This window comes from Bacteroidota bacterium, from assembly GCA_037133915.1.
In the GTDB taxonomy this organism is placed as follows: Bacteria; Bacteroidota; Bacteroidia; order Bacteroidales; family CAIWKO01; genus JBAXND01.
The window spans coordinates 1-42,197 of the sequence record JBAXND010000036.1 but is presented as its reverse complement, the minus strand read 5'-3'; the positions used below and the strand labels follow the sequence as shown (position 1 = coordinate 42,197).

Here is a 42,197-nt window from a genome sequence, read left to right as displayed (position 1 = left end):
GGTGGTCAATTTGAACCGGCGCACACTGGATATTTAGAGCGTTTTTTCCACCTTAGGAATTATGATGCATGATATGGCTGGAATTTACCATGATAAAAATGAACCTCGACCAGACAATTGTCAAATGCGATTGCTTTTTAATAGAGATCCGTTGTCTTGTATTATTACATTAGCGGATATATTACAAGATTTTGAGAGACCTAAAATTGATTTTGGTGTTCATAAAAGAGGAAGTGTTTTTAAATATGATCATGCTTGTCAAGAAACGAGATTATTAAACAAGAATAATGAGTTGGAGATAATATATAAGTTCAAAAGTGATAATGATAGGGTATTGAATATTCCATTTAAACAAGAAGATGAAATAAAATATTTTCATGAAGACGATGGTTATTTAGATTTTTCAAGCATCGGAATTCAAAAAGTGAAAATAAATACGGAATCAATAAAAAAATAATTTGTTAATTCACCAGGGGTTCAAAATCATAAGATTGAATTCCAATTTTGCTTTACTGCTTGATTAAAACTCAAAAAGTACAATTGTACACCTCATATTCCAGTATTCTTTGAGAGTTAGATTATGCTTGAACCCAAATCTATCATTTCCTTCAAGCTAACTGTCGCTTTGAAGAAACAGGCAATAGCTATTTTACATAATGCGCTCTTATAGGAACAGCCGTTTTTCAGCGGTATAAAATTATTTTATCGACTGTCCTAAGCTGCACTACCCAAACAAAAAAATGATAAATAGTATTTTCATAGGCAAAAAAAGAGGCTTCCGAAGAAGCCCTTTTTCATCTAGTTCATCATGAGCTTGTCGTATTTTCCATAGATTTTTTCCATATCCCGGTTGATCAGATCATCGACAACCCGGGCGTATTTTTTTGTCATATTAATACTGGAGTGTCCGAGCATCTTTGATACAACTTCCATTGAAATTTGATTTGCAAGCGTTACAGTTGTTGCAAAGGTATGACGAGCCGTATGTGTGCTCAGATTCTTTTTAATTCCGCAGACGTCGGCAATCTCCTTTAGATAGGCATTCATTCTCTGATTGCTTGAAACGGGAAGCAGTAAGCCGGTTTTCATGCAATAGGGATGATTCTTGTATTTATTCATCAACTGTACCGCCGGTGGTAACATCGGAATATTGCACCAATTATTCGTCTTTTGGCGGCGTTTCTTTATCCACAAGCGACCATCCCTTGTTTCAATATCTGAAGCTTTCAAACTTTTCACATCGATGAAAGCCAGACCGGTGAAGCAGCAGAACAAGTAAATATCTTTCACCTGTTGCACGCGCAAAATTTTAAACTCCTTATTCATCAACAAATTCAATTCGGATTCCGTAAGGTAATCCATATCCACCTCATCCAAATGATACTTGATGTTCCTGAAGGGGTCAATTTTCATCCAGTTATTCGCCAAGGCGATCCGCACGATCTTCTTGAAATTTTTGATATACTTTATCGCTGTGTTATTGCAACAATTCCGGTTTTTCTTAAGGTAATATTCAAAGTCACTCACGAACATCGGCGTGACCTCATTTATCGACACATCCTCCCGTCGGTATTTCCACTTTATGAAATCATGAATGTGCTTTCGTGTGGTGATATAACGCTCCACGGTTGCAGGGGCAAAATCGATATTCATCAAGCCCGTACACTTTTCATTGTGATCATCAAAGATTCCGAGAATAGTCTTTGTGCTGCTGTCAAGTCCCATATAGCGATCCCGCAAAGTAAACGGCGTTACAGTTTCATTATGGTCCTCTAGCATAACTTTATGTTCACGCAGCTTTGACTTAATCTGATCGAGATAGTCGTTGATTTCGGCAGCGGCCTTTGTATTGCCCTTCGCCCGGTTCTTTGAGGTGTCCCAATGCTCTTCCGGGATTTCTCTTTGCGTAACAAATTCGGCACGCTCACCGTTCATAGTGATGCGTGCGTAGATTGGCAGCATTCCGTTTTTCAATGCCCTCGTGCGTTTCACGAAGAAAAGCATGTTGAATGTTGTTCTTTTCATACTCTTAAATTATTAGTTACAAAATTAATTTATAAGAGTAAAAAAGCTCAACGCAATACATTACATTTCAGCGCATTATTTCCTATTCGGTTGCACAAATTCTCAGATTTTTCATGCAACCGAATTGCACACGGTGAAATTGCTTTTCGGTGCTTTTTCCTGCTTTTGTAAAAAACAGAAAACCACCGATTTCGTTACAAAGTCAGTGGTTTTCGTTGTTTAACTTGCTATATCAGCGGAGAGAATGGCTCTATCACCTTCTATTAAACGCATATCATTATTTAGTTATATTATTCGCCTGTAATGCAATTTATATAGGCTTTATGGAAATTTTCATTTAAGTTAAGAATAGTTATAATTAATTTGGTTAAATCATTTATCGTATGTATTTTTGTCTGTAAATCTAATGGCAATGAAGTTTAAAAGCAAGGTAACATTCCGGTTGGAACAAAGAAAGGATAAGATGACCGGGGAAATAGTCAAAGACAATGTTCCAATAATATTGGATTTCTCATTTGATGGAAAGCGGCTTCAATACTATACCGGCTATCGAATAGACGCTAACAAGTGGGATGCAAATTCTCAATCTGTTGTAAAAAATAACATTAATAAAGCTGGTGCAACTTCAAGGGAGATAAATAATCATTTCGTTGACCTCGAATCCACAATTACTAAGATATATCAAGAAGCGAAAATCTTCGAGAAAAGACCAAGCGTACAATACATCCGGGATCAACTAAAAAAGAGGATGAATGAAGACAGCAGTGCCCAAAACTCATTCATTGAAGTATTCCAAGAGTTCTTAGACCTGGAACAGAAGAAAAGGGATTGGACTAGTGGCACAATTACAAAGCTAAATACAATCCTTAGTCAACTCAAAGAGTTTCAAAAGAAAAAGCATTATAAGATAGAATTTGATAGTATTGATGACAACTTCTATATTAAATATGTCGAATTCCAACGAGAAACGTTAGGCCATCGAAATACAACAATTAAAAAGAATCTGTACATTTTTAACTGGTTCATGAATTGGGCAACGAAGAAAAAATATAACACCAATTTTACCTATAAAGATTGCTTACCTGATCTGAAAGGAACTGATAGAGAAGGCAAAATAATAATCTTGGATTGGGATGAATTAATGAACTTGCACCATTTGGAAATCGGTAAAGATTATCTAGAGCGTGTTAGAGATGTCTTTTGCTTTTGTTGTTTTACTGGTTTGCGGTATTCGGATGTACAGAATCTAAAACGTAGCAATATTAAAGAAAACCAAATTGAAATTACTTCAATCAAGACAGATGACGATTTAATAATTGATCTTAATGATCATTCCAAGGCTATCCTTGCGAAATATAAAGATGCACCATTCGAGAATGATAAATGCCTGCCTGTCATTAGTAATCAAAAAATGAACGATTATTTGAAAGAACTTGGTAAAATAGCCGGTCTCAAAAGTCCTGAAACTATTGTTTATTATAAAGGATCGGAACGGTTTGAAGAAACATTTGAGAAATGGCAACTGTTGTCCACGCATTCGGGTAGAAAAACATTTGTTACAAACGCAATATTTTTAAATATACCCTCAGAAATAATTCAAAAATGGACAGGTCATAAAGACCATAAGGTTTTTGAGAAGTACTATAAGATCATCGACAAGAAAAAAAGGACGGAGATGAAAAAATTCAATAGGTCAAAACCCAAAAAAAGTAACTCCAAATAGATATGAAACTATTTTTGCTTTACATGAGTGAAAAAGATGCAATGATTATGAAGTTGCAAGAGAAGTATTCAAAAATGGATCTTCCTGATGATCATAATCGAGAGGTTATTTTAAAAGAGTATAAAGATGAATATGATAGGAATTTCTGGGATCTTTTCCATCTAAAGGACAACCCCCATAACAAATATTTTTACATTGAAGATTTTAATAATAAATATTTCTGCTACGATTTTAATGATGGGACTTTTTTTGAAAAAAGGTTCCAAAAAGTAAAAAAGCAATTCCAAGAAGATTATAAAGGACTTCCGTTTTTAAGAAAAGTTAAAAACTTTTTAAGCCAGGGTGATGATAATATTATTAAAAAACTTGCGCATTATACCGCATATCTGGAAGCAAGATCAATAATATTCAAATCACCGAGTATAGAAGGAAAAGAAGAAACCTTAAGTGGGCGACAAAAAGTAAAAATAGAAAAGTTTAGACCAACATTACCAGAAATGTTTATTGATAAAGACAAACTTGCTGAAATAACTACTAAATTAATCAGCAATGGATTTGTTAAACAAAATGACAATATGCAATATCTATGGTATGGAAAAGATCTTCTAAGTACTGATGGTAGCGGACAAATAGAAGATGGTCGTGGCTTACAGTTAGTTGCATTATCAATGGTCATCGAGGAGAAGGCACTTTATAATGCATTATATTCTGCTAGCAATATTCATCACGCTTTTTCAACATATTTCAATTCTCACTTGAAATATGAAAATTTCAAACCGAGTCGCATAGCGAAAGCTGAAAAATATACAAAATATTTTCGCTTTATCTAATCTCGAAACACCTGATTTTTCTGGTACCCTAAAGTTCCCCTAAGTTCCTTTGGGTACTTTGGGATTTAAATGGGTTTCACTCATAGATACCTTTATGCTTTTAAATAAGCAAAGAGATATGTCACAAAACCCATTCGAGATTTTAGAGCAAAAAATGCAATCGGGATTTGCCGAAATAAAAGAATTAATCCTATCGCAAAAACTATCAGAAACGTCCGAACAGGCTGAAGAAAGCAAATATTTGTATAGCTTACGCGCCCTATCTGATTTTATTGGCTGTTCCGTTGTGACGGCGCAGAAACTAAAGAATCGGGGCACCATACCCTATTATCAAGTCGGTCGCAAGCTTGTGTTTGAAAAAGAAGCTGTACGACAAGCAATGAAACCTTGCTACCGTTTTAAAAAGGCCAAAGGAGGTAAGGATGGACAATGATAACACATATCAACGTGACAATTTATCATCTGAATGTGTCCGGTTTATAGATGGAATACTGCTACTTTATAAGAATAAGGTGGAATTGTACCTTCGGAAAGGATGGAGTGTCGATACATTAGAGGAGATTGTTCAAGCAATAACGACAATCAAAGAATTAAGAATTGCCGAGAAAAAGTCAGAAAAACGAACCTTTCAGGCACGTTGTACGAAGTGCGGAAAGAACAATGAACCCTCAAAGTACTATGATAAAGAGGCTTTTCGCGCATATCACGAATATGAGGTGCGAAATAAATGGGAAGATTACTTTTAAAATATAAATAATGCAACAAGAACAAAGAAATAGTATAGCTAATACAAGCTTTCAGGAAGAAATATTCCAGAACTTACCAGACATTCTACAAAAAGCGATCATCTTATTCAATGACAAGGTGGAAAAGGACGTCTTATTGGCTGGAGCGTTAGGCGTTTTAAGTGGATGCTTGCCAAACATAATAGGAACATACGATACCCACAAAGTAGGAAGTAATCTATTCGTTTTTGTAAGATCACAGGCTGGCGCAGGGAAAGGTACCCTCATTTATTCTCAATATCTTGCTAAAAGAATTCATAAAAATAAAATGCAAAAAGCTAAAGAGGCAAATTCTGATTATCAGGATCAATTAGAAGAATTCAGAAACAGTAAAATTAAACATAAAGGTGCGTCAGTAACAAGGCCGGAACCACCAAAGCAGGAAATGCTCTTCATTCCCGCGAACAGCAGCTCAAGTGCTTTTCTTAGCGCTTTAGCGAGTAATAATGGCAGGGGAATTATGTTCTCTAGTGAAGCAGATACTCTTGTTAGTACATTAAAACAGGACTGGGGAAATTATTCTGATTCTTTGCGATGTGCTTTCCATCATGAACCAATCACGCAACTCAGGAAAGTGAATAATGAATTTATTGAAATAATTAAACCGTATTTATCGGTCGTACTAAGCGGCACACCCGGACAATTAGCGAAACTGATTCCAAATTCAGAAAACGGTTTATTTTCCAGATTCCTTTATTATGATCTTAAATTGAAATTGGAATGGAAAAATATCTTTTCGTCCAATGGAATAGATTATGAAAATGAATTTGATAGGATCGCTGAAAAAATTTGCATACTATTCGAACAACTTGAAAATAGGGAAATACCAATTATTTTCAAATTTACACAAGACCAGCAAAATGTCTTTAATAAAGAATTTGAGCGCTGGCAGAACAAATTGGCAACTATATATGGTAATGAAATAGTGCCGTCAATCAGACGCCTTGGCCTAATCTTTTTTAAATTGTCTATGCTCTTATCAGGTCTGCGATTAATAGATTTACAAACCCTACCAAATGAGATCATCTGTAACAGCACTGATTTCTATGTAGCTGGATTGTTGACTGACACTTTTATCAACAATGCTTTATCTATTTTTTCGGGGCTTCCCAAATGTCATGCTGTCCCATTTTCAAATAAACGCATGAACGATCTTTACGAGAAATTGCCAAAAGAATTTAGCAGAGAACAAAGCATTGAAATTGCAAATGAAATAGGAATATCAGATTCAACAACTGATAGATTCTTGAAATCCGATCAATTATTTATCAAAACCTCCTACGGAAATTATCAGAAATTACTATGAGCTATGACAATATGAAAAACTTAACAAAGTTGTATCTATACCACGACCACCAAGATAATGAACTTTGTCACATTGTCAGGTTAATCTACAGGGTTCTTAGAACCTGAGATAAACGTCATGGTGGTATTCCCCACAATTCATTATGAAACTCCTCGATTTAGAGCATCGAGATATCAAAACGGCCAATGCATCCGGCGAAAATTGGGTGCGCCCAGAGGGACGGGGAATACAGCCCAAGAAGGATTCAAATTAAAATAACTAATTATAAAATATTCAAAGCAATGAAAAGAATAAGAAAATGCATAGAATGCGGAAAAGAGTTTGACGGGCGTACAAATCAAAAATATTGCACCCAGGAATGTAAAATGGCTACCGCAAATAAAAATAAAAGTGATGAATTTCCTGTTATTAATACTAAAACTGAAAGTGATATACGGTTGACATTACTTTCAAAGAAACAAACCCCTGAATTGATTCCAATTACGATCCACTATGCTCCAAAGGAAATAGAGATGCTTGAAGAACAAGCTGAGAAATGTGGTGTCAGTACTTCTCAGTATATCCGTATCCGATCACAAATGTGTGAATCAGATGTAGCTGCTCTAGAAGAAATAATAGAAAAACTAAAATCTGAGAATGATGATATGAGGATTAAACTGAGTTTTTATAAACACCGGATAAATCCGGCAATAACGAATGAGGATGGGATTTATATCAGTATGAACAAATCGCAAAAGAAATTCCTGGTTGAAAAATATCTTGAAACCCAAGATACTTACATGGAAGCTGATATATACAAATTACCCGATGGTAAATTGACAAGTAGTCATCTTGAATACCTCGAAACCCATGAGAAACATTCACCTGGATTTGTTGAGAAGCGGCTCCAATATAGTATTCTTCTAGATTATTTATTCGGTCTTCAGGATACTTTAATTGAAGACTTTGGTTACTTTGATGAGGATTTCGAAGATATTCCTTTAGATGAAGCGTTTGCTAGATTGGGTAAAGAATAATTTTAGCAAAAAGTTATTATAAGCCATCCTCTGGGGTGGCTTTTTTTTTCAATAAAATCAAAAACACCCATTTAATGTAAGGAAGACGGCAAGCAAATCTATGTATATTACTGCAACAGGGCACCCATCACCCTAATTAATAAACATGAAATATTGGGCAAACTATAGTATATTTACACTTACAAATCAATTGATGCTTCATCATGACAAGACCTTCCAAAGAACCACAAAAACACATTAGAAGTAATCAGCAATTGCTATCTGTCAATATTGATGGGGCTCTTCTAGACGACATCAAAATGCTGGCACAACACGAAGGGTGCAATCTAAGTGATTACGTTCAAAAGATATTAAATGAAAAAAGAAACAGCAAATCGCCTGAAACGCTCGCCTATTGGAGACATGGACAAAAGCAAATATCTTGATACCGATGCTAAAAATTACATATGCACTGCTTGTCACGGTACTTTTAGCTGACGATTTACACTTTTCCCAGTAATTAATCAACATTAAAGGGGGGGGGCTGTATGAAAAAAATAATTTTATTTGTTGCAACAACAGTATTATTTTGCTTTCAAATTTCTACAACTTTTGCACAACCAGGAATTGAATGGCAAAAATGCTTGGGTGGTATTTATAATGATTGGCCGTTTGCTATTCAACAAACGCTTGATGGCGGCTATATTGTGGCAGGATTTACTCAGTCGAATGATGGAGATGTTTCAGGGAATCATAATCCTTGTGGACATTGCAGTGATTATTGGATTGTAAAGGTTAATATTTCAGGAAGTATTCAATGGGAAAAATGTTTGGGCGGTACAAGTGATGAAGTGGCAAATTACATTGAGCAAACCAATGATGGCGGATATATTATTGCAGGATATACGGTATCAAATGATGGAGATGTTTCTGGAAATCAAGGAGATGGGGATGTTTGGGTTGTGAAACTTGATTCTGCCGGAAATATCCAAAAGCAAAAATGTTTTGGAGGGACACAATTTGATTATGCATCTTGTATTCATGCAACTGTTGATGGTGGATATATTATAGCGGGATATACATTTTCTAATGATGGGGATGTTTCTGGTAATCATGGAAGTCAAGATTTCTGGCTAATAAAAATAAATTCCGAATGGAATATCCAATGGCAAAAATGCTTAGGGGGCACCCAAGATGATTTGGCGAAGTCAGTTCAACTAACATCAGATGGCGGATATATAATTGCAGGTTACACAACATCCAATAATGGTGATATTACGGGATGGCACGTTGGATATTATGGTGGTGGAATTCCTTATCCTGATTGGTGGGTAGTGAAAGTAGATTTTTTGGGAAATATTGAATGGCAAAAATGTATAGGAGGGTCAAATGATGATAGAGCCAATTCCATTTTGCAAACTTATGATGGGGGATATATTGTTGCAGGAGCGACCAAATCAAATAATGGTGATGTTTCAGGAAATCATGATGTAATTGGCATAAATAATGATTTTTTAATTGTAAAACTTAATTATTCAGGCAATGTTCAATGGCTAAAATGCCTCGGTGGAAACGGAAATGATTGTGCAAATTCAATTCAGCGAACATTTGACAATGGATATATTATTGCCGGATGTACTAACCTTAATGGTGGTGATGTGTCAGGTTGTCATGTGGGATCTACTAATGATTGTTGGATAGTGCAAATTGATTCAGTCGGAAATATAAAATGGCAAAAATGCCTGGGTGGCTCAAGTAATGAAAATGCAAATTGTATTCAACAAACAAATGACGCAGGATATATACTCGCCGGCCCGACATACTCAAATAATGGAGATGTTTCGGGAAATCATGGAGGGTCTAATATGGGAGATTATTGGATAGTGAAACTCATTCCTGACTTAACACTTGCTTTAGATGAAATAGATGCTGAATTGAACTTTAATTTATTTCCTAACCCCGTTATTAGCAATCTTGGAATTAACCTTCCACAAAAATCCGTAATAGAAATCATCAACCTACATGGCCAATTATTAAAAACAATAAACCCAACAGAAAATCAAACGACTATTGATATTTCAGACTTTGCAAGAGGGATGTATTTTATTAAAGTGACAAAAGATAAAGGAGTGTTAACAAAGAAATTTATAAAAGAATGAAACGCCTATAGTATATTTACATTTACAAATCAATTGATGATTGTCAGACCCATAAACAATTTCGCTGAAATTATAAACATAAATAAAACAAAATGAATATAGACCAATTAATAAAGAAATTTAATAACGCCCAAGAATCGTTGGTTATTCAACAGTCAGATTTTTCTCTTGAAACATTATCTAGAATGGTAATCAACAACATTGTCGACCTAAATCCACATTACCAAAGGAGAAATAGATGGACTGTAGACAAACAATCTAAATTGATAGAATCATTTATTCTAAATGTACCTGTCCCACCGATTTATTTTTCTGAAGACGAGTACGGAATTTATAGTGTTATTGATGGTAAACAGAGGTTGACTTCAATACATGATTATTTATCTGATTCATATAAATTAAAAAACTTGGAGGTCTTTTCAGAATTAAATGGCTTAACTTTTTCCGAACTACCTAATCAAATTAAACATGCTTTATCTATAAGACCTTATATTAGAATTGTTACACTTCTTAAGCAATCGGACCCACAATTAAAATACGAAGTTTTTTTAAGACTTAACACAGGTGGTGATGCTTTAAAACCACAAGAAATCAGAAATGTTGCATTTGATGGCACTTTAAATATCTTATTGTATGAATTAAGTCCGAACGAAATACTAAAACAAAAGCTTAAAATTGTAGACGATTCTTCGAATGCATTCCGTAAAATGGAAGATTTAGAGATGATTTTAAGATTTTTCGCATTATTAAATTTTTGGGACAACTTACCTAATCAAAATATATCAAGAGTATTAGATATTTACATGCAAGAAAATAGGAATCCGAATCAAAATGAAATAAAACGTCTAAGGGAAATATTCAATAACAGTATTCAAATTTGCGAAGAATTATGGCAAGGAAATGCATTCTATAAACCAACTTCGCAGACAACTTTCAGAGAACAACTAATTGCTCCATTATTTGACGCTCAAATGATCGCAGTAGGTAAACTAATAAATGAAGGACATTTAAACCAACTTAGACAAATTAACCATACAGAATTAAGAGTGAGGTTATTTGATTTGTTTCAAAGTAACGAGCAATTTGTCAAATCTGTTACTCAAGCGACAAATAACGCAAGTAATATCAATATTAGAATCAGAACAATGTATGATTTAATAAATAGTCTTTCATAATGCCAACTGCAAAGCAAAATTTTCTAGAGCGACTATTTATAATTGAGAAAACACTATCCACACCGAATATAAGGGATGGATTGCCAACTCAAACTGAACATAACAATATTGCGAGACTATTACGAAATGGTTTGGCCGTTGTTGGTTTCGTAGCACTTGAGGATTTTATTAAAAATAGAACTATTGAAATTTTAAATGAAATAGCTACATCACATATTCCTTTTTCAAACTTGACTGAAGATTTAAGATTCTACAGCATTGTTGATGTATTAAAATCAGTTATGAGAATCGCTAATTTTGAGTCAAATAGAATCGATAAAATATCATTTGTTCAAAATGAAACAAGGATAATATCATCATCATTAAATCCATCTTATGATTTAAATAAGTACACTTTTGGTTTTAGCAATTCAAATATCAATAAAGATGAAATTAGAAAAATTTTAAAAGCTTTTAATATCAGTGACAGTTGGAATAAGCAAACTGCATTAGCTTCTATAATCGGGATTACAAGTTTACCACTTGAGAATTCATTCACTAATGCTGCATCAAGAAGGCATCAAGCCGCACATGACACATCATCAACAATACCTATTGGTGATTTGATTCAATATATTAATGAAGCTATCGCAATTGCATTAACTTTTGATGCACTATTATCTCATTCAAAAACAAAACTAATAAATGATAACACAGCCTTTTTATCTAATACAACAATAATCGACCAAAACTCCATTACAATGAGTTTCATTAAAAAAGAAACTAATCGGTGGAAATATAAAAGGAGAGGACGTTTGAATGCAGTTAAAACTGAAACTGACAAAAACAATCTTTTAACAACAGTTGTTCCGATTTCACAAGCAAATAATGAATGCTTAATAATATATGACGAATCAAACAAAATTATTAACTGGTATACATAATTATAACTACAGCTAGCTCTGTATATGAGTAAGCGGCGGTAGTACCGACAAGGGACACATAAAGGTCATACTTTCACCGGGCGACATGGGCAAACATGCCGCCACCTCAAACACATAATCGTTAGCGGTAAGTTTAACAATAGAACACATTCACTAAATAACATAGAGATGAACAAAATTTCAGGACTGAAAATTAGCGAAGCTGAGTATGATTTACCCAATAATAAAGGGAAAGGTAAAATAGCCGTTTTAATGTATAATGGAGGAGCTGACCCTAAGAAAGTTTTAGACTTCGCGGTAAGTGTATATGTTCAAAACAATGGTTTTCACGAGTTGATAGATGCGCATTTAGACAATCCATGGATGCGTGTTTTGCTTAGCGATATAAACAACTTGACGCAAAGAGGCTTTGATGCAGACGAAGATCGACTAACTAATTCCGTAAAATAAGAAATGATGGAAGACGAAATTAAGAAGGCCGAAAGATTAAACGCAATTGTTGATGCTGTTTGTTATTGGTTGGGCTATCAATTTAAAATTGGACGAGACCAACTTATCCATGAAGCAAGTCTAAGATATCCAATTGCAGACACTATAACTGCAAAGGGAATTGCAATAAATAGAGTTATACTGGAGAAACTTCACCCTATTTTTAAAAAGAAATATATTGATTTGGTAATTTTTGACGAAACAGTTAAGGAACCAGCAACAGAAAAAGATGACAAGAAATTAAAGGAGGTGTATGAGTTTAAAGTTGCCAAAAATGATACTAGTAAAGAATATAAAGACGAACATCAACGTGTTTTCAATGATATTAATAGGCTTGCATATTATCATTTATGGAGCAACAAAGATTGTTATTTCTTAATGTGCGGTAAATATGAAGATTTTAAAACATATTTCGTTGGTCAAAAAAGTGAAATTAAAAAAGAAAAGAATAAGCTCATAGCCCCAGTTAGAAAAATAACTACTGTGCAACAGGGGCATGCTCTGACAAACACAGAACAACCTGACCAAGAAAAAGTATGGAAACCAGAAGGTACATACAAAGATTGGTTTGGTTTTCAAATTGAGGAAGTGAAGGAAATAGAATTTAATAAGACTGACAATACAAAATTTGGATTGAAACCTTTTCAAGCGAATTATAAAGTAAGAAAAACTCAAACACACAAATATTCAGAGACATTAAAAATTAAAACAAAATGTGTTGCTATTACACCAAGTGGGCTTGAAAATATAAAGACACATGCAGCAGGAATATGGAAAATAGAAGCTGTTAAAGAAACAACAAACGAATAAAACTTACCCCTGAAATTGGACGGTTGCGTTCAGGCGGGGTGTGGCTCGTAGAAAAGGAAGCAGGAACCTTAAAAAGTAATGTTTCGTAGATAATTAAAAATTGGAAATAATAGTAATAGCCCTTGAACATTAGTAGCAACTATATAAAAACACTGACTCACAAAGAACAAATAAAGAAACTGAATATGAATATAATCGTTTACAAAGAATAATCGAGATAAGTTATCCAGATACAATTTACAGAGGCGAATTCATATTAAACCAAATAGTTATATTATGAAAATTGAACGGCAATTACAAGGCACTTTAAACACAGTTTTTACAGAACTTATTAAGGAAAAGGGGCTGGAAGAAAAAATAATGCCTTATGCAGTTATAGAAGAAGAGAGAGCAGATATTACTTTAAAAAACAAAAGTGGGAAGCCAATATTTTTTATTGAACTTAAAGACCCGACTGCCAAGGGCGGTAAAAGCGTTTTTGATAGTAGCGTTCTAATGCGCGAAGTAGAACGAGCACAACGATTAGAGATTAAATATTTTGGCAATTGTAATTTTTTGGCTTGTGCATTTTTTGACAAAGACAAACTGTTTGAAAAAGCAAGTGTCAATGAAGGTTTCTTTACTTTGACTGATATTTCCCGCCTCAGTCAAAGTTATACGCCTGGCAAAGAAATTCTAAACAAACTTCGCACCATAGCTGAATTTTATCTTGATCGGGCTATTGAAGTACTTGAAAAAAGAACACCCAAGTTTAGCGACCTAGATGAACTTTTCATTTTCAAAATCCGCAAACTTATTGAAGTTTATGCGCACCCAATTAGCAATAAGGTTTGGGACAAATACAAACACAACAAATCTTTTGAAAAGGAAATTCAGCTTTACGCACAAAGCCAATTATGGAATAAGCCTTCAAGTTTTGAAGAAATTGAAAAACTCACACACATTAGTGTGCTTATGCTAATTTCAAAACTTATTTTTTACAAAACGTATGTAGATAATCAAACTTATCATGCTTTATCTCCGATGAATGTTCCCGATTCAGTCAACACGCCTGATGATATGGAGGAACTCATTTGGAAATACTTTATAACATTCCAAGAAGTCACTGGAAATTTTGAATTGCTTATTGGAGAGCGCTCCGACATTATTTTCAAAATTCCATTTGTAAGTGATGCAGTCATTGATTTAGTAAACGAAATTCTTGATACAGAAGGTCACTATAATTTCAGTAAAATTCCTTTTGATATTATCGGGCGAATTTTTGAAGAGCTCATTCGTGAAGATGAACGCCATAAATTAGGACAATATTTTACGCCACCCCATGTAATTGATTTTATTAATGCTTTTGTTATTCACAAAAGTAGCGACAAAGTTTTTGACCCCTCATGTGGCTCTGGAACTTTTTTAGTGCGAGCGTATGAGCGCAAGAAACATTTATGTGCCGAAGAAGATGAAGCCGCAAAACATGATATTTTACTTGATGAAATCTACGGTAATGATTTATCAGGTTACCCAGCATATCTAAGTATGCTAAACCTTGCCATTAGAAATATGCGTAGAGCAAGCTATCCTCGTATAATTAACAAAGATTTCTTTGCAATTTATGAAAAGTCAAGCATTACATTACACAACCAGGAAGGGGTTGAAGAAAAAAGACCGTTACCAAAATTTGATGCCATCATAGGAAATCCACCTTACACCCGACAGGAAGATATTGGAACAATGCATGGCACAGTGAGTAAAGCAAAAATACAAACCCTAATAAAATCTGAATGCGGTTTTGAACCTTCACAACGCACTTCCATTTATGCTTACTTCTTTTATCACGCAAGTGTATTTTTAAAAGACCGTGGTTATCTTGCTTTTATATGCCAGAATAGTTGGCTTGACACTGATTACGGAATTGATATGCAACGTTACCTCCTGCGCAATTATGAAATAGTCGCTATAATTGACAGCGAGGTTGAGAGATTTTTCCCTACTGCTTCCGTTAACACAACAATAGTAATTGTCCGAAAGCAGCGTAATGAGGAAGCAAGAAACACAAATACTGTTAAGTTTATTTATTTATATTCAACATTGGCTGATACAATAAAAGACTACAAAGGAGTAAGCAAACTCTACAATATTATTAAACACACTAATGAAAGTGAGAGTAGCGATTATTTTCGTTTAAACTGTATTCATCAGGAAACACTTTCAAAATTCACCAAGTGGGGTCAGTTTTTAAAAGCGCCACAAGTTTATTTTGACATAATGGAAAGGGGAGCTAAAAAATTCGTTCCGTTAAAAGAACTAGCAGAGGTGCGATTTGGAATTAAAACAGGGTGCAATGATTTCTTTATTGTAAAAGATTTAACTGATACAGCAAAAGATAAATTGATTCCGTTAGCAGTCAATAATATTCATGGACTTGAAACGATTAAACAGGTTCGTAAGGAAAACCTTCGATTAGTCGAAAATGGTTTTAATGAGTTGTGGTTAATTGAAGAACAATTTTTATCTTCAATCATCACAAGTCCGAAAGATGTAAAAACATATTCTGTAGAGCCATCAACTTTGCACTTCAAACTTTTGTCTTCAGAAGAAGAGAAAAAAGATTTGCGGAATGCTTTTCCCTACTTATATGAGTATATCAAATATGGGGAACGAAAAAGCATTCATCGCGGCTCTACTCTCGCTAATAGAAAAATTTGGTATGATGCAGGTAAAAGGCAATTACCAGACTTGTCTTTCAGTTACATGATTAATGATTTTGGGAAAACTTTCAAGGGGGCAGTTCTAACGAATAACAATTTTCACAATATTTATTCGCCTAAAAATTCAAATACAATTTGGTTTTACATGAACTCAACAATCAATTGGTTAGTGCAACAATTGATTATGCGAACCAATTTAGGTGATGGTGCTGGTAAAATTGAAACCTATGATTTAGCAGCATTACTTATACCAAAAATTGATTTGGCAGATTTGAAAATTAATCTTGGCGAAACGAAAAATTACAAAGATGAATTAGGCACATTAGAAAGTATACAAACTGTAAACCCTGAAAGAATAAAATTAGATAGTGCAATACTTGAAGCCATTGGTTATAAAAACAAAAAGGTACGAGAGGATATTTTGTTTGAACTTTACAAAGCTACCTACAAACTCATTGATGCGCGATTGAGAAAAGCACAAAGTTTAAATGGCGTAAAGTCTCAGCGCAACAAAGTTAAATTTAGTGTTTATATTGAGCAGTTAAAAGAAATGCTTGTAGAGGGAAAATATGAAGCAAAAAAAACATTAAAATTTGCGAAAGAATTAGAAAAACTTATTCGTGAAATAACCTCAGAAAGTAAACTAAAAAAGAAAATATTTGATGCATATTGGAAAGAAAAGTTTAAAGAAATCTATAATGAAAAGAAAATTGTAGATAGTTCTCAAATGAAACTTTTCTAATGAATATTACATTCGTTTTCCTCAAAACGAAGACAAAACGAAATAAACTAGGAATGAAGGAAATCAAGCTTGAATTTATGAATTGTTTGAATATAACATAATCCGCGTTTGGACTTTATGAAAAAAATATTCACATCAGACAAATGGAAACAACACCAAGAAAGCAAAAGTGCAAAAGCACTTCGCAGAATAAGTCATATAAAATCAAGAGAGCATAAGAAGAACAAACTAATAGAACAACAAAGGAAAAAGAAAAGAGAAGAGCAAAGAAAACTAAGGATCGCATCCCTACCGTCGGTAAAAAGAAATCTGAAACCTAAAAACCCTACAAAATATAAAAATCTTCCTTCGCCGCCTAACTTTTCATTTATTAATAATACTGAAAATATTCTTGACTATTTTAATCTGGCTGAAAAAACAATTAAAGATAGGAAACAAGTAATTTTTGATATTTCAGAAATCACTGACTTAACTCCGGATGCAATTACACTTTTAATTGGCAAAATAAACGATAAAAATTTTAATCGGGGCATCCAGATCACTGGAAACGCGCCGAGGGATGAAACTCTAAGGACTATTTTTATTGAATCAAATTTTTATGGTTATGTTCACAGCAAAATACCAAAATACAATAAGGACACGAACTTACTTCTTCATAAAGAAACCCATAATAAAGTTGAGCCTAGGATAGCGAAAGAAGCCTGCTTAATAGGGATTAAACATACTTTTAAAAATGAAGAAATATATGAACCTCTTTATGATATTTTAATTGAGGCAATGCAAAATACAAATAATCACGCTGGTCTTGATACAAGTGGAAAAAACGCTCTAAATATCCAGTGTGCGCCGCTCCAAATTGACCACCTCGCGCCGGTGTAAATTGACCACCCTACGCCGCTCCAAATTGACCACCCCTAAATTACGATAATTTCCTTGCTGATCAGCGAGCATTTATAATTATGTTGACTTTGTTCAAACAAATTATAAATGTCAAATAAACTAATCGTTATGAGCAAGGTAAGAAACATTATCAAGCTTTACACCGAAGGTGTAAGTAAAACGTCCATCGGGGAACGGACAGGGCTTCCCCGCAATAGTGTCAAGAAGTACATCAGGCTATTTCTGGCCTCGGGCAAGTCTACTGAGGAAATCAGAAAGATGAGTGACACGCAGTTAGAACAGTTATTTCTGGATATGGTTCCACGCAGCCATATCGAGGATGATCCACGTTACATGGCCTTGGTTGATTTTTTTCCAGTGATGGAAAAAGCGCTCAAATGTCGCGAAAACACGAAGGAGAAGCTGTGGCAGCAATATTATGCACAACACCCGGATGGTTATCGTCTGACTCAGTTTAAGGGTCATTACCTCCGATGGCTTAAAGTCCGCAACCCGGTCATGCATATAGAGCATAAAGCGGGAGAAAAAATGTATGTGGATTATGCAGGACAAAAACTACATATTTTGGATCCGGAAACCGGGGAAGAAGTTCCTGTAGAAGTCTTTGTAGCGATACTTGGTGCCAGTCAGCTTACCTATGTAGAGGCTAGTTATAGCCAGCAGAAAGAAGACTTTATCACATCCTGTGAAAACGCCTTGCTTTACTTTGGCGGTGTTCCCAATGCCATTATTACGGATAATCTGAAATCCGCAGTAATTAAGGGTAATCGTTACGAACCTACTCTGAATGAGGCATTCCGTGACTTTGTTGGCCACTATGCAATGGCTGCGCTTCCTGCAGCTCCCTACAAACCTAAGCACAAGGCGCTGGTTGAGGGTGCCGTAAAAATCATTTATCGCACCATATACGGCATTGTGAAGGAACGGGCATACTCAAGCCTCGAACTGCTTAATCAGGCGATCAGGACGGTCCTTGAGGAACATAATGGCCGCTTGCTGAAAAATAGACCATTCAGCCGTCGCCAGCTGTTTGAAGATACAGAGCGCCATACTCTCAATCCTTTGCCAGAGAAAAAGTATGAAATGAAGCGGCGGTATATCGCCACTGTAATGAAGAACAATTACGTCTGTCTTGCTGAGGATAAGCATTATTACAGCGTTCCCTACCTTTTTATCGGCAAGAAGGTGACACTGCTATACAGCCAGTCGGAAGTTGAAATATACCACCGTTACGAGCGTATCGCGGTGCACAGGCGGAACAGGCACATGTTTGGCCATACCACAGTAAATAAGCACCTTGCTTCTCAGCATCGCTTTATGGGTGACTGGAACCCTGAAAAATTTATTGAACGTGGCGAAGAAGTAGGCCCGGAAACGAAAGAATATATCATCCAGTTGTTACTTACCCGGCAGCATCCCGAACAGACTTACAGGTCATGCCAGGGGGTTTTGAGCTTCGTTGCACGTGTTGGCAAAGTTCGGCTAAACAACGCTTGTCGTCGTGCACTGCAATATGGCGATTACAGTTATCAAACCATCCGTACCATCCTTGAAAAAGGGTTGGATGACCAAGCCATGCTCGATGATCCCGATGATGATCCTTCAATGCCACCGCACGATAACATCCGCGGCAAAAACTATTACCGATAAATCTCTCCAGTGCCGGGCGCCGTACCGGCGCCCGGCACTGGACATTGTTTAACTTAAAATCAATTAAAATGAATGAGCAAACTCTTCACAAAATGAGACAGATGAAGTTCTTCGGTATGGTTCGGGCGTTCCGAACAAGCATGGAGAATGGCAGCACATCAAAAATGACTGGCGATGAAATGGTATCAATGCTTGTTGACTCTGAATGGGACGACCGAAACAATCGTCGTATAGAGCGACAAACACGCAATGCCCGCTTTCGCTATAAAGCCAACATCGAACAAATGCACTTTGATTTAGAGCGCAACCTTGACAAGAACCAGTTAATGCGCATGGCAGAATGCACCTTTATTCAACGCAAAGAAAACCTTCTTATCACGGGTAGTACCGGCATCGGGAAAAGCTATATCGCCTCGGCTATCGGCAATCAGGCCTGCACACTCGGTTATAAAGTACTCTATGCAAATGCAACAAAGCTGTTCTCCAAATTAAAGATGGCCAAGGCCGACGGCTCCTATATCCGGGAAATAGCAAAGATAGAACGGCAGGATCTTCTCATACTTGATGACTTCGGCTTGCAGCCACTCGATGGATATAGCCGATCAGTACTTATGGAAATCATCGAGGACAGGCATGGAAACCGTTCGACCATTATCACATCTCAATTACCTGTTCCCCAATGGTACGAGGTCATCGGCGAGCAAACAGTAGCGGATGCCATACTCGATCGCATTGTTCACGATGCTCACCGCATGGAACTCTTAGGGGAATCACTGCGAAAGAAACCAATAAATAAAATAAAGGAACATACTGAAACAGAATAATAATTTTTTATATTTGTATAATGCCAATCAGAACAAGGAAATTGTCGTTTTTAGGACATCAACAAGGGTGGTCAATTTGGAGCGGCGTGGGGGTGGTCAAAATAAAACGGCGTAGACTGGTCAATTTAGGCGGCGTATCCAGTACACCAGTAAATTTAAAAAAATTGGGGATTTAGCTTCAAAATCATGGATAAGAAGCTTATAGAATTTATCAAACGATTTCCGATGAGCAGTCCTGCAATTCTTTCTGGAATTACCGTCAACAAACATAGACTTCAATGGAGAATATTCAAATGTCCTAATGTAATATTGTATGTATATTCGTATGTGGCAATAATATTAAACGCCTGAATAAATTGATATTCAGGCGTTTATGTTTTGTATCAGCGGAGAGAATGGGATTCGAACCCATGGTACCCTTGTGGAGTACACACACTTTCCAGGCGTGCGCCTTCGACCACTCGGCCATCTCTCCGTGGTCATTGAAACAGGGCGCGAAGATATAAAAAATCATAGACAAAACCCGGAAAAAAATCGAAGATTGAAGCGTAACCTGATTCCGCTCAGCGCAAGCGCTGAGAACGTTCAGATTTTACAAACTTAAGTTTCATCACAGCCATAACGATAATATTTGCTGCCGCCAATACGTAAAGTGAATTCAGAATACCGAGGAAAGGCACCAGCAAACAGACCGTAAGCAACGCACCAATAGCCGAACCGGCCAGATCAGCTGCATACGAATTCCCGGCAGCAAGACGTAAATTGTCCTTCTGCAATGCCGCCGCTAGTCCAAACTGCATTCCCGCTATTAAACCGGATACAAGCGTCAGTACCATGATAACAATCAAAGCAGGTATACCGCCTGTATGCAAAAACATCAGCGCAAGCGCAATAATAATGCAGTACACTCCTACAAGCAGCTGCATCCAAAGATAGTGTGCAGTACTTACCGATGTCCGTCTTGCTGCAAGTGAACTGCCTATTGCAAGTCCTGCGAAAAAAACCGTAATCATAATTCCCGCTGCCTGATATACGAAGCCATATATCACCTGAAAGGCCATCATCAGCAGCAACTGTGACGATGCCGAGGTGTATCCGGTGGTAAACAACCCAAGCGATAAAGGTCTCAAAAATATAAGCGCTCCAAGGCATACAGCCAGTATTACCATAAAAAATAATCGAAAGCTGCTGTTAAATAAACTCAGCCATACCTGCACATCCACAAAATACAATACCGGTTTGAAATCGGTATCAACAGGCGCATTGAGGTCAAGACGTTTTGTCAGTCGGGCAGCATTTTGCTGCAACATCACATCATCAATATAATTCGCATTCACATAAAGATTCGTGATACCCTTATGCTCTGCCATCTGCCCAAAATCATACAGGCAAACCGAATCGGAGGCTATGAAATAATTGCGTTCGCCGGGTACAATGATTACGTTTGCAAAAGTAGTTTTGAGCGTATTAAATAGAATGGAATTCAGTTGCTTCGCCGCAGCATTCATATAATTAGCGCTCGGTGGAAGTCCGGTTGATAACACAGCTCCGGGGTTCAGGATTCCTTTTACTTCAGCAAAAAACTCCTTTGAATAATAACGATTCAGTTGTGCGCTTGAAGGCTCAGGCAGATTGATAAGCACCGCATCATACCGATTGTCGGTTTCACGAATAAACATACGCGCATCGCGTGTGATTATATTTACTCTTCCATCGGCAAGCGTAGGATTATATCGAAGAGCCAATGCAGCCAGCACAGGATTCAGCTCCACATAATCAACCTTCGCATTCTTGTATTTCAGCACCTCTTCTGCCATTCCCCCGATACCGCCGGAAATTAGTAAAACCTTTGCAGGATGATGATGCTGCAACAAAGCATAATGCACGGCTTCTTCTTTTTCAATAATGTTATTGGTAGAAAAAAGCAAGGTTCCGTTTTCAAAAAAGTTATGCTGATGCAGAGTCTCTGTAATGACAATTTTACCGTAAGGTGTATCTTTCACGTAGGTGATATCCTGCTGCGGATACAGTTTTTGCAGGCATTTCCGGTAAATGCCGGTATGTAGAATCAATGCAATAAAACCGGCAGCAACAACAACAAGCGCTACCGCAATCATCTTTTTTTTCTCAAGCATCAGGAAATAAAAACCTGCACAAGCATTAATGACAACCAACAATAACAGGCATTGCATCGCATCCAGAAAAAATACGAATACGATATTGAACAGTAATCCACCCACAATGCTGCCGGCCGATTCATATGAATACACACGTGCAAGCACAGTTCCGGCTTGAATAGTTGTAAGGTGCCGGCAAAACAAGGTGAATAGATATCCTGACACAACACAGACAGGAAGCAATAATAGGGCACAGCAAATTACCATCTCGGCAGGTCCTGTCATGGTGCCGGCAATGAATACGGAATTTTTATAACCGTTTAAAACCAGTATGGATGCGATAGCAAATGCCACTGCAATTAAAAGAAGTGCAGGTATTGCAACACCTTGTGTTTTGATATTTCTGCCAAAGCGCCCAAGCCAAGCTCCAAGCCCCGTAAGCAACATCCAGCATGAAAACAGTACCCCAAGAACCAGCTCGTTGCCGTTAAAAACACACAGAAACTCACGCAGCATTACCGTTTGAATAATGATGCTGCTCATGCCTGAAACAGCGGTTATAAAAAAACCTGTGCGCAATTGCTTTTCCATGTAAGAATATTCCAATGCAGGTTTCAAAAATAATCTAATTGTGCTCAGCTAAACAAAAACGCTTTAGATTTTGAATACATTTTCACGCCAATACTGTAATTTTGCCATTGTTTCGTACTAAAATTTAATGCCGGTTCATTATGAAAAAACTCTTTTTTGCAATTTTCGCATTGATTATTTCCTCAGGCCTACAGGCACAGCAGCTCAAGTTGGAAGACATTTTTTACAGCTCCAAATATTATCCGAGAAGTCCCGGTGAAATCATACATATGAGCGACGGACAGCATTACTGCACGCTCGACAATGCTACCACCATCAGCATGTTTGAATACAAAACCGGAAAAAAAGTAAAGACACTGGTTGAAGGTGACCTGCTCATACCCTCAGGAACTTCGGCACCTCTCGAAATAGAATCCTTTGTTTTCGGTCAAGATGAAAGTAAGCTGATTTTTAAAACGGAATCGGAACCATTGTACCGCTATTCAGAATTTTCGGAATACTATGTACTTGACCTTAAAGTAAAATCGTTGAAACGAGTATCAGACAAAGGAAAACAGCGCATCGCACATTTATCTCCCGACGGAAATAAAGTGGCTTTTGTTCGTGACAATAATATTTTTATCAAAGATCTGCGCGATGAAGCTGAGGCTCAGATTACCTCTGATGGCAAATGGGACAGCATCATCAACGGAACTACCGACTGGGTTTATGACGAAGAATTTGACCTTATTGACGCGCTGTATTGGTCGCCCGACAGCAAAAGTCTGGCATTCCTGCGTTTCGACGAAAGTCACGTAAAGCAATTTACACTGACCAAGTACGGTGAGCTATACCCCGAAAATTTCAATTATAAATACCCGATGGCAGGTGAAGACAATTCCATTGTAAGCGTCTGGGTTTATAATACTGAAGGTTCCGGAAATGATAAGCTCAAAATGATGGACGTCGGCAAGGAAACCGACCAGTATATTCCGCGTGTGATGTGGACTCAGGAATCGGGAAAACTTGCCATTCAAAGGCTGAACAGGCTGCAGAACAAACTTGAGATATTGCTGGCCGACGCATCATCAGGAACGTCAAAAGTTATTTATACGGAAGAAAATGAAAAATACATCAACATCACCGATAACCTGATTTTTCTGAACGATAAAAAACACTTCATATTTACCAGTGATAAGGGCAAATTCAACAATATTTATCTGTGTGGTATCGACGGAACGCAGCTTCTGCTGACAAAAGACGAGGCCGATGTTACAGCAGTTTGCGGTGTTGACGAAAAAAACAAAACGGTATATTATACAATTGCAAGTACACCGTTGAACCGCGAGATAAGAAGCATAAAACTTGATGGTGGTAGTGCAGTGAAAATATCTTCTCAGGATGGAGAAAATACGGCCTCATTCAGCGCCGGATACGACTATTTTATTCATACTTGGTCTGATGCCAACACTCCCCCCGTTGCAACAATTGATGATAACAAAGGGAAGCAGCTCGTGATGCTGGAAAGCAATAAAGGGCTGGCAGACAACCTTAAATATCTGGGTTGTGCCAAAAAAGAATTCTTCAAATTCACAACCGCTTATGGCGTTGAACTCAATGGCTATATGCTGAAACCGGCTGATTTCGATATCACCAAAAAATATCCGGTACTCATGTATGTTTATGGAGGACCGGGCGCACAAACCGTTCTGAATGAATGGGATCACAATTATCTCTGGTATCAATACCTTGCTAAAAAAGGGTATATCATTGTTTCTATTGATAATCGCGGAACGGCCTCACGCGGAAGCGAATTCCTGAAATCAACCTATCTTCAGCTTGGAAAACTGGAAGCCGAAGACCAGATGGCCGGCGCAAAATATCTTACCACACTGCCCTACATTGACGCAGCGCGCATTGGCATGTGGGGATGGAGCTATGGCGGATTCATGACATTGTTATGCATGACAAAATCGCCGGAATATATTTTTAAAGCAGGAGTTGCAGTTGCTCCGGTAACGAACTGGCGCTACTATGACAACATCTACACCGAGCGGTATATGCGCCGTCCGAAAGATAATGAGGCCAATTATGATAATAATTCTCCGATAACCTTCGCTTCAAAGTTTAAAGGAAAATTGCTTATGATGCACGGCACGTTCGATAATAACGTACATATGCAGAATACCATGGAAATGGCCGACGCACTGATTCGCGCAGATAAGCAATTCGACCTGATGCTCTACCCCAACAAAGAACACAGCATATACGGCGGTAAGACCCGGCTGCATGTTTTTACCCGGATTACGGATTTCATTCTTCAGAATTTATAGAAGGGCGCATGAAACAGTCAACGGCAGCTTCTTGCCTTATGTATTAAGATGTTGATGAAAGCGGCAATTGCTTTGAAGTGATACCATAATTTTTACTAATTTTGATGTCACAAAAAAAAAGCAGGATGAATCTTTATTCAGAAATTGACGAAATACGCAACTCGGGCCGCAGTGCCGTACTCTGTATTATTACCGAAACTACCGGTTCATCGCCGCGCAAAGCAGGCTCAAAGATGATTGTCTTCAATGACGGAACCATCAAAGGCACCATTGGCGGTGGCGCCATTGAGTTTCAGGCAATACAGGAAGCCCTTACACTTATAGGCAAAACCGAACCCGTAAAGAAAATTTACCAGCTCGAACAGGATTTGGGTATGCACTGTGGAGGCACTATGGAAGTATTTTTTGAACCCTTTGGTCCTCGCAACAGCTTATATATTTTCGGTGCAGGCCATATCGGTCGGGTTCTTGCCCGGTTTGCTCATGATTTGGGATTCAGGATTACGCTGTTCGATAACCGTCCCGAAATATTCAATGAATTCGACACTTCAGCATATTCGTGTATTGACGGCGACTATCTGGAAAATATTAAAAATACGGCTTTCGACAGCAACACATTTGTCGTAATTGTTACGCACAAGCACATTCATGATGAAGACATTCTGGAGGCCTGCGCCAAAAAAGACCACGCATATCTGGGAATGATCGGCAGCAGAAGAAAAGTGGCCGAAGCCACGAAACGTTTCCTTGAGAATAAACTGATGACAGAACAGCAAATCAGTGAGGTGAACATGCCCATAGGAATTTCAATGAAAGTGGAAACACCCGAAGAAATTGCTATCAGCATACTTGCCAAACTCATTGATGTTCGGAACAGTCAGAAGAAATTAAAATAATATACCGGATAAAATATTTTTGAACATGCCCGATAAAATTAAATTTCTGCTCGATAATCAGATAGTTGAAATAGACTTCAAAAATTCAGGAACCCTGAGACCAACAACTACGCTGTTGCACTACCTGCGCTCACTTCCCGGTCATAAAGGCGTTAAAGAAGGCTGCGGCGAAGGCGACTGCGGTGCCTGTACCGTTGTACTAGGAGAGCCCGGCAACCGCGGAAAAGTAAATTACAAAGCCGTTGACAGCTGCCTGGTGTTTCTTCCGATGATTCACGGAAAAATGGTGGTCACGGTTGAAAACCTTGCTGAAACGATTGGCACCGAAACGCGTTTGCATCCGGTACAGGAAGCTATGGTAAACACCAACGGCAGCCAGTGCGGCTACTGTACACCCGGCATTGTCATGTCGATGTTCGCCCTGTACAAGAATTTTTCGAAGCCTACCAAAGATATGGTACTCGACGGCCTTACAGGTAATCTTTGCCGTTGCACTGGTTATAAACCGATTATTGAAGCAGCGCAGATTGCCTGCAAAAGCGGCGGTAAGGACAAATTCTCAGCAGAAGAAAAAAATATTGCGGCCACGCTTAAAAAAATCGGACGAAGTAAGAAAACGATGGCACTGCTGCATCCTGAGCAGAAATATTACAAAGCATTTACGCTTAAAGATGCACTTCAGGTACTGCTTGACCATCCGAATATTATTATCATCAACGGTGCGACCGATATCGCACTTCGCGTGACAAAAAAACATGAACTTATTCCTGAAATCCTTGATATATCTTCTGTAGAAGAACTGCAAATGCTGAATGATACCGGCGACGCACTTGAATTTGGTGCCGGTATTAAACTCGAAGAACTTAAAAGCATTGCAGCTATTGATTTTCCTGCACTTACGAATATTCTTACCGTTTTCGGCTCTAAACAAATACGCAGTCTGGCAACGGCAGGTGGGAACCTTGGTTCTGCTTCTCCTATCGGCGATACACTTCCGGTACTGATGGCGTACGATGCATCCGTTGTATTGGAAAGCCTGCGGGGCGCACGCACTGCAAAACTCCGTGAATTTGTAACGGCATACCGGACAACCGTCAAACAGCCGGACGAACTCATCACCAGAGTCATCATACCCAAAGTTAAAGACAATTCAATAATCCGCTCTTATAAAGTATCCAAACGCAAAGACCTTGACATTTCAACCGTTAGCGGCTGTTTCAGACTGTTACTCAACAACGACAACACCGTTAAGGAAATTGTACTTGCCTACGGTGGTATGGCTGCCATGACGATGCGGGCAGTAAAGACAGAGCAATTCCTTTTGGGAAAAAGCTGGGTACAGCCAACCGTGGAAGAAGCCATGGAAATACTCTACACGGAATTCACGCCTATCTCCGATGCCCGTTCAGGCGAGGAATTCAGAAGGCTTGCCTCGCGCAACTTACTGCTTCGTTTTTTTCTTGAGATTACAAACTGATAATTACTTTTTGAAAAATAGCTCCTGTTATGGACAACAAAGATTCGAATAAAAATTTCCCGCACGACAGCGCCATCAAACACGTTACTGGCGCATCCGTATATGTAAACGATATGCCCATGAGCGACCGCCTGCTTTGCGGACGCGTTATTTACAGCCCGCATGCCCATGCGCGCATCCTGTCATTCGACATTACTGCAGCCCTTCAATTAAAAGGCGTTCATGCAGTGCTTACTTATAAAGATGTTCCGGGTCAGAACCAGATGGGTCCCATCATTCACGATGAACCCTGCCTTTCGGAAGGCGAAGTAAACTGCATCGGACAGGCTATTTTCCTGATAGCTGCCGAAACAGAAGAAATCGCCATAGCCGCAGAAAAGCTCATCAAAGTTGAATATGAAGTTCTGGAAGCTGTTCTGGATATTGAAAAGTCGATAGCATTGGGCAGCCTGATAGCACCTCCCCGTCGCATAGAACGTGGAGATACGGATGCTGCAATGGCCTCAGCACCTAACCGCATCAAAGGCACACTTCGTACCGGTCCGCAGGAACACTGGTATCTCGAAACACAGTCGGCACTGTGCGTTCCGGGTGAAGACAGGGAAATGACCGTATATGCCTCAACACAAAATCCGACCGAAACACAGGCTATTGTTGCCGAAGTATTAGGCGTCGGCAAAAACGATGTAGTGTGCGAAGTTCGTCGTCTCGGCGGCGGTTTCGGCGGAAAAGAAACACAGGGAAATCATGTGTCTGCATGGGCTGCACTGCTGGCACATGCCACCAAAAGACCGGTAAAAATTCATCTTTTCAGAGATGATGACCAGAAAATAACCGGAAAAAGACACCGCTACCTTTCACATTATGAAGTCGGTTTTGATGATAATGGCATAATCCGGTCGTACATTGTTGACCTCAACGCCGATGCAGGCTGGGCTACCGATTTAAGCATGTCGATATTAGAACGTGCCATGCTTCACGCAGAAAACGCCTATTTTCTTCCAAATGTGCGCATCACCGGTTCGGCATGGAAAACGAACTTGCCCTCTAATACTGCGTTCCGTGGTTTTGGCGGCCCTCAGGGAATTGCCGTCATGGAAACAGCCATCGACCGCATTGGCCGACAGCTTAAGGTTGATCCTCTCGAAATCCGTAAACGCAATTTTTACAAACACGACACGAATAATACAACGCCTTACGGACAGCTTGTTGAAAACAACCGTATTGACGTTATCTACGATAAACTGTCGGTCAGCTCTGAATACGAGCGCAGGCGCAAAGAAGTAGATGCATTCAATGCAGGGAACAAATACGTTAAAAAAGGGCTGGCATTCACACCCGTAAAATTCGGAATATCGTTCACAACATCCTTCCTGAATCAGGCGGGAGCGCTGGTAAATATCTATACCGACGGTACTATTCTGGTGAATCACGGAGGCGTGGAAATGGGTCAGGGGCTGAATACCAAAATGCAGCAGGTAGCTGCAGCCGAACTCGGTATCCCGGCATCGTGGGTAAAGGTGAATGCCACCAACACTTCTAAAGTTCCGAACAGCTCTCCTACCGCAGCTTCATCGGGCAGCGACCTGAACGGAATGGCCGTTAAAAATGCTGTTGACAATATCAAATCAAGACTGAGTGATTTCGTAATAAAACGATTTAACAACGGGCTTGAAGGTGAGCTTTCGCAAAAAGAACAGTTGCTGTATGCTGATGCTGAAATTATCGACATTGCTCATCCCGACAGGAAAATCGGCTTTAAAGAATTGATTTCGCTGGCGTATGTCGGACAGGTTGGCCTGGGAGCAAGCGGTTTCTATAAAACTCCGGGTGTCAATTTCGACCGCGCGGCAGGCACAGGTAAGCCGTTTCATTATTTCTCTTACGGAATGGCCGTTTCTGAAATTGTGCTCGACACACTCACAGGCAGCCACAAGCTTCTCAGAACAGACATCATCCACGACGCCGGTTCATCACTGAATGAAGGACTTGACATTGGACAGGTAGAAGGTGCCTTTGTGCAGGGAGCCGGCTGGGTTACCACCGAAGAAATAAAGTGGGATAAGCTGGGAAATCAGCTGAACCATTCACCCGATACGTATAAAATTCCAACAATACAGGATATTCCGGCCGATTTCAGAGTTGAGTTACTTCAGGGTCATCCGAATGACAATACCATACGTCGAAGTAAAGCAGTGGGCGAACCGCCTTTCATGCTTGCATTTTCAGTATGGCTTGCCATCAAAGACGCCATTGCCTCGGTGGGAAATTACTGTATTGAACCTGAGTTTGGACTGCCTGCCACCAATGAGCTGATACTGCTCGCTATTGAGAAAATAAGGAAGCAGGCGCCCGTAGTTCAGTAATATGCACTATATTTGTGCAAACTTTTCAAGATGAGGTTAACTGTCATATGACAGGTCGCTGATTGCTTTTTCTTTTAGCTTTACTCATCCTGGAAATATGCCTTGAAGGCATTTCCCGGAATAATTACCAATTATTGATCATAACAACAAAAGAATGGAATACAACACCACCCGCGAGAGGATGCTCATACCTGAATATGGCAGGAATGTACAGAAACTCATACAATACGCTCTTACCATTGAAGACCGCGAAAAAAGAACCAAAGCTGCACGCATGATAGTTGCCATGATGGGTCAGCTTTACAACCCATCGCGCGAAACAGGCGATATCAGGCAAAAACTCTGGGATCATCTGTTTATTATCTCTAACTACCAGCTCGACGTTGATTCGCCCTTTACAAAGCCGGAGCCTAAACCGGCAGATGCAAAACCCTCTAAAACTGCTTACCCTCATAAATTCATCCGTTTCAAACAATACGGAAAGAATATCGAATTCATGATTAAGGAAGCCACCAATTTTGAGGAAGGCGAAGAGAAGCAATATCTGGTGAAAACCATTGCCAATCACCTGAAAAAGATGTACCTCAACTGGAACAGGGAATCGGTAGACGATGCCGTTATTATCGAGCATCTGCGTACCTTGTCTGATGGCAAACTAGTACTTTCTCCGGATGTAAAACTCGAAGCTACCATTGATATTATTGCCCGTGCCAAGAAAAAGAAGTTAGTTACCAACGGTAAAAATCAGAGCAATAACAACAACAATAGCAATTATCACAGAGATAAACCCTTTATCAGAAAAAAACCGAAGACCAATTGATTTTACCCATAATATCAGATGAAATCATTTGAAATCACCGGCGGCCGCCAGCTTAGTGGCGAGATAACTCCTCAGGGCGCAAAGAACGAAGCGTTGCAGGTAATCAGCGCTACGCTGCTTACTGCCGAAAAAGTCACCATCAGCAACATTCCCGACATTCACGATGTCAACCGCCTCATAGAATTACTCGCTGAACTCGGAGTAAAAACCGAACGTCCCGAACCGGGCACATGCACATTCATGGCAGGCGATATCAATATTGAATTTCTCGCATCAAAAAAATACCTTCAGCAAAGTGCAAGTCTTCGGGGCTCGGTTATGTTGCTCGGACCACTGCTGTCACGTTTCGGAAAGGCATTTATGCCAAAGCCGGGCGGCGATAAGATTGGCCGTAGACGCATCGATACACACATTATCGGGTTTCAAAAACTGGGCGCCGAAACAAAATATTCATACGAAAACAACATCTTTGAAATTCATGCCGAAAAAGGTCTGAAGGGCTGCTATATGCTGCTTGACGAAGCTTCGGTAACGGGTACCGCCAACCTGGTCATGGCTGCCGTTTTGGCCGAAGGGCGTACCACTATCTTCAATGCCGCCTGTGAGCCTTATATTGCGCAGCTTTGCGCGATGCTTAACCGCATGGGAGCAAAGATCGGAGGAATCGGCTCCAATCTGCTTACCATTGACGGCGTTGAAAAACTGGGCGGTACTGAACACCGCTTATTGCCCGATATGATTGAAGTGGGCAGTTTTATAGGCCTTGCCGCAATGACCTCATCAGAAATCACTATTAAAAATGTTGCTTACGATCATTTAGGAGTTATTCCCGACGTATTTTCAAAACTGGGAATAAAAATGATACTGCGCAACGACGACATCATTGTTCCTGCACAAGACCATTACGAAATTGAAAACTACATTGATGGCTCAATCATGACCATCTCCGATGCCCCATGGCCCGGATTCACGCCTGACCTTATCAGCGTTGCACTGGTAGTGGCCACTCAGGCGAGAGGCAGTGTGCTTATTCATCAAAAAATGTTTGAAAGCCGTCTGTTTTTCGTTGATAAACTTATTGATATGGGAGCTCAGATAATTCTTTGCGACCCCCACCGTGCTACCGTAATTGGTTTGAACCGGCAGTATCCGCTGCGGGGTATTGCCATGTCATCGCCCGATATCAGAGCCGGAGTGGCATTGCTTATCGCAGCACTTTCGGCCGTCGGCGTGAGTAAAATTTCGAATATTGAACAGATAGACCGCGGGTATCAGAACATAGACGGTCGCTTGCGCCAGCTAGGCGCAGAGATTATCCGGAAATAATAAAATTATTTCATCTGCGCGAAAACGGTATTCAATACCTCATTTAGCTTTTGAATAAGCTGTTCCAGAACCTTGGTATTATTACCCTCCTGAGCCAACCGCTCAATTTTTCGGATATCCTGCTTAAGTTCAAAGATATCCCAAAGATCGATGGATGTTTTCATTTTATGCGCAATCTCTTTAACCTTGATTAACTGCCCGTCTTTGTAGGCAATATTCAGATCGGCAAGGTTTTGAGTATTTACACTGAGAAATAGTGTTTTAAGCTCATTCATCTGACTTTTGTCGCCCCCGACGATGCCGGTAAGCTTTGACACATTGAATTTTTTTTCAGCCATTACAGTTCGTTGTTTTTCATCATTCGATAAATCGTTGACTTGCCAACATCTAATTTTTTTGCAACCTTGAGGACATTATCCTCATATTTGTCAAGGAAATGACGGATAATTCTGCGTGTATATTCGTGGAGTGTAAGCTCCTGCATGTAGAAAAACTGGTTTGTTCCGGAAGCATTGAACCGCACATCTTCAGGGCGAATAAATTCACCGCTTGCGAGCACGCAGGCCAAATCAACAATTGCCTTAAGCTCGCGAACATTACCCGGATAATTGTAATTGAGTATTTTTTCGGCTGCTTCAGGATTGAAAAATTTTGCAGGCACATTGTTAGATTTACAAAACTCATCCAAAAAGTGCTTCGCCAACAGAACAATATCATTCCCGCGATTTCTCAAAGGCGGCACATCAATAGGCAGTCCCAACAGTCTGTAAAACAAATCTTCACGAAACAGGCCTTTGCCAACCATTTCAGCAAGATTCTTATGAGTAGCAACAATCAGGCGAACATCTACTTTAACCACCGTATTGCCTCCTACCCTTACTATCTCTTTCTCCTGCAGAACGCGCAGCAGCTTCGACTGCAGATTCATATCCATATCGCCAATTTCGTCCAGAAAAAGAGTGCCTCGGTCAGCTTCTTCAAACTTCCCGATTTTTCGGGCATTGGCGCCTGTAAATGCGCCCTTTTCATACCCAAACATCTCACTTTCAATAAGCTCACGGGGTATTGCCGACACATTGATTGCAACAAATGGTAATTTACTCCGCAACGAATTATAATGTATTGCCTTTGCGATAAGCTCCTTACCGGTTCCGGTCTCGCCCGTGATGGAAACAGTGATGCCCGTTTGAACAGCCTTCTCCATTAAATTAAATAAATTAACAATCTGGGGGCTGTTGCCGACAATCACCTTATGAAAATCATATTTACGACCTATTTCCTCACGCAGGCTTGAAATTTCTTCTCTTAGTTTAACATTTTCGCGAATGTTAATCAGCAAGTTCCAAAGACGCGTCTTTGTTTCATCATTCTTTATAATGTAATCAGAAGCCCCTTCTTTTAACAGCGTAACCGCAGTAGCAATATCTTCCTGTCCCGAAATTATAATTACCGGAATTTCAGGATTAAATTTTTTAACTGCCTTGATAACGTTAAGTCCCGACATATCGGGAAGGGAGTAGTCAAGAGAAATTACGGAAGGATTCTTATACAGTTTACTTATACATTCTCTTCCCGAAGAACATACCTCTACTTCATAGTCAGGATTTAGCGAAAGGTGGTACTGGAGAATGCGGGCATAAATAGGATCATCTTCAACAACAAAAATCAAGAATTGTTTCATAGTTTATTTTTTTGGGAAACTTTCTCATTTTCGAACAAATATAAGGAGAACTTTTCTAAAATGAAACACATATTTTCTAAATATTAGAAAATATTCGCTCCGAAAATTTTTATTTAATTGATTTTCTGAGCTTTGCACATTTGGTATCAGGTTTGAGATAAAAGGGCATGCTACGACCATTTTACATAAAAATATTTATCGTGGAGTCCGACCGACACTTCTCGCGCGCTATAATCCACTATTTACGGTCATATCCTGACTTTGAATTCTATGTTTTCAGTTCATTGGAAAAATGCATCAGCAATTTCCATGTGAAGCCCGACATAATAATTCTGAGCGACGACCTGGAAGGACTTGACCGCAGTGAAATCCTGTTATTGCTTAAAAATCGCCTTCCACAGGCGGAAGTAATCATGACATCGGCCGGTAAAAAAATCGATCAGATAAGGGATTACATGAAGCAGGGCGCTTTTGATTTCATTATAAAAAACGGAAATAGTCTTTCCTACATAGAAATGGCCATCACGAGTATTATCCGTAACCGGGATATTCCGCAATACTCCTGATTCCCGATTTGAGAAAACTGTGGAATCAATAATCAACTATTGGTTCGGATGGCTCACAGAAATGATTTAGGCAAAAACGGCCTTAAATGTAAATGTGATAAAACAGATTTCGTATATTCGTACAAAATTAAGTGAAACAGGCTATCCAATAAATATCCTTAAATTTTCTTTCTGTGAAAAAAACCAATCTGGGCGAGATGGTTAAAGCCTACCAGCGCCTTTTTGACAACATGCAGCAGGGCTTTGCGCTATTTAAAATAGTGCTTGACGATAAAGGCAAAGCCAACGATTACCTGTATGTTTACCTGAATAACGCTTACGAAGTTATGACAAGCGTGCGTGGCTCCTACCTGCAGGGCAAGACTGCTATGGAGGTGTTTGGCTATGTTGATTTAGAACAGCTTGTCAAATACTGCGATGTTGCGCTGCATGGCCGTCCCATTGAGTACGAACGATTTATTGAGAACTCCCACCGCTATTTTCATTTTGTTGTTTTCTGCCCCGAGCAGGGTTATTTTGCCATTCTGATACGAGATATCACCCGCGAAAAAAAGGCAGAAATAAACCTTCGCAGCAGCGAGGAGAAATTTCGCGAACTCACTGAATCCATAGAAGAAATTTACTGGCTCTGGATGAACGAAAAGCTGTTGTATGTGAGTCCCGCCTACGAAAAAATATGGGGTGCCACACGAACCAGCGTTTATAACAACCCTGACTCTTTTCTCGATTACATCCATCCCGATGACCGCCTCACCATGCTTCCAAAATTCAGAGAACTACCGGTTACAGGACGGTTCAATGAAGAATTCAGAATTGTTAGAAAAGACAAACAGACGCGTTGGATCTGGGCTCAGTACTTCCCCGTATTTAACGAAAAAGGTGTGATGTACCGCTACGCCGGCGTGGCGCAGGATATCACAGCACGCAAAGAAATGGAGTGCGCCCTGGTGCAGGCAAAAGAAAAAGCCGAAGAATCTGACCGGCTCAAATCGGCATTTCTCGCCAATATGTCGCATGAGATACGCACGCCCATGAATGGGATTATAGGCCTGGCACAATTGCTTAACGACGATACGGTCACTTCAGCCGAACGCGCCGAATACATTGAGCTGATTAATAAAAGCGGTAAAGTGCTTCTTAACTTGATTACGGATATTGTTGATGTGGCCAAGATTGAATCGGGACAGGTTGAAGTTGTAATAGATGAATGCAACGTAATTCAATTGCTGAACGATTTGTACATGATGTTCATCAACCAGAAGAACACAGGCAACAAGAAGCATATTGAATTGAAATGCTGGAAACCGGCGTCACGAAAAGACCTGGTTATAAAGACCGACCGGCTGAGGCTGCATCAAATACTTACCAACCTGATAGGAAACGCACTTAAATTCACGGAGCAGGGATTTGTATATTTTGGCGTTGAGGTTATTAAGAAAAAGAGTATTCGATTTTTTGTAAAGGATAGCGGTATTGGAATACCGGAAGATAAATTGCTGGTTATTTTTGACCGTTTCAGTCAGGTAGATTATTCAAACACGCGTAAATACGGCGGAGCAGGACTGGGATTGGCTATTTCAAAAGGGCTGGTAGAACGACTGGGCGGTGAGCTTACAGTGAAATCGGCCTACGGCAAGGGCTCGGAGTTTTCATTTGAACTCCCGGCAGAAATTTCTCATACGGACCATAAGGAAACTGAAAAAAGGTCGAACCGTAAGAAAATATATTCATGGAAAGGCCGCTGCATACTTATAACAGAAGATGACGACATCAACTATAAGGTTCTTGAACTGATGCTTGCAAAAACCGGCGTACGGGTGCTGCGTGCAACCGACGGTCGCGAAGCAGTGCACATCTGCACCAAAAACGACGTAGTTGATTTGGTACTCATGGACCTGCAGTTACCGGAAATGGATGGCTATGAAGCCACCCTCCGCATCAAGAAATCAAAACCCAAACTTCCCATTATTGTGCAGACGGCTCACGCCATGCGCGAAGAAAAAGAAAAAAGCAAAAAAGCCGCTTGCGACGATTTCATTACAAAACCAATCAATGCCGAACAGCTTTACAGAAAAATAGACCGCTATCTGAAAGATTGAAAAACTGACCTACATCAGCAATACAGCGAATTACGTCGGTATCAATGTCCATTTTGTTGTATCTTTGCAATGCATTTTTTAAAATTTGTTTTAACGATTGAAACGCGATGGAAAAAGAGACAAACAAACTACTGGACGAGCTGACGGGAAGTGAATATAAATACGGGTTCAGCAGTGATATTGAAATGGATTTGGCGCCCAAAGGGTTGAATGAAGATATTATCAGGCTGATCAGTTCCCGAAAAGAAGAACCCGAATGGATGCTGGAATGGCGTCTGAGAGCCTATCACCACTGGCTTGAAATGAAAGAGCCCAACTGGGCACATTTATCTCATCCGCCTATCGACTTTCAGGAAATTATATTCTATGCCGCTCCCAAGCATAAAAAGACCATAGGAAGTCTTGATGAAGCCGACCCCGAATTGCTGAAAACATTCGAAAAGCTCGGCATCTCACTCAACGAACAGAAAATGCTCACCGGAGTTGCTGTTGATGCAGTGCTTGACAGCGTTTCTGTGAAAACCACTTATCAAAAAACACTTGAAGATAAAGGCATTATTTTCTGCTCTTTCAGTGAAGCCATCCTGAATCATCCCGAGCTTGTGCGCAAATATATGGGCTCGGTGGTTCCTTTCGGTGATAATTACTTTGCGGCACTTAACTCGGCCGTTTTTACCGATGGTTCCTTCTGCTTTATTCCGAAAGGGGTGCGATGCCCCATTGAGCTATCGACGTATTTCCGCATCAACGCCGCCAATACTGGACAGTTTGAGCGCACGCTCATTATCGCAGAAGAAGGCGCCTACGTGAGTTATATGGAAGGATGCACCGCACCGCAGCGCGACGAAAATCAGTTGCACGCCGCAGTGGTTGAAATTGTTGCGCTTGAAGATGCAGAAGTAAAATACAGTACGGTTCAAAACTGGTTTCCCGGAAACAAAGACGGTACCGGCGGTATCTATAATTTTGTGACTAAACGCGGTATCTGCAAAGGAAATAATTCAAAGATAAGCTGGACACAGGTTGAAACAGGCTCTGCCATTACCTGGAAATACCCGAGCTGCATTCTTAAAGGCGACAACTCGGTCGGGGAATTTTATTCCGTTGCTGTGGTAAACAATTACCAGCAGGCCGACACCGGAACAAAAATGATTCATCTCGGAAAGAACACGAAAAGCACGATTATCTCCAAAGGTATCTCTGCCGGTTTTGGTCAGAACAGCTACCGTGGTCTGGTTCGCGTGATGAAAGGTGCGACGAACGCGCGCAATTACTCTCAGTGCGATTCACTGCTAATGGGCGACCAATGCGGTGCACACACGTATCCTTATATCAACGCCGCGAATAAATCGGGCATCATAGAACATGAAGCCACAACATCAAAAATTTCTGATGAGCAGTTGTTTTATTGCAAGCAGCGCGGTATAAGCATGGAAAGTGCGATTGGGCTTATCGTGAACGGTTATGCCAAAGAGGTACTGAATAAACTTCCGATGGAGTTTGCCGTGGAAGCACAAAAGCTGCTGGCAATAAGTCTGGAAGGCAGTGTAGGCTGATTAAAGCATTCCCAATTCAAGCTTTGCAACAGGCGACATCATGGACGGATCCCAGGGCGGATCGAACGTAAGGTCTATGATTACTTCCGTAATTCCTTCAACAGCCAGCACCGCATCGCGTACCATTCCGGGAATTTCTTCCGCCATAGGGCAATTGGGTGATGTCAGTGTCATTTTAATCGACACGGTTTTATTCTCGGCAATACTGATTTCATAAACCATTCCCAAATCATAAATATTTACGGGAATCTCAGGGTCGTAAACTTCTTTGACCTTATCAATAACTGCCTGTTCGAGCATCATCATTTCGGTATTGTCCATGATTATGGTTGTTGCATTTTTGTTTTAAAAACGATGGCATAGAGTTTCATCTGCTTGATCATTGACATCAGACCGTTGGAGCGGGTCGGCGACAGATGTTCGCGCAATCCTATCTTATCTATAAATTCGAGGTTTGCACCGATAATCTCATCGGGTGTATGTTCTGAAAATACGCGTATCAGCAGGTTTACAATGCCTTTGGTAATAATGGCATCGCTGTCGGCACGAAAATAAACCCGGCCGTTGTCGAGGGAAGCATGCAGCCACACCTGCGACTGGCAGCCTGAAATCAGAAACTGTTCTGTTTTATATTGCTCATCGATAAGCGGCAGCGATTTGCCGAGTTCAATGAGGTAATTGTACTTATCCATCCAGTCTGAAAAGTGTTCAAACTCCTGTAATATCGTATCCTGCGATTGTTGAATGGTCATCTTGATAATGAATAATTGATGTTAAAATAATAATGAAAAAATCATCGTTTATAAAAGTACTCATTTTTTTAATCGCCGGATTTAGCATACAGCCGAAATGATTTAAATTTGTATTTTTACCGTAGCATAACGTTCAAAAAACAAGAGTATTTCTAATGCCTTTTCACGTATATTTTGCCCTGGCTCCTTTCAACCGATGATTTCACCAAATATCATGAACAATGTACATTCTAAAGATTAAAGGAGTTGACAAAATGCCTGACTTCATTCAAATCAGAGATCAGGACTTTACCCTGGTGGCCTATTTCCGTGCCGACAACCCGGCAAAAGGCGCAGACATTATTAAAATTATGAATGCCGTGCAGCTGAGCGCTGTTATCCGGGAACTGCCTTATGGTAAGATTCGTGAATTATAAAAACGTTGTGATAAGCGGAAAAAAATTATTTTTGAGGTCAGTAAAAACAATTGTATGGCAAATCAGGAATCAAGCGGCAACGTAATACATCTTGAGAAACTCAGCGTTTTTCAGAACAACGTACTTATCCTTACCAACGTAAATTTCACTATCCAGCGCGGAGAGTTCGTATACCTTATTGGTCCTACGGGCAGCGGTAAGAGCAGTCTGCTGAAGATTTTATATGCCGACCTTCCCGTTGTTGACGGAACCGCGATGCTTGCCGGCACCGACCTCAAAACAATCAAAACAAAGCAAATACCCTTTCTGAGACGTAAGCTCGGAATCGTATTTCAGGACTTCCAGCTCCTCACCGACCGCAGCGTGAATGAGAATATTGAATTTGTGATGAAAGCCACCGGCTGGACCGACCGCGAAAAGATTAAACAACGCACCATTGAAGTACTCGATAAGGTTGGATTGGGAACAAAAGGCGCCAAACTGCCGCATCAGCTTTCGGGTGGCGAACAGCAGCGTGTTGCCATTGCCAGAGCATTGGTAAACGACCCTGAAATTATTCTTGCCGATGAACCCACCGGCAACCTCGACCCCAACACTTCCGAAGATATTATTGCGCTGCTGATGAACATCAGTAAAACAGGAACAGCCGTGTTGGCTGCCACTCACGACTATTCATTGTTCCGCCGTTATCCGGCACGTACCGTTCGTATTGAAGATGGTTACTTAGTAGAAAAGGCTGCCCCCGCCGAAACCGCGCATCAGGAGAACAACAGCCCTTTGAGCTGAGCGATGTTGTGACTGTTTGAGAAACCCTTGTTGAGCAGTATCTCTTCGCGCTTAGCGATTTCAATACTATCGAATGGTTTTGCCATCAACTCTTTTACGGCCTTTTTCATTTCTTTGGGGTCGTCGCGTATCACGCAGAGGCTCTCCAATCCGGTCTTTAGTACCATAGGCGTATTAACAAGACAATGCCTTCCGCGAAACAGTGCTGCCAGCAGTTTTAACTTGATGCCTGTTGCCTGAAATGTAGGAAGAATATTTATCTGCGCCTGTGATATCAGTTCATAAATATCTTCAGAGGTAATGCCGGAGCGGAGTTCCGCATTCGGATTGGCGGCAAGCGCATCTTTCAATTCCCGCGATGCTTTGTTGCCCGCAACTATAAAAGGCATCTTCAGGTCGTTAAAAACTTTTGTTGTGAGAAACATCGCCGCCTCATTGTTTTCACCAACATCGAGGCTTCCGTGATAGAGCGCAAACGTTCCTTTTCCCGGACAAACACTTACACCTTCATTAGGATGAAATGCAGAAACCGTGGTAACATTATCATATTTTTTGCTGAAATACTCAGCATCATTTTTTGAAATGGCCGCGATACCGCTTGCATGTGTCAGGGTATGTTCAAAACGGCGCAGCTTTCCTGCCTCATTCTGAAAATAATATTTCTTGAAAAGATCTTTCTCTGTTCTGCCCAGGCTTGTGTAATAATCGTGTTCTATGTTGTGTGTGCGCACAATCATCCGGCGGTCTTTCAACCGTTTATCCGAAAGAAAAAAACATGAATGCAATCCTTCAAAAAGTATCGGATAATTATCCTTCAGCAGATTCTTCAAGAGCTCCGGCGAATTGCGCGTGATGACGATATAAGGCTTCAGACTGAAGAGCTTGGTACGGCTGATATCGCGTTTGTAGTAAAAAACTTCGGCACACAGCTCATTGAGCAATGGCGAAGGTTTGCGGTCGTATTCAAAACAATGCAGATGCACCTTCACACCAGCATCATGGAAACTTTTTAATTTGTAGAACACATCAATGGCTCCCCCGTAGTTCGCCGGAACGGGGATATCAAACGATACCATGTGTATGTGTTTATTTCGCATGACGTAACAGCAGCTCCCTGAGGTTTTCTATTTCATGCTCAAGGCAAAGTTCCTGTGATGCAATTTTAAGATTTTTTTTCCATTCGGCAATCCGTTCGGGGTCGGATAACATGTAAGTTATTTTCTGAGCGATGTGCTGCGGCTCATGATTGTCAATGGTACAGCCTGTTTGATACTTATCAATGATTTTTTTTATTTCTACCAGCGGACTTGCAAGTACGGGCACTCCCGCCTGGATATAGTCGAACACCTTATTGGGTAAGCTGTAGCGATAGTTGATGTTGGTGTCTTTATCAAGCGTAAGACCGATGTCGGCATGCACGGTATATTCAAAAAGCCTGTCGATAGGCTGTTTCGGTATGAAGATAACTTTTCCTTCAAGGTCGGGTTCGGCAGCTCTCTTTTTCAGAATATCAATAACATCGCCGCTGCCCATGATAACAAGCACCGCATTTTCAACAAACTTAATCGCCTCTACCGCTTCTTCGCTGCCCCGATGCACATTGATTCCGGCACCCTGCAGCAGTACAATCTTTTTATCGGTCGGAAGTCCGAGTTCTTCCTTTGTCTTCGTAATTACCAGTTCGCGGTAAGCGGGCATATTGCGCACCACGATAAGGTCTTTGCCATACTCCTGCTTATACAAGGCCGCAATAGAATCGTTCACGGTGATGATTTCTTTCAGCTTAGGGAAGATAAACTTCTCTATGGTTTTCCATGTCTTGCGCACAAAAGGTCTGCCTTCCAGTTCCGGGACACCGGTAAAATACTCATGACTGTCGTACATAAGTGGCTTACGCCGAATCACGCTCACCAGATAATTCGGCAGCAGAGTGTCGAGGTCGTTGGCATAGAGCAGGTCTGTCTTCTTAAACAGAAGGTAGAAGAACAGCCTCAGGTTAAACTCCGCATAGAACAAAAAACCTTTCTCAAAGATAAGCCGCAGGCGGTCTGTTTTATAGATACGCGGCTGAAGCGAAAGGCTGTCGGTCTTGCGTCTTCCTGCCAGCAATACATCAAAGCCGCAGGCAACAAGTTCCTTGCAGGTATTGTCAACGCGACGGTCGGTAACAAGGTCGCTGGTAACAGAAACAACAGCTGTTCTCACGGGTTGAAGATATTTATGCAAAGATGGCAATAATACACCATTTACGCAAAACTTAAAAAAGTCGAGAGTCAAGAGTCAAAAGTCGAAAGTCAAAAGTCGAAAGTCAAAAGTCAAAAGTCGAAAATCAAAAGTCAAAAGTCGAAAGTCGAAAGTCAAAAGTCGAAAGTCAAAAGTCGAAAGTCAAAAGTCGAAAGTC

Annotated in this window: 35 protein-coding genes and 1 tRNA gene; 27 read left to right on the top strand and 9 right to left on the bottom strand. The window is 39.9% G+C overall.

The annotated features are described in order from the left end of the window. Window positions 1–73 precede the first annotated feature (73 nt). Window positions 74–457: a hypothetical protein gene (locus WCM76_12085; GenBank protein ID MEI6766374.1), complete on the top strand. Its 384-nt coding sequence runs from the start codon at window positions 74–76 to the stop codon at window positions 455–457. Between the two features lie 341 nt (window positions 458–798). Here WCM76_12085 and WCM76_12080 read toward each other — a convergent pair whose 3' ends face one another. Next, window positions 799–2,025, bottom strand: coding sequence for a site-specific integrase (locus WCM76_12080; GenBank protein MEI6766373.1), 1,227 nt, complete (start codon window positions 2,023–2,025; stop codon window positions 799–801). Window positions 2,026–2,437: 412 nt separating this feature from the next. Here WCM76_12080 and WCM76_12075 point away from each other — a divergent pair, with 412 nt between their 5' ends. The 15 genes from WCM76_12075 (at window position 2,438) to istB (ending at window position 20,035) form a co-directional block, all read left to right on the top strand. Then, the gene (locus WCM76_12075; GenBank protein ID MEI6766372.1) at window positions 2,438–3,748 is read left to right on the top strand and encodes a tyrosine-type recombinase/integrase; all 1,311 of its coding nucleotides are present in this window, start codon (window positions 2,438–2,440) and stop codon (window positions 3,746–3,748) included. Window positions 3,749–3,771: 23 nt separating this feature from the next. After that, the gene (locus tag WCM76_12070) at window positions 3,772–4,578 is read left to right on the top strand and encodes a hypothetical protein (protein MEI6766371.1); all 807 of its coding nucleotides are present in this window, start codon (window positions 3,772–3,774) and stop codon (window positions 4,576–4,578) included. Window positions 4,579–4,627: 49 nt separating this feature from the next. Next, window positions 4,628–5,011, top strand: coding sequence for a helix-turn-helix domain-containing protein (locus WCM76_12065; protein MEI6766370.1), 384 nt, complete (start codon window positions 4,628–4,630; stop codon window positions 5,009–5,011). Window positions 5,012–5,334: 323 nt separating this feature from the next. Continuing rightward, window positions 5,335–6,669, top strand: coding sequence for a DUF3987 domain-containing protein (locus WCM76_12060; protein MEI6766369.1), 1,335 nt, complete (start codon window positions 5,335–5,337; stop codon window positions 6,667–6,669). Between the two features lie 281 nt (window positions 6,670–6,950). Beyond that, window positions 6,951–7,685, top strand: coding sequence for a hypothetical protein (locus tag WCM76_12055; GenBank protein MEI6766368.1), 735 nt, complete (start codon window positions 6,951–6,953; stop codon window positions 7,683–7,685). A 354-nt stretch (window positions 7,686–8,039) separates the two neighbouring features. Continuing rightward, window positions 8,040–8,162, top strand: coding sequence for a hypothetical protein (locus tag WCM76_12050; protein MEI6766367.1), 123 nt, complete (start codon window positions 8,040–8,042; stop codon window positions 8,160–8,162). Between the two features lie 50 nt (window positions 8,163–8,212). Further along, window positions 8,213–9,823 (top strand): T9SS type A sorting domain-containing protein, encoded by a 1,611-nt coding sequence (locus tag WCM76_12045; protein MEI6766366.1) that lies wholly within the window; start codon window positions 8,213–8,215, stop codon window positions 9,821–9,823. Window positions 9,824–9,915: 92 nt separating this feature from the next. Beyond that, a complete protein-coding gene (locus tag WCM76_12040) occupies window positions 9,916–10,998 on the top strand; it encodes a DUF262 domain-containing protein (GenBank protein MEI6766365.1) in 1,083 nt (360 codons plus the stop codon). After that, window positions 10,998–11,921, top strand: a complete 924-nt coding sequence (locus WCM76_12035) for a HEPN domain-containing protein (protein ID MEI6766364.1) — start codon at window positions 10,998–11,000, stop codon at window positions 11,919–11,921. Before WCM76_12040 ends, WCM76_12035 begins: the two co-directional genes overlap by 1 nt. A gap of 168 nt (window positions 11,922–12,089) precedes the next feature. Next, window positions 12,090–12,371 (top strand): hypothetical protein, encoded by a 282-nt coding sequence (locus WCM76_12030; protein MEI6766363.1) that lies wholly within the window; start codon window positions 12,090–12,092, stop codon window positions 12,369–12,371. Window positions 12,372–12,377: 6 nt separating this feature from the next. After that, window positions 12,378–13,220 carry a hypothetical protein gene (locus WCM76_12025; protein ID MEI6766362.1) on the top strand — a complete coding sequence of 281 codons (843 nt, stop codon included), beginning with the start codon at window positions 12,378–12,380 and terminating at the stop codon, window positions 13,218–13,220. Window positions 13,221–13,496: 276 nt separating this feature from the next. Continuing rightward, window positions 13,497–16,661, top strand: a complete 3,165-nt coding sequence (locus WCM76_12020) for an N-6 DNA methylase (protein MEI6766361.1) — start codon at window positions 13,497–13,499, stop codon at window positions 16,659–16,661. Window positions 16,662–16,778: 117 nt separating this feature from the next. Further along, complete coding sequence (locus WCM76_12015) at window positions 16,779–17,540, top strand: hypothetical protein (protein ID MEI6766360.1); 762 nt, start codon at window positions 16,779–16,781, stop codon at window positions 17,538–17,540. 129 nt (window positions 17,541–17,669) lie between these two features. After that, window positions 17,670–19,211 carry an IS21 family transposase gene (gene istA, locus WCM76_12010; GenBank protein MEI6766359.1) on the top strand — a complete coding sequence of 514 codons (1,542 nt, stop codon included), beginning with the start codon at window positions 17,670–17,672 and terminating at the stop codon, window positions 19,209–19,211. Window positions 19,212–19,279: 68 nt separating this feature from the next. Continuing rightward, window positions 19,280–20,035, top strand: a complete 756-nt coding sequence (gene istB / locus WCM76_12005; protein ID MEI6766358.1) for an IS21-like element helper ATPase IstB — start codon at window positions 19,280–19,282, stop codon at window positions 20,033–20,035. Window positions 20,036–20,422: 387 nt separating this feature from the next. On the opposite strand, the gene WCM76_12000 is transcribed toward istB, so the two are convergent. Beyond that, window positions 20,423–20,510: transfer RNA gene (locus tag WCM76_12000), tRNA-Ser, on the bottom strand. 88 nt (window positions 20,511–20,598) lie between these two features. Then, the gene (locus WCM76_11995; protein MEI6766357.1) at window positions 20,599–22,770 is read right to left on the bottom strand and encodes a fused MFS/spermidine synthase; all 2,172 of its coding nucleotides are present in this window, start codon (window positions 22,768–22,770) and stop codon (window positions 20,599–20,601) included. Between the two features lie 113 nt (window positions 22,771–22,883). Between WCM76_11995 and WCM76_11990 the strand changes: the two genes are divergently transcribed. From WCM76_11990 to murA, 6 genes are all read left to right on the top strand, one after another. Beyond that, window positions 22,884–25,055, top strand: a complete 2,172-nt coding sequence (locus tag WCM76_11990; protein ID MEI6766356.1) for a S9 family peptidase — start codon at window positions 22,884–22,886, stop codon at window positions 25,053–25,055. Window positions 25,056–25,180: 125 nt separating this feature from the next. Next, window positions 25,181–25,951, top strand: a complete 771-nt coding sequence (locus WCM76_11985) for an XdhC/CoxI family protein (protein ID MEI6766355.1) — start codon at window positions 25,181–25,183, stop codon at window positions 25,949–25,951. Window positions 25,952–25,976: 25 nt separating this feature from the next. Then, entirely contained in the window at window positions 25,977–27,428 is a 1,452-nt protein-coding gene (gene xdhA, locus WCM76_11980) for a xanthine dehydrogenase small subunit (GenBank protein ID MEI6766354.1), read from the top strand. Between the two features lie 29 nt (window positions 27,429–27,457). Then, a complete protein-coding gene (xdhB, locus tag WCM76_11975; protein ID MEI6766353.1) occupies window positions 27,458–29,794 on the top strand; it encodes a xanthine dehydrogenase molybdopterin binding subunit in 2,337 nt (778 codons plus the stop codon). A gap of 154 nt (window positions 29,795–29,948) precedes the next feature. Further along, the gene (locus WCM76_11970) at window positions 29,949–30,614 is read left to right on the top strand and encodes a DUF4290 domain-containing protein (protein MEI6766352.1); all 666 of its coding nucleotides are present in this window, start codon (window positions 29,949–29,951) and stop codon (window positions 30,612–30,614) included. An 18-nt stretch (window positions 30,615–30,632) separates the two neighbouring features. Further along, entirely contained in the window at window positions 30,633–31,940 is a 1,308-nt protein-coding gene (murA, locus tag WCM76_11965; GenBank protein MEI6766351.1) for a UDP-N-acetylglucosamine 1-carboxyvinyltransferase, read from the top strand. 5 nt (window positions 31,941–31,945) lie between these two features. Here the strand turns inward: murA and WCM76_11960 are convergent, their stop codons facing one another. Further along, window positions 31,946–32,278 (bottom strand): hypothetical protein, encoded by a 333-nt coding sequence (locus tag WCM76_11960; protein ID MEI6766350.1) that lies wholly within the window; start codon window positions 32,276–32,278, stop codon window positions 31,946–31,948. Continuing rightward, window positions 32,278–33,621 carry a sigma-54 dependent transcriptional regulator gene (locus WCM76_11955; GenBank protein ID MEI6766349.1) on the bottom strand — a complete coding sequence of 448 codons (1,344 nt, stop codon included), beginning with the start codon at window positions 33,619–33,621 and terminating at the stop codon, window positions 32,278–32,280. Before WCM76_11955 ends, WCM76_11960 begins: the two co-directional genes overlap by 1 nt. Window positions 33,622–33,821: 200 nt before the next feature. Here WCM76_11955 and WCM76_11950 point away from each other — a divergent pair, with 200 nt between their 5' ends. The 3 genes from WCM76_11950 to sufB all read left to right on the top strand — a co-directional run bounded on the left by WCM76_11950 (window position 33,822) and on the right by sufB (window position 37,842). Next, window positions 33,822–34,187 carry a response regulator gene (locus WCM76_11950; protein MEI6766348.1) on the top strand — a complete coding sequence of 122 codons (366 nt, stop codon included), beginning with the start codon at window positions 33,822–33,824 and terminating at the stop codon, window positions 34,185–34,187. A 173-nt stretch (window positions 34,188–34,360) separates the two neighbouring features. Beyond that, window positions 34,361–36,286: an ATP-binding protein gene (locus WCM76_11945; GenBank protein ID MEI6766347.1), complete on the top strand. Its 1,926-nt coding sequence runs from the start codon at window positions 34,361–34,363 to the stop codon at window positions 36,284–36,286. 107 nt (window positions 36,287–36,393) lie between these two features. Beyond that, on the top strand, window positions 36,394–37,842 hold the full coding sequence (gene sufB / locus WCM76_11940; GenBank protein ID MEI6766346.1) for a Fe-S cluster assembly protein SufB: 1,449 nt from the start codon (window positions 36,394–36,396) through the stop codon (window positions 37,840–37,842). On the opposite strand, the gene WCM76_11935 is transcribed toward sufB, so the two are convergent. Together WCM76_11935 and WCM76_11930 are read right to left on the bottom strand one after the other, a co-directional pair. Further along, on the bottom strand, window positions 37,843–38,163 hold the full coding sequence (locus WCM76_11935; GenBank protein ID MEI6766345.1) for an iron-sulfur cluster assembly protein: 321 nt from the start codon (window positions 38,161–38,163) through the stop codon (window positions 37,843–37,845). A 2-nt stretch (window positions 38,164–38,165) separates the two neighbouring features. After that, window positions 38,166–38,594, bottom strand: a complete 429-nt coding sequence (locus WCM76_11930; protein MEI6766344.1) for a SufE family protein — start codon at window positions 38,592–38,594, stop codon at window positions 38,166–38,168. A gap of 221 nt (window positions 38,595–38,815) precedes the next feature. Between WCM76_11930 and WCM76_11925 the strand changes: the two genes are divergently transcribed. Both WCM76_11925 and WCM76_11920 read left to right on the top strand, forming a co-directional pair. Next, window positions 38,816–39,010 (top strand): fructose-6-phosphate aldolase, encoded by a 195-nt coding sequence (locus WCM76_11925; GenBank protein MEI6766343.1) that lies wholly within the window; start codon window positions 38,816–38,818, stop codon window positions 39,008–39,010. 54 nt (window positions 39,011–39,064) lie between these two features. Beyond that, on the top strand, window positions 39,065–39,796 hold the full coding sequence (locus tag WCM76_11920) for an ATP-binding cassette domain-containing protein (protein MEI6766342.1): 732 nt from the start codon (window positions 39,065–39,067) through the stop codon (window positions 39,794–39,796). Here the strand turns inward: WCM76_11920 and WCM76_11915 are convergent. Beyond that, entirely contained in the window at window positions 39,769–40,872 is a 1,104-nt protein-coding gene (locus WCM76_11915; GenBank protein ID MEI6766341.1) for a hypothetical protein, read from the bottom strand. The genes WCM76_11920 and WCM76_11915 overlap by 28 nt on opposite strands. 10 nt (window positions 40,873–40,882) lie before the next feature. Beyond that, on the bottom strand, window positions 40,883–42,001 hold the full coding sequence (locus WCM76_11910; protein ID MEI6766340.1) for a glycosyltransferase: 1,119 nt from the start codon (window positions 41,999–42,001) through the stop codon (window positions 40,883–40,885). Between the last annotated feature and the right edge of the window lie 196 nt (window positions 42,002–42,197).

Coding starts and splice junctions, on each gene's coding strand:
- WCM76_12085 (MEI6766374.1), top strand. CDS start 74: ATGGCTGGAATTTACCATGATAAAAATGAACCTCGACCAGACAATTGT.
- WCM76_12080 (MEI6766373.1), bottom strand. CDS start 2,025: ATGAAAAGAACAACATTCAACATGCTTTTCTTCGTGAAACGCACGAGG.
- WCM76_12075 (MEI6766372.1), top strand. CDS start 2,438: ATGAAGTTTAAAAGCAAGGTAACATTCCGGTTGGAACAAAGAAAGGAT.
- WCM76_12070 (MEI6766371.1), top strand. CDS start 3,772: ATGAGTGAAAAAGATGCAATGATTATGAAGTTGCAAGAGAAGTATTCA.
- WCM76_12060 (MEI6766369.1), top strand. CDS start 5,335: ATGCAACAAGAACAAAGAAATAGTATAGCTAATACAAGCTTTCAGGAA.
- WCM76_12055 (MEI6766368.1), top strand. CDS start 6,951: ATGAAAAGAATAAGAAAATGCATAGAATGCGGAAAAGAGTTTGACGGG.
- WCM76_12050 (MEI6766367.1), top strand. CDS start 8,040: ATGAAAAAAGAAACAGCAAATCGCCTGAAACGCTCGCCTATTGGAGAC.
- WCM76_12045 (MEI6766366.1), top strand. CDS start 8,213: ATGAAAAAAATAATTTTATTTGTTGCAACAACAGTATTATTTTGCTTT.
- WCM76_12040 (MEI6766365.1), top strand. CDS start 9,916: ATGAATATAGACCAATTAATAAAGAAATTTAATAACGCCCAAGAATCG.
- WCM76_12035 (MEI6766364.1), top strand. CDS start 10,998: ATGCCAACTGCAAAGCAAAATTTTCTAGAGCGACTATTTATAATTGAG.
- WCM76_12030 (MEI6766363.1), top strand. CDS start 12,090: ATGAACAAAATTTCAGGACTGAAAATTAGCGAAGCTGAGTATGATTTA.
- WCM76_12025 (MEI6766362.1), top strand. CDS start 12,378: ATGGAAGACGAAATTAAGAAGGCCGAAAGATTAAACGCAATTGTTGAT.
- WCM76_12020 (MEI6766361.1), top strand. CDS start 13,497: ATGAAAATTGAACGGCAATTACAAGGCACTTTAAACACAGTTTTTACA.
- WCM76_12015 (MEI6766360.1), top strand. CDS start 16,779: ATGAAAAAAATATTCACATCAGACAAATGGAAACAACACCAAGAAAGC.
- istA (MEI6766359.1), top strand. CDS start 17,670: ATGAGCAAGGTAAGAAACATTATCAAGCTTTACACCGAAGGTGTAAGT.
- istB (MEI6766358.1), top strand. CDS start 19,280: ATGAATGAGCAAACTCTTCACAAAATGAGACAGATGAAGTTCTTCGGT.
- WCM76_11990 (MEI6766356.1), top strand. CDS start 22,884: ATGAAAAAACTCTTTTTTGCAATTTTCGCATTGATTATTTCCTCAGGC.
- WCM76_11985 (MEI6766355.1), top strand. CDS start 25,181: ATGAATCTTTATTCAGAAATTGACGAAATACGCAACTCGGGCCGCAGT.
- xdhA (MEI6766354.1), top strand. CDS start 25,977: ATGCCCGATAAAATTAAATTTCTGCTCGATAATCAGATAGTTGAAATA.
- xdhB (MEI6766353.1), top strand. CDS start 27,458: ATGGACAACAAAGATTCGAATAAAAATTTCCCGCACGACAGCGCCATC.
- WCM76_11970 (MEI6766352.1), top strand. CDS start 29,949: ATGGAATACAACACCACCCGCGAGAGGATGCTCATACCTGAATATGGC.
- murA (MEI6766351.1), top strand. CDS start 30,633: ATGAAATCATTTGAAATCACCGGCGGCCGCCAGCTTAGTGGCGAGATA.
- WCM76_11960 (MEI6766350.1), bottom strand. CDS start 32,278: ATGGCTGAAAAAAAATTCAATGTGTCAAAGCTTACCGGCATCGTCGGG.
- WCM76_11955 (MEI6766349.1), bottom strand. CDS start 33,621: ATGAAACAATTCTTGATTTTTGTTGTTGAAGATGATCCTATTTATGCC.
- sufB (MEI6766346.1), top strand. CDS start 36,394: ATGGAAAAAGAGACAAACAAACTACTGGACGAGCTGACGGGAAGTGAA.
- WCM76_11935 (MEI6766345.1), bottom strand. CDS start 38,163: ATGGACAATACCGAAATGATGATGCTCGAACAGGCAGTTATTGATAAG.
- WCM76_11930 (MEI6766344.1), bottom strand. CDS start 38,594: ATGACCATTCAACAATCGCAGGATACGATATTACAGGAGTTTGAACAC.
- WCM76_11925 (MEI6766343.1), top strand. CDS start 38,816: ATGTACATTCTAAAGATTAAAGGAGTTGACAAAATGCCTGACTTCATT.
- WCM76_11920 (MEI6766342.1), top strand. CDS start 39,065: ATGGCAAATCAGGAATCAAGCGGCAACGTAATACATCTTGAGAAACTC.
- WCM76_11915 (MEI6766341.1), bottom strand. CDS start 40,872: ATGGTATCGTTTGATATCCCCGTTCCGGCGAACTACGGGGGAGCCATT.